Here is a 53,784-nt window from a genome sequence, read left to right as displayed (position 1 = left end):
ATCCAGGGCGTGACAGGAGTCAGCAGCAAGCTGGCGTCTGTGGCCTTTGTGGCGGTGTTTTCACTGGTGGTGTGGCACTCCACCCGGGCCGTGGACCGGCTTTCGGTGGTGCTGGTTACCTTCATGCTGCTGAGCTTTGTGTTGGGCGTATCCGGCCTCGCATCACGGATTGATTTCAATGTGCTGTTCGATACCGTCAACCAGCATGGCCAGTACGCACCCTACGCGCTGGCCATGTTGCCGGTGGCCCTGACCTCTTTCGGTTACCACCACTCGGTTGCTTCCCTTCGAGCCTATTATGGGGAAGAGCGGAAGGCGCAGAAGGCTATTCTCGGCGGCACCTCCATTGCCTTGCTTTTTTATATCGCCTGGCTGGTGAGCATCTTCGGCAATCTGCCAAGGGCCGACTTCGGGCCCGTTGTCGCCCGGGGTGGCGATGTCGACGTGCTGCTGGCGGCCCTGGGGTTTGCCATAGACTCCGAGCGTGTGGCCAATACCATCAGCGCCTTCTCTGCGGCGGCGATTCTGTCGTCCTTTGTGGGCGTGGGGCTGGGGACATTCGATTTCATGGCCGACCTCTTCGGTTTCGAAAACGACCGAAAGGGCCGCACCAAAACCTGGGCAATCACCTTCATCCCGCCGCTGCTGCTCTCTCTGATGGCACCCTTCGGATTTGTCCTGGCCATTGGCTATGCCGGCGCAGCCGCTGCTGTCTGGGCCTGTATCATCCCGGCACTGCTGGCCTGGAAATCAAGAGCACTTCAAGGTGGTAAAACAGGCTTTATGGCTCCGGGCGGGAAGGCGGCGATTGTGCTGGTTCTGTTGTTCGGAGTGGTGACGGTGCTGTTCCACTTTATGGGGCTGGCGGGGTGGTTGCCGGTGGCGCAGTTGGGGTGAGGGGCGTAGCCTTCAATACTTTTCGGGGTGCCAGGAGCTTTCACTCCGGGTTGTACAGCAACCCACCTGCCTGGCTTCGTAGTGAATTCAGACAAGATAAAGGCGACAGGCGTCGATGCCATCGTTTGTACGGCGGTCAATGATGCCTTCGTTATGGATGCCTGGGGTAAGTCTCAGAATGCCGTGGAGATTGTCCTGGCGGGTGATGGCAACGCTGAGTTCGCTAAGGCGATCGGGCTGGAGCAGGATCTGACTGAGCGTGGATTGGGCGTGCGTAGCAAGCGCTATGCGATGATTGTCAACGACGGCAAGGTCGAGCTGCTCAATATCGATACCACGGGTATTGATACCAGCAGTGCGGAAACCATTCTGGCCGCCCTTTGACCTTCAATATCAAACCGCTGGAAGTTGGCTGCCAATAGGTTGGCCTATAGGGCTCGCTGTGCCAGAGCGTCGGTTTGTTGTTCCCTTGTCAAGATCCTCTCGCGCTTGCGGCTTCGTGAGAGGGCCTCTGAACCAAGATGTCAGTTGGTATGCCCAGCCCATGGTTCAGCCTGCGAATCATATTCAGGCTTAGAGGCCGAACGCCATTCAGCACTTCGCTCACTTTGGAAGCCGAACCGAAAAAGGGCACGAGATCCTTGTTCTTAAGCCCTTGTTGCTCCATACGGAAGCGGATAGCTGATACGGGGTCGGGAAGGTCAATGGGGAACTGGCGCTGTTCATACTGTTCGATCAGCATCGCCAGAACTTCCAGCTCGTCGGCTTCCCGGGAGCCCTCTTGTGGATCAGCCTCCATCAGTGCCATAAGGCGCTCCAGAGCCGCCTCGTGCTCATCTGGAGTTTTGATGATTTTCAGATGGTCCATTATGCCGTTCCCTCAGAATGTTTTCTTGCTGTACTCAGCGTGTGTTCCAACCCACTCCACCACGACGATCCCGTTTTGATAGCGCACTTTAACCACCAGCCGAAAATGGTTGCCTTTGATGTTGAAAATGACCCGGTTGTCCGCGAGAAAATCGGCGCTTGAGAATCGTTCCTTGATGTCTTTTGGCGTTTGCCAATCACCTCTTTCCGCTTCGGCAAACCAGGCTTCAAGGGCCTTGCGTGAGGAAGCGTGTTTGCGCATAAAGTCTGTCAGCTTGTTCCTGGCTAAGACCTTCATGGGATAAGAAAGTTCCTTTTTCGGGAATACTACGTTATTTTCCCGAAATGGGAAAATAACGTCTGATTATAAAAAGCAAAGCGATTGCTCGTAATGCCTTTCCTTGCCACGGTAGATCATTCGCGCAACGTCCCTTCGGCGATAGCTTCTGCCGACTGGCAGCGGGTGTCGCCGGCCTGGCTCAGACGGATGTCTTCCTGACAGCTGTGTGAGCGTTTCGGGTAGAAAGTGCTGCGGGTTGTTGCTTGGTTTTGTAACGAGGTGTCCCATGAGTGTTCCATGGGAGGGTCCAGAAACGACAAAGCCCGCTAAGAAGCGGGCTAAGTCATTGAATCTTATGGTGCCCGGAGGCGGAATCGAACCACCGACACGGGGATTTTCAATCCCCTGCTCTACCAACTGAGCTATCCGGGCGTGTTGAGCTATGTGCTGCAACGGGGCGCTATTAAACCGGTTTAGGGTTGGGGAGTCAAGGCCACTCCGCAAAAATTTTCTGAAACTTTTCCGGGTTGTTCAGGCCTTGATCAGTTCGTTCATTTTTCCGGCGGAACGAAGCCTTCGGCCTGGTCGAATGGCTCGTTGTTGAAGAAGCGTTCCATCTGGGCCTGCAGGTATTTCCGGTTGTTCGGGTCCATCATGCTCAGGTGTTTTTCGTTGATCAGCATGGTTTGCTGGTTCTGCCATTCTTCCCAGGCGACTTTCGACACATTGTCGAAGATCTCCTGGCCTTTGGGCCCGGGCATGGGAGGCATGGCCAGGCCTTCCATCTCTTTCTGGTACTTGCGGCAGAATACGGTGCGGCTCATGTCGGCTCCTGTGTTGTTGGACTGGGCGAATGATAACAGATCGCCGGGTGCTCAGAGCAGGGTGGTTTGTTCCGGCTCGGTGAGCAGGGTTCGGATGGGGGCGGGCAGGCCGAGGGTTAAGGCCTGGTCCCGGTGCACCCAGCGCTGGCTGTCGGCATCGGCCACTTTGGTGCTGCCGGTTACCGGCAGCTTTGCTGGCTGTATGTGCAGGTGATAGTGGCTGAAGGTGTGCCGGAAGCCGCCGATCAGTTGCGGGTCGCTGCAGGCCAGCCCCAGCTTCGTTTCACAGGCTTCCTGCAGTTCCTCTGCGCCATAGGCGGGGTCCAGTTCCGGCAGGCTCCACAGGCCGCCCCAGATGCCGCTGGGCGGGCGTCGTTCCAGCAGGATGCGGCCTTCGTTATCTTCCAGGATCAGCATCCAGGTGGTCTTTTCCGGTTTCTCTTTTTTCGGCTTGGAGCCCGGGTAGAGTTTGGTTTCGTTTCGGGCATAGGCCTGGCAGCCGTTGTTCACCGGGCAACTTTCACAGGCCGGCTTGCTGCGGGTGCATACCATGGCGCCCAGGTCCATGATGCCCTGGGTGTAGTCACGCACGCGCTCATTTGGAGTGTGTTGCTCGGCATGCTGCCAGAGCTGTTTCAGTACCGGGGTTTGCCCCGGCCAGCCGGGCACGGCGTGGTAACGGGCCAGAACGCGCTTTACGTTGCCGTCCAGGATAGCGGCCCGCTTGCCGAACGCCTGGGCAATAATGGCCGCAGCGGTGGAGCGGCCGATGCCGGTCAGGGTTTCCAGTGTTTCCTGGTCCTGCGGGAACTCGCCGCCATGCTCGTCCACCACTTGTTTGGCAGCCTTGTGCAGGTTACGGGCGCGGGCGTAGTAACCCAGGCCAGACCAGTGGCTGAGCACGTCGTCTACCGGTGCCGCAGCCAGTGCTTGCACATCCGGAAAACTGGCCATGAAGGCTTCGAAGTAGGGGATAACAGTAGCTACCTGGGTCTGCTGGAGCATGATCTCCGACACCCAGACCCGGTAAGCGTTGCGGTTATGGTGCCACGGCAGGTTGTGCCTGCCGTGGTTGTCGTACCAGTTCAGTAGCCGGTCGGCGAAGCTGTCGGTCATTGGCCAAACAGGCCTTTGAGGGCATCTTTCACTTTGCCGCCTTCTTCACCGAGTTTCTCCTGAAGCTTTTCGTTTACCTTGTCTTCGGCTTTCTGCCTGGCTTCGTCTACTTTCTCTTCCGCCTTGGCCTTGGCCCGGTCGATTTCTTCCTGGGCCTTGGCGCGGGCTGCGTTGGCTGCGATGTCTTTGATGGTGTCGCGGAAGCGGGAACCGTCGAACGAACACAGGCCGGCCGGGTCTTCGCTGAAGTTGCCGCGGCACTCCACGGGGATAACCACGTTCTCAACGTACTCGGTCACCCGGCAGGCTTCGTCGCGGTGGATTTCACCAACAATGCGCAGGCCCAGTTCGTAGTCCAGGTTGGTCTGCTCAAGGTCAACCGTGCCGTTGCCTTCAAGGCGCATGCCGGCCAGGGCCGCAACCAGGTCGGTGTTGTTCAGGGTGTTGCCGTCAATCTTCAGGGTGCCACGCATGTCGTTAAACGGAGTGGTGGTGCCCCAGTCTGTGGTGGTCAGGGAGTCCTGGTTCACCAGGGCAATGCCCTGACAGGCCATGCGGGTCAGGTTCATTTTGCGGAACTGCCCTTCGGCCAGGTTGAAGCTTATGTCGCCCTTGGCATTGTTGCGCAGGGCAGAGATGCGGTTGCCGTTGGTGTTTACCGTCAGTTTCAGGTTGGCGCCGCCAGAGAGCATGTCGACCTCGGCCAGCTGGGTCAGTAGTGGTAGCGTCTGCACGTTGCTGACGTCGGAGCGAATGTTCCACTTGGGATTGTCGCTGCGGGCGTCGATGGTCACGTTGGCGCCGAAGCTGCCCTCGTAAAGCTTGCCGCTGAACTCATCCACTTTCAGCAGGCCGTCTTTGGCGGTGGTGCTGGCTTTGATTTCGTTGATGGTCAGGTTGCTGACAATCAGTTCGCCCAGGCCAAAGTCGATATCCAGCAGCAGGGTGCGCAGGGTTTCCAGTGGCAGCAGGTCAGTTTCCGGTTGGCTGGCTGCGGCGGTTTGCTGTGCAGGGCTTTCAGATTCAGCGGCTGTCTCACTGGCAGTGGTTTCACCTTCTTCCGGCGTGGGTGGCAGGTAGCGGTCGGCGTTGAGTTTGTCGCCGTTCAGGTCAAACACCAGCCCACCGGTGCCGAGGTTGTAGCTGCCACCGCCGTTGAAGGTGGTGTCGTCCAGGGTGATTTTCAGGTTGCTCAGGGCAACGGTGCCCGGCTCGCCGCCCAGATTGGTGGACAGCGCGATGGCTTTCAATACGTCCGGATCTTCCGTCTCAATTGCGGGCTGGCCGAGGTTGCTCAGTAGCTGTTTCAGCGAAAACTCGGAAATGGCCAGCTTGCCATCAAGGGCAGGCTTATCGCCGAAGCCTTTCACATTCAGGTCTGTGCTCAGGCTCAGGTTGGCCAGGCTGGCGGTAAAGCCGCTCAGGGTGGCGGTTTCGTTCTCCAGGTTGGCGGCCAGTGAGCCACCAAGCTCGGCAGTGACCGATTTGCCCCCGAACGGTTCACCGTTCATGTCAAAAACGGCTTTCAGGCCGGACATGGCAAATTCGTTGAGGGCCTGGTTGGCTTTCAGTTGTGCGCTGATGCTGCCGTCTACCGCGAACTTCGGCTGGCTGGTTTCCACCTTGAAGCGGATATCCAGCGGGAACTCGGAGCCCAGGGTAATGTTGCTGGCGGTTACCGTGAAGTCTTCCAGGGTAACGGACTGGCCGGTGCTCTTGTCGTTGTAGTGAACACTGGCGTTGCTGATTTCCACGTTCTCTACGTTGAAGTTCAGGGCTTCGCCGCCGGTTTCTTGTGCGGTGTCAACGGTTTCTGTCGGGGCCGGTTCGGCGCTGGCACCGTCAGTTGCAGGCGCTTCCGAGCCATCTGCGCTCTTCTCCGGCATAATCCGCGCCCAGTTGCCTTCGCCTTGCTCGTTCACCTCCAGCCGCGCGTCCAGGCCGTTCAGCAGGAATGTGTTCACCTGCGGCGACATGGCAATCAGTGACCAGAAATCGATCTTGGCAATCAGCTGTTCCAGTGCCACGAAGCGTTCGCCTTCCAGTGTTGCCTCAACCTGGTTCAGCTCCAGCCCCAGCGGAATGAAAGACCAGCCGATGTCACCTTCAAGCTGTAACTGAAGGTTGGTGTTCTTCTCCACTGCGGCTTCAATCTGGGGCTTGTAATCGTTCGGGTTGATCACGGCGACGGCAATGGCGACCGCTGCAACCGCCAGGACAATAAGGGCGATAACAGCATAGAGCACATAGCGAACAGCTTTCATGGCGAGTTCCTTTTCTTTCCGGCAGGGTGGATTGCTGCCGTATTACGAATGAATTACCCAAAGGATAACGCAGGGTTAGCAAATTAACAGTGCAGGAATATGACAATGCGTTAGTCTTGGGTCAAAATACACCCCGTTAAAAACCGGGGTTGTCCCGGTGTGCGCAAACAAGCATACGCAAATAAGCATAAAAAGGAGTCGGCTGTGGCCATTACTGTATCGATTGAGCTGAACCGGGAACTCGAGATTCCGGCAGGCTATGATGACGTCTTCGATCTTCTGGCAGACGTTCCCCGTTCTGTCAGCCACTTCCCAAAAGTCGACAAGCTGGTTGATCTTGGTGGCAATGCCTACCGTTGGGAAATGGAAAAGGTGGGTGTTGATAAGCACGCCATCCAGACCGTATACGCCTGCACCTATCACCCGAATAAAGAGGCCGGCAAAATCACCTGGGATCCGGTAAAAGGCGAGGGCAATGCCGAAGTCAGCGGCGCCTGGACCATCACCGCCAATGGCGACAACGCCACCAAGGTGCGCTTCCAGACCAGCGCCCAGCTGACAGTCCCCCTGCCCAGCCTGCTCAAGCTGGCGATCAGCCCGGTGATCAAGCACGAGTTTAACAGCCTGGTAGACACCTACATGGCTAACCTGAAGAAAGCGTTCTGAGCTATCAGGGCGATTGATCCGGTTGCGGGACTCCGGCTGTGTTAACGGGTATAATCTGCGAATCTGATTTTTACAGTAGCAAGCCTGTTTTCTAGACGGAGTCTCCATGGCTGAACGCAAGGCTCGGGTAGAGCGAAATACCCTTGAAACCCAGATTACCGTCGAGATCAATCTCGATGGCACCGGCAAAGCCTGCTTTGACACCGGTGTGCCCTTCCTTGACCACATGATGGACCAGATTGCCCGCCACGGCCTGGTAGACCTGGACATCACCTGCAAGGGTGACCTCCACATCGACGACCACCACACCGTGGAAGACATCGGCATCACCCTCGGCCAGGCCTTCAAACAGGCTGTGGGCGACAAAAAAGGCATCCGCCGCTACGGCCACGCCTACGTGCCCCTGGACGAAGCCCTGTCCCGCGTGGTGATCGACCTCTCCGGCCGTCCCGGCCTGCTCATGGACGTACCTTACACCCGCGCCAGCGTCGGCGGGTTTGATGTGGATCTGTTCGCAGAGTTCTTCCAGGGCTTCGTCAACCACTCCATGGTGACCCTGCACATCGACAACCTGAAGGGCAAGAACACCCATCACCAGATCGAAACCGTGTTCAAAGCCTTCGGCCGCGCACTGCGCATGGCGATTGAAATGGACGAGCGCATGGCGGGTATCACCCCGTCCACCAAAGGCGCCCTGTAACCGGTCACCTATAGGAACAGAACCACCATGAAGACCGTCGCCATCATCGACTACGGCATGGGCAACCTGCATTCCGCCCGCAAAGCCGTAGAGCACGTGGCCCCGGACTGCACCGTACTGGTCACAGACGATGCCGCCAAAATCCGCGAAGCCGACCGGGTAATCCTGCCCGGCGTCGGCGCCATCCGCGATTGCATGGCCGAAATGCACCGCCTGGGTGTGGTTGAACTTGTTAAAGAAGTCTCCCGGGACCGCCCGTTCCTCGGCATCTGCGTCGGCATGCAGGCCCTGATGGCCCGCAGCGAAGAAAACGGCGGCGTGGAAGGCATCGGCCTGTTCCCGTCCAAAGTCCGCTACTTCGGCGACAACCTCACCGAAAACGGCGAACGCCTGAAAGTGCCCCACATGGGCTGGAACCAGGTCTACCAAACCGCAGACCACCCGCTCTGGCACAACATCCCGGACGGCGACCGCTTCTACTTCGTGCACAGCTACTACGCCGAAGCCGACGGCAACGCCGACATGGCCGGCCGCACCCGTTATGGTGTCGACCTGGCGGCAGCGGTGGCTCGCGACAACATCTTTGCAGTGCAGTTCCACCCGGAAAAAAGCGCCCGGGCGGGCCTGCAGTTGCTGGAAAACTTTACGAACTGGACTGGAAAGTAAGCGGGCAAGCACTTAATAGCGCTCTGGGGTAGGGAGGCCTTTCAGGGACTGTCTGCAGCAGGGATGCTGCAGTCAAGCGTACAGGGATGTATTGACAGCGTGTCCCTGAAAGGCCTCCCTGCTCCAGAGTGCGAGCGCCAAACTCCTTGCCCGACTTTCTGAATAGGAAGAACAAAATGCTCATCATCCCCGCTATCGATCTGAAAGACGGCAAATGCGTAAGACTGCGCCAGGGCCGCATGGAAGACTCCACCGTATTCGGTGACGACCCGGTGGACATGGCCACCAAGTGGGTCAACGCTGGCGCCCGTCGCCTGCACCTGGTTGACCTCAACGGCGCCTTTGCCGGTGAGCCGGTCAACGGTGAAATCGTCAAGGCCATCGCGGTGAAGTACCCGAATCTGCCGATCCAGATCGGCGGCGGCATCCGCTCCGCGGAAACCATCGAAGCCTACCTCAAGGCCGGCGTGCAGTGGGTCATCATCGGCACCAAGGCGGTCAAAGAGCCCGAATTCGTCACCGAAATGTGCAAACAATTCCCCGGCCACATCATCGTCGGCCTGGACGCCAAAGACGGCCGCGTAGCCACCGACGGCTGGGCCGAAGTCTCCGAAGTGATGGCCGTAGACCTGGCCAAGCGCTTCGCCAACGACGGCGTATCCTCCATCGTTTACACCGACATCGCCCGCGACGGCATGATGCAGGGTGTTAACGTAGAGGCCACCGCCAAGCTGGCAGAAGAAGGCGGCATCCCGGTGATTGCCTCCGGCGGCGTCACCAACATGGACGACCTCAAGCGCCTGGCCACCGTCGCCGACAAAGGCGTGATCGGTGCCATCACAGGTCGTGCCATCTACGAAGGCACCCTGGATGTAGCCGAAGCGCAAGCCTACTGCGACAGCCTGCAAAACTGAGGACAGATCATGGCACTGGCAAAACGCATCATCCCCTGCCTGGACGTCGACAAAGGCCGCGTGGTCAAAGGCGTCAACTTCGTGGACATCCGCGATGCCGGCGATCCTGTTGAAGTGGCCCGCCGCTACAACGAGCAGGGCGCGGACGAAATCACCTTCCTGGACATCACTGCCAGCAGTGAAAGCCGCGACACCACCTACGAAACCGTCGAGCGTATGGCCGCGGAAGTGTTTATCCCGCTGACCGTGGGCGGTGGCGTACGCACCGTAGATGACATCCGCAAGCTGCTGAATGCCGGCGCCGATAAGGTGTCTATCAACACCGCGGCGGTCTTCAACCCGGAATTCGTGAAAGAAGCAGCGGAGCGATTCGGTCGCCAGTGCATTGTCGTGGCTATCGATGCCAAGCAGGTAAGCGCAGAAGGCGAAGAGCCCCGCTGGGAAATCTTCACCCACGGCGGCCGCAAGCCTACCGGGCTGGATGCCGTGGAATGGGCCAAGAAGATGGTAGACATGGGCGCCGGCGAACTGCTGCTGACCAGCATGGACCGCGACGGCACCAAGATCGGCTTCGACCTGGGCCTGACTCGAGCCATCAGCGATGCGGTGGCTGTTCCGGTAATTGCTTCAGGCGGGGTGGGCGAGCTGCAGCACCTGGCGGATGGCGTAACCAAAGGCGGCGCCGATGCGGTGCTGGCCGCCTCCATCTTCCACTTCGGCCAGCATACCATTCCCGAAGCCAAGGCGTTTATGAAGGCGCAGGGCATCGAAGTTCGGGACTGAAAAGATTTTTTTGCCACGAAATCCACGAAAAAACACGAACAAAGATTAACGACTGAATAACTAGAATTTCTTTGTCTTTAATTTCGTGTTCTTTCGTGGATTTCGTGGCCAAAGAGTCCTTATCTTTTGCTTTTTTCCGTGTCCTTCCGTGGCAAAAACCTAGTCCTTATCACTCCGAGCTACGGAAAGCACCACCGGCTGTTTCTCCCCTTCCGCAAACATCTCCCTATTGCCATTACGCATGGCCCACACGCCCCGTACGGTGGCGATGGCAATTCCCTGCTCATCCAGTTCCGGTAAGTGCTTTTCCAGGTAGTCCACCGTTACCGTGTGGGGATGGCCGATGCCGATCGCTGTACCGTTTTCTTTGGCCGTTTTGATCAGCAGCTGAAACTGCTGGTCAACGAATGCCTCGGTCTGTTCGTGGTCCAGGAACACATCCCGGGTCAGGCTCGGGATTTTGTAGGCATCGGCCACGCTGCCAGCGATGGAGTTGGCGATGGTGCGGCTGTCTACGAAGTACACCGGGTACTTGTTGAGTTCTTTCATCACCCAATCCATGGGTTGAAGCTGCTGGGTCAGCAGGCTGCCCATGTGGTTGTTTACGCCCACTACGTGGGGGATGGACTGCAGGGAGCGCCGCAGGGTGGTGGCTATGGTGCCTTCGTCCATGTCCGGGGTCAGGCCGCCGGGGCCGAGGCCGAAGTTGCGGGTGTTGGCCATGGGCGCGTGCAGCATGATTTCTTTCTGTTTCTTGTGGGCCAGCTCGGCCAGCGGCACGGTGTGGCGCCGGAAAGGCAGGAACGCCAGCGTCAGCGGTTGTTCCATCCGGGCCAGGCGTTCACCTTCATGAAGGTTGTGGCCCATGTCATCAATGATGATGGCGATGGTGGGCGGCTGGTGCTCTGCCGGCTGGGCGGCCACAAAAGGGCTCAGCGCTAGCAGCATTACCCGGAGCAGGGTCGTGCTGAGTTTCACTGATCTTTGCCCTGCTGGCCGCTGTCGTCCTTGCGGTTAAGAATGCGCATGCCTTTGAGCAGGTTCAGTGCTGAGCGCAGCTGGTAGTCCCGGTTGGCGGCAGACTGTTCGGTTTCTGCCTGCTGTTCACGTTGTTCCTTGGCTTTCTCTTCGTTCTCGCCGGTCAGATGGCCGGTCAGGTCTGCTTCTGTGAAGAACGGGCGGCTGTCCAGCTCGGTCAGCTCAGCCGGGCGCACCTCGATATCTGGCTTGATGCCCGTGGCCTGAATGGAGCGGCCGTCGGGGGTGAAATAGCGGGCTGTGGTCATCTTGATGGCATGGGTTTCATCCAGCGGGATGACTGTTTGCACGCTGCCTTTGCCAAAGGACTGGGTGCCCATGATCACCGCACGTTCGTGATCCTGCAGGGCGCCGGCCAGGATTTCGGAAGCCGAGGCGGAGCCACCGTTGATCAGCACCACAATCGGGGTGTCGGCCATCACATCGCCCGGCTTGGCGCTGAAGCGCAGCCTTGAGCTCTGGATACGCCCCTCGGTGTAGACAATCAGGCCTTCATCAATCAGCGCATCGGCGGTTTCCACGGCAGCCTGCAGTACGCCGCCGGGGTTGTTGCGAAGGTCGATCACCAGGCCGTCCAGGTCGCTGCCATGCTCATCTTCCAGGACGTTCAGGGCTTTGAGGAACTGTTTGCCGGTTTCCGCCTGGAACTGGGTGATGCGCACATAGCCGTAACCGTTTTCAATCATCCGGGATTTGATGCTGGTTACCTTGATGATATCGCGGGTTACATCAATCTCGATCGGCGCGGTTTCGCCTTCGCGCATGATGGTCAGTGTGAGTACCGAGCCGGGCTTGCCGCGCATCAGGTTGACGGCTTCTTCCAGCGACATGCCCTTCACCGGTTTTTCATCCAGCTTGATAATCAGGTCGCCGGCCTGCACGCCGGCCTTCTGGGCCGGGGTGTCGTCGATGGGGGAAATGACTTTCACAAAGCCGTTTTCCATGCCCACTTCAATGCCCAGGCCACCAAACTCGCCGGAGGTGCTTTCTTCCAGCTCTTCGTAGTCTTTCGGGGCCAGGTAGGTGGAGTGCGGGTCCAGGTCTGAGAGCATGCCCTTGATGGCGCTTTCCAGCAGCTCGCTGTCGGAAACTTCTTCTACGTAGGCGTCTTTGATGCGGGCGAACACTTCAGTGAACTTGCGCAGGTCTTCCAGCGGCAGTTGTTCTTCCGGGTCCGGCAGTTTCAGTTCTACCCGCTCGCCGTCCTGGATACCTTCGATGATGTCCCGGCTTTGGGCATCCTGGGCCAGGGCGAGTCCGGGCAGGGTAAACAAACAGGTCGCAAGGGTAAGGCTGCGAAGTTGTGAGATCTGGAGTTTGCCGGTGACTCGTTTCATCCACATATCCTGTTTTGTTTCCAATAGTTGGACTAATTTCCTGATTTCGACAGTATGGCGTTCGCGGCGCCATTTGTCAGCCCTTTGCGTCGGGGGACAAAACTCAGGGCTTGCCCAGCCAGCGGCGGGGGTTGACCGGCTTTCCGTTCTGGCGAACTTCGAAGTAGACCGCCGGGTCTTCGGTGCCGCCGGTGCGGCCGGAAAGGGCAATGGTTTCACCGGCCCGAACCCAGTCGCCGGGTGCGGTGAACAGGCTGCTGCTGTGGCCGTACAGGGTCATGTAGCCATCGCCGTGATCGATAATGGTCATCAGCCCGAAACCCCGCAACCAGTTGGCGAAGACGACGCGGCCATAGTGTACGGCGGTGACTTCCGCGTTTTCTGCCGTGTTCATGATCAGGCCGCTGCGGCGCAATTTGCCGTCAGCATAGGCGGCGCCGTAGTTGGTGACCACGCGGCCCTTGGCGGGCCAGGGCAGTTTGTCCCGCAGTGACTTGAACGGGCGGGATTCGTTGGGAGAGGGGATGTTGGCGATGGCCTGCTGCACTTCTTCCAGCAGCTGCTCAAGGCGTTTGCGGTCAGTTTCCAGGTCGTCCCGCTCGCTGCGCCGGCTGCGGATGTCCTGTTTCAGGGCGGCCAGGGTTTGTTCCCGCTCGGCTTTGCTTTGCGTCAGTTGCTGCTGGCGTTGTTCCAGGCCTGCTTCGGTCTTTGCCAGTTCCACTCGCGATGCCTGCACCGCGGCCCGGGCCTGTTTCAGCTCCTGGAGGCTCTTCTGGAAGGCTTGAAGGCGCTCGACGGTGTCGTTGCTGAGATATTCGTAGTAGGTGAGGGTTCGGGCAATCTGGCCCGGTTCTATTTCGTTCAGCAGGATTTTCAGGGCCGGGGCGTCGCCTTCCATCCAGGCGGCGCGAATCTGCGTTTTCAGGCCTTCCCGTTGTGATTCAAGGGTGTCGGCCAACTGGCGTTCCTGCGTTCGCAGTTCATCCAGGCGCTGTTGTTGCTGATCGGCTTTCTCGCGCAGTTCCCGGCGCTCACGGGTCAGCTGGCTGATTCTTTGCTCGGTACGGGCCAGTTGCTGCTCCAGGCTGGAGCGGTCTTTCTCGGCATCTTTCAGCCATTCGTCAATGCTGGCAATGCGCTTTTTCAGCGCCTCCACCTGTTCGGGGGTTACGTCATCCCGGGCATGCAGTGGCGTGGCTCCCAGAACGAGAGCCAGCGCCAGTGCGAGGACATACTTCAAGGTATCTGCCTTAAGCCGGATCAGTTGATCTCGGCCAGGCTGTGCCCGGACATTTCCTGAGGTTGCTGCAGCCCCATCAGTGTCAGCAGGGTGGGTGCGATATCGCACAGGCTGCCGTCGTCTTTAAGGTTGACGTTGCGATGGCCGGTATAAACCAGCGGCACCGGTCCAATGGTGTGGGAGGTGTGAACCTGGCCGGATTTCGGGTCCGTCATCTGCTCGCAGTTGCCGTGGTCGGCGGTGATCAGGGCTTCGCCGCCTACTTCGTCCAGCGCTTCCACAACCCGCTGTACGCACTGGTCCAGACACTCGGCGGCCTTGACGGCTGCATCCATCTTGCCAGTATGGCCAACCATGTCGCCGTTGGCGTAGTTGCACACGATCAGGTCGTATTTGCCGCTCTTGATGGCTTCTACCAGCTTGTCGGTTACTTCCGGCGCGCTCATTTCCGGCTGCAGGTCGTAGGTGGCTACTTTGGGGGAGGGCACCAGAATACGGTCTTCGCCTTCAAACGGGGTTTCCAGGCCGCCATTGAAGAAGAAGGTCACGTGGGCGTACTTCTCGGTTTCGGCAATGCGCAGCTGGGTCTTGCCTTGGCTGGCCATGTATTCGCCAAGGCCGTTGGCCAGTTGCTCGGGCGGATAGGCGCAGGAGGTTTTGATGTCTGCGGCGTATTCGGTGAGCATCACGAAATCGGCCAGCTCCGGGTGCTTGCGGCGATCGAAGCCGTCGAACTCCGGCTCCACGAAGGTGCGGGTCATTTCCCGGGCGCGGTCGGCACGGAAGTTCATGAACAGCACGGAATCGCCATCGTTGATGGTGCCCTCTGGCTGGCCTTCGGCGCGGATGTGGGTGGCTTTTACAAACTCGTCGTTCTCGCCCCGCTCGTAGGCCTGGTCCAGTGCGGTTACCGGGTCGTCACAGGTAAAGTCGGCTTCGCCCAGGGTCATGGCGTTATAAGCGGCTTCTACGCGGTCCCAGCGGTTGTCTCGGTCCATGGCGAAGTAGCGGCCAACGATGGTGGCTACCCGGCCTACTCCCAGGCTCTTCATCCTGGCGGCGGCTTTTTCGAGGGACGGGCGGGCGCTGCGCGGGGGCATGTCGCGGCCGTCCAGGAAGGCGTGGATATAGACTTCCTTGGCGCCACGGGCTGCGGCCAGTTCCGCTGCTGCCAGCATATGGTCTTCGTGGCTGTGAACGCCGCCCGGAGACAGCAGGCCCATGATATGCACGGCCTTGTTATTCGCCACGGCTTTGTCGATGGCGTTACACAGGGCTTCGTTCTTCTGGAACAGGCCGTCTTCCAGGTCTTTGTCGATACGGGTCAGGCTCTGGTACACCACCCGGCCGGCGCCGAGGTTCATGTGGCCTACTTCCGAGTTACCCATCTGGCCCTGCGGCAGGCCTACAAACATGCCTGAAGTGTTGATGAGGGTCTTCGGCTGATTCTGCCAGAGCTTGTCCCAGAATGGTGTGCGGGCGTTGGAGATGGCGTTGTCTGCAGCCGGGTCACGGTGGCCCCAGCCGTCGAGAATAATCAGTGCAGTGGGCTTGCGCGTGTCGGTCATCATGTCGTCCGGTTGGTTGCGAAAACAGATTGCAAGGGAATCGTGGTAAAAGTGGGGCAGATTGTAACCGTTTTCATTTGTGCAGGCCACGCGCGCAGCGCCAAGGCTTTGCATGGCCCTGATGCACTGTTGCTATAAAGGAGGCCCCTGACGCGTGCCACTTGCCTTCTTTGAGCCGTCTGGGGTGTGTATAATCCCGCCAAATCAAATTTTCAGGGTAGTTTCATGGATCGCTTGTTCGAATTCGTTGTTAACCACTACATTCTGGTTTCTGTTTTTGTGGCGCTGCTGCTGGCACTTCTGGTGCTGGAGTCCCGCCGTGGTGGTGCCAAGATTTCCGCCCAGAGTGCGGTGTCTTTGATCAACAAAGACGAAGCCGTAGTGGTGGATATCCGTGACCGCAAAGACTTCGGCGAAGGTCGTATTACCGGTTCTCTGAACATTCCCCTGAGTGGCATCAAGGGCCGTGCCAACGAGCTGAGCAAGCACAAAGACAAGCAGATTATCGTGGTCGACAAGATGGGCCAGCACTCTGCAATGGCGGTCAAGTACCTGAAGGAAGAAGGCTTTACCAACGTGGTGCGCCTGAACGGTGGTATCGCCGACTGGAAAGCCAGCAACCTGCCGCTGGTGAAAAAGTAACAGGGCTTGATCTGATTGCCGATCTGAAGCACTGTTTCACATTACCTGCCGGGGCCTGTGTTTAGACTGTTCCGGCACACGTGACTATAACAACGGGCTGCGCCCGACCTACGAAAACGAAAGGACTGATCATGGCTGAGAACCAGCAAGCCGCAGGCAACGAAAACCAGAACCAACCCCAGTTCGCCCTTCAGCGCATCTATGTGAAGGACCTGTCTTTTGAATCACCCAACTCGCCGCTGGTATTCCAGGAACAGTGGAAGCCGCAGGTGAACCTGGACCTGAACACCGCCCACAACAAGCTCAGCGACAACCAGTACGAAGTGGTTCTGTCCCTGACTGTTACCGCCAAGGTGGGTGAGAAGGTCGCCTACATTGTTGAAATCCAGCAGGCGGGTGTGTTCCTGGTAGCCGGTATTGAAGGTGCCCAGCTGGGCCAGATGCTCGGCGCCTATTGCCCGAACATCCTGTTCCCGTACGCCCGCGAGGCCATCGACGCCACCGTTAACCGTGGCAGCTTCCCGGCACTGATGCTGGCGCCGGTGAACTTCGATGCGATCTACGCCCAGGCGCTCAAGCGCAAGCAGGAAGAAGCCGCAGGCGAAGCGAAGGAAGAGCAGACGCACTGATTGCTGCAGTCGTTCTTCGAAGCATAAAAAAACCGGCCAATGCCGGTTTTTTTATGCCTGTAAACTTTTGCCTGCGCTACACCGCCCCGGGAAAACCCAGCTGTCGCCAGGCTTCATACACCACCAAAGCGGCAGTGTTGGACAGGTTCAGGCTGCGGCTTTGTGGTTGCATGGGCACCCGAAGCCGGTGGGCTTCCGGCAGGCCCTCCCGCACATCGGCGGGCAGGCCCCGGGTTTCCGGGCCGAACATCAGGTAGTCACCATCCTCGAAGGCCACTTCGTGGTACTGCCGTGAACCCTTGGTGGTGAGTCCGAACAACCGGGCTGGTTGTTCGGTTTCCAGGAAGCTGGCGTAATCCGGGTGGATCTTTACCGTGGCGTACTCGCTGTAATCCAGGCCGGCCCGACGCATCTGCTTGTCCTCCAGGGAGAAGCCCAGAGGTTCAATCAGGTGCAGCTGACAGCCAGTGTTGGCACAGAGCCGGATGATGTTGCCGGTGTTTGGCGGTATCTCCGGCTCATAGAGTACAACGTGCAGCACGTGGCTTAGCGTTCCACGGCCAGGGCTACACCCATGCCACCACCAATGCACAGGGTGGCCAGGCCTTTCTTGGCGTCGCGGCGTGCCATTTCGTGCAGCAGGCTAACCAGGATACGACAGCCGGAAGCACCAATCGGGTGGCCGATGGCAATGGCGCCGCCATTCACGTTCACCTTGTCGGTATCCCAGCCCATATCCCGGTTTACCGAGATCGCCTGGGCCGCGAAGGCTTCGTTGGCTTCGATCAGGTCCAGGTCGGCTGCGCTCCAGCCGGCCCGCTCCAGGCAGCGCTGGCTGGCGGGAATGGGGCCGGTGCCCATAATGGTGGGGTCAACACCTGCGTTGGCATGGGCCTTGATGGTGGCAAGCGGGGTCAGACCCAGCTCCCTGGCTTTCTCGGCACTGCATACCAGAACGGCAGCGGCGCCATCGTTCAGGGATGAGGCATTACCGGCGGTGACGGTACCGTCTTTCTTGAAGGCCGGGCGCAGTTTGGCCAGGCTGTCACCGGTAACGCCATCGCGGGGGCATTCGTCTTTAGCGACCACAATCGGGTCGCCCTTACGCTGGGGAATGCTGACCGGAACGATCTGGCCGTCAAAGTAGCCGGCGTTCTGGGCCACGACTGCCTTTTGCTGGGAGGCTGCTGCAAAGGCGTCCTGCTCTTCACGGCTGATGCCATACTTCTCGACAATGTTCTCGGCAGTGATACCCATGTGGTAATCGTTGAAAGCATCCCACAGGCCGTCGTTCACCATGGTGTCGATCATGCTCCAGTTACCCATGCGCTGGCCGTTGCGGCTGTTGGGCAGCACGTGCGGGGCCTGGCTCATGCTTTCCTGGCCGCCGGCAATCACGACTTCGGCGTCGCCACACTGGATGCTCTGCACGGCCATATGAACCGCCTTCAGGCCGGAGCCACACACCTTGTTGATGGTGATGGCCGGTACCGAACTGGGCAGGCCGGCGTTGATGGCAGCCTGGCGGGCCGGGTTCTGCCCGCAACCGGCGGTGAGCACCTGGCCGAGAATGACCTCACCCACCTGCTCGCCGGCGATGCCGGTTTCTTCCATCAGGGCCTTGATAACGGCAGTACCGAGCTGGTCAGCACGCAGGCTGGACAAGCCACCACCAAAACTGCCGACAGCGGTACGTTTTGCGGCAACGATCACGACATCACGCATGGGAAATCTCCGTTGTAGTGGGCAGGCTCGGAACAGGCCCGCCTCGTATGAAATAGATGGCGGGCATTGTAGCGGTAAAGTGTCGGGGCGCCAAAGCCACCATGGTCGGGTAGTGGCTGTGGGCGGTTTACATGTTCAGGCTACGGCCACCGTCAACGCTGATAATCTGGCCGGTTACGAAGGGGGCATCACAAATCAGCCAGGTGATGGCGCCGGCGATATCCGACGGGTTGCCGGTGCGGGCGAGTGGGGTCTTGTCCAGAATGGCTTTTTGATAATCCGCGTCAATTTCGGCCTCGCCCTCCGGCCACAGTATCGCGCCGGGCGATACGCCGTTTACCCGGACATCCGGCGCCAGGTCCTTGGCCCAGGAGCGGGTAAGGGCGGCGAGGCCGGCCTTGCTGGCGCAGTACAGCGGGTGGTCCTTGAGGGGCTTTTCGCTGTAGATGTCGATCAGGTTCACCACCGCACCAGAGCTTTTCTTGAGGGCCGGCAGGCAGTGCTGGAGCAGGAAGAACGGGGCTTTCAGGTTGGCGCCCATAATTCCTTGCCAGTCGTCCTCGGTGGCGATTTCCGTGGGGTTGGGGTAGAACACCGACGCGTTGTTCACCAGTCCGTCCAGCCGCTGCCAGTGCTCGCAGGCGGTTTTTGCCAGGCGGGCGAGGTCTTCAGGATTGGTCAGGTCGGCCTGCACCGAGGTGGCGGAGTCTGCCCGTTCCCGGTTCAGTTTGTCGATCAGTTGCCGGGCCTGTTCTTGCCGGCTCCGGTAATGGATAACCACATTCCAGCCCCGGCCATGGAGGGTTTCGGCAGTGTGGGCGCCCAGGCGGTGGGCAGCACCGGTGATCAGAACAACGGGAGCAGCCATAACGACTTCCTCAGGATGATGGATTCAATACCCGGGTGATACGCGCCAGCCGCTCGTTCCGGATTGCTTCGCCGAGCTCCTTGCCCTTGAAGCCCAGTTTCAGCAAGTCCTGCGGATCTACCCCGGTAGCTTCTCCTGCAGCGGCGTGCAGCTGCTCCAGAAGGCTCTGTTGCGCCTCCGGGAGCGTGCAGGCCAATGTGTCGAGCAGGGCATCGAAACGCTCGCTGCGGCGCCACAGGTCTGCGGCATCCAGCAGCTCCAGGGTATCTTCCGCAGAAAGGCTGTCTGCAGGATGTCGGGACAGTTCGGCCATAAACCGGCATACCAGCCGGCTCATATCCCGGCAATCATTAGGGCTTTTCATGGCCTTTGCCCGGGTAATGGCCAGCTCTTCAGGCACGGCGCCCAGGAGGGCGGCGAAGCGCTGGGCGGTGTTGCCCTGCTGGTGGTGAATGCACGCCAGGGCCTTAACGCCGGCCCGGAACACGGTTGCACCCTCCAGCTCCGGAATCAGTACCGCCAGGGCTCCGAGTTCCCGAAGGACTTCGAAAAATACGGTGGGCGCATTTTCGTGCAGGGCCCGCTGAATTTCCTGCCATACCCGTTCCGGCACCAGATGTTCCAGTTCGCCATCGGCAATCATCTGGCGCATCAGGGCCATGGTTTCAGAACAGATGCTGAAGCCCAGGGGATGCAGCCGGGCGGCAAAGCGCGCGGTGCGCAGAATGCGCAGGGGGTCTTCGGCAAAGGCTTCGGAGACATGGCGCAGGGTTTTATGCTGAAGATCGGTATGGCCGTTGAACGGGTCCACCAGCTGGCCATCTTCGGTTTGTGCCATGGCGTTGATGGTCAGGTCCCGGCGTTTGAGGTCTTCTTCCAGGGTAACGTCCGGCGCGCTGTACACGGAAAAGCCGTGGTAGCCGCGGCCCTGTTTGCGCTCGGTGCGGGCCAGGGCATATTCCTCGCCGGTTTTCGGGTGCAGGAACACCGGGAAGTCGGCACCCACCTGCTTGAAGCCCCGCGCCTTCATCTGCTCCGGTGTGGCGCCAACCACCACCCAGTCCCGGTCTTTGACCTTCAGGCCCAACAGTTGGTCACGAACGGCGCCGCCTACCAGATAGGTTTGCATGGGAAACCCTGTGTTTAAGCCGGCTCAGACTGCTTCTGTGGCTGCAATATCACGGATCTTGCCAACCATGGCACGCAGGCCGTTGCCTCGGGTGGGAGAGATGTGGCGGAACAGGTCGAGTTGTTCGAACAGCTCGTCGATATCGGTAGCGAGCAGGTCGCGGGGCGTCTTGCCGTTCAGGGCCACCAGGATGATGGCGGCCAGGCCGCGCACGATGATGGCGTCGGAGTCGATCAGCAGGAACAGTTTGCCACTGTCTTCATCGTAATGATGAATCAGCCAGACCTGGCTCTGGCAGCCGTGCACGTAGTTCTCTTCAATGCGGGCCTCATCCGGAAACGCCGGCAGCTGTTTGCCCAGGTCCACGATGTAGGCGTAGCGTTCTTCCCAGTCATCCAGGAATTCGAAGGCGTCCAGAACGTCTTCCAGAGTGGTCTTGGTACCGAGAGGGTTCTCGAGAAATTGTTCCTTGCTGGCGGTCATAGCATTCCCAGTTCAAGCTTGGCTTCGTCGGTGAGCATATCGTTGTTCCAGGGCGGATCAAAGGTGAGGTCTACGGTCACTTTGTCCACGTTGGGCACATGCTCCACCTTGGTTTGTACATCGTTGGTGATGACCGGCCCCATGCCGCAGCCAGCCGCGGTGAGGGTCATCTTGATGTACACGTGGTTGCCGTCTTCGGTGCCGTTCTGGATCTGGCAGTCGTAGATCAGGCCCAGATCCACCACGTTCACCGGAATTTCCGGGTCGTAGCAGTTACGCAGGGCTTCCCACACCTGGTTTTCGTTAACCGTGCCGTCTTCCGGGGTCTCGAAGCTGCTTTCCAGGGGCTGTTTGCCCAAGGCATCGGCGTCGTGGCCTTCAATCCGGGCCAGGTTGCCGTTCACCGCCACGGTAAAGGTGCCACCGAGGGACTGGGTGATGGTCACGAAGGTATCCGACGGAATCATGATTTCCGTACCGGAAGGCACCAGCCGGGCTTCCACTTCGCGCTTTGTCAGTACGACTTCCCGTTCTTGCATGCTCAGTAAGACCTCTATTCAAGCCACCGTAAAACTCTCGCCGCACCCGCATTCCGCCGTGGCGTTGGGGTTGCGGAAGCGGAACAGGGAGTTCACGCCTTCGGTGACAAAGTCAATTTCAATGCCGTTTACCAGGGGCAGGTGTTCCTGCTTTACGTACACATCCACGCCGTCGATGGTAAAAATGCGGTCGTCGGATTCGGGGGTCTCTACCCACTGGGTTTCGTATTTGAAGCCGGAGCAGCCACTCTTTTTGATGGCCAGGCGAATGCCCCTGGCTTCCGGTTTCTTGTCCAGTTGTTTGCGAACGTGTTTGACCGCCGTTGGGGTCATGGTCACATTCACGGTGTTCGGGGTGAAGACTTCGGCTGTCATGTTTCCACCTCCTCAGGCAAACAGGCGCTGGATCTTCTGCAGGCCGGTGAATAATTTCTCGACCTCTTCCAGCGTATTGTAGAACGCAAATGAAGCCCGGGCTGTACCGGGTACTCCGTAGAAATCCATCAGCGGCATGGCGCAATGATGGCCGGTGCGGATGGCAATGCCTTGCTGGTCCAGCAGGGTGCCGATGTCGCTGGGGTGCAGGCCGGCGATCTTGAACGACATCACCGGCACTTTCTGTTTCGCGGTGCCGATGATTTCCATGCCGGGTACCGTTTCTACCAGTGCGTTGGCACGGGCCAGCAGGGCGTTTTCGGCGGCTTCCATGGCCTTGCGGTCCAGGCTGTCCAGGTAGTTGATGGCTGCCGCCAGGCCAACCGCTTCGGCGATGGCCGGGGTGCCGGCTTCAAATTTGTAGGGCAGCACGTTCCAGGTGGTACGTTCAAATGACACCCGCTCGATCATCTCGCCGCCACCCTGGTACGGGGGCATCTCTTCGAGCAGTTCTGCCCGGCCGTAAAGCACACCGATGCCGGTGGGGCCAAACAGTTTGTGGGAAGAGAACACGTAGAAGTCGCAGCCCAGCGCCTGCACATCCGGCTTGAAGTGGGGTACGGCCTGGGCACCGTCGATCAGGGTGATCACGCCCTGTTTCTTCGCCTGCTCGATCAGTGGCGCGATCGGGTTTACCGTTCCCAACACGTTGGATACGTGGGTGAGGGCCAGTACCCGGGTGCGCTCGTTCAGCAGGCTGTTGAAAGATTCCAGGTCCAGCTCGCCTTCAGGGGTCACCTGTACAGGAACCACCCGGGCGCCGGTACGCTCGGCCACCATCTGCCAGGGCACGATGTTGGCGTGGTGCTCCATATGGCTGACCAGGATTTCGTCGCCGGCTTTCAGGCGCGGGGCCAGGCCGTTGGCCACCAGGTTGATGGCTTCTGTGGTGCCGCGGGTCCAGATGACCTCTTTGGTGCTGGGGGCGTTCAGGAAGTGGCGTACCACTTCCCGGGCACCTTCAAAGGCGGTCGTGGCCCGGTCGCCCAGGGTGTGGGCACCCCGGTGCACGTTGGAGTGCATTTCCCGATAGTAACGGTCCATGGCATCCAGCACGGCGACGGGCTTCTGGGCCGAGGCGCCGTTGTCCAGATACACCAGGGGCTTCCCGTTGATTTCCTGTGCCAGGATCGGGAAGTCGCGGCGGATGCTTTCCACATCAAACGCCGGCGAGGTGGTGTTGGTTGCCACAGACAGATCGGTCATGCCGCTCAGGCCTCCTGAAAGGTTTGATCGAAGAAGTCATTCAGCCGCACCTGGGCGGTGTCGCGTACGGCTTCTACCGGAATTTGCTCGACCAGCTCGTTGATGAACGCCATGGTCAGCAATACGTTGGCCTGCCGGCGACCGATGCCTCGGGAAACCAGGTAGAACACGGAAGTTTCATCCAGCTGGCCAATGGTAGCTCCGTGGGCGCACTTGACGTCATCCGCGTAGATTTCCAGCTCCGGCTTGGTGTCGATCTCGGCACCGTTGGAGAGCAGCAGGTTCTTGTTGTTCATATCCGCGTTGGATTTCTGGGCGTCCTGGTGGATATGAATCCGGCCATTAAACACCGCGTGGGACTGGTCCGCAGCAATGTTGCGGTAGGTCTCTTCGCTGTTGCAGTGGGCGGCTACGTGGTCAATGGAGGTGTGGTTGTCGTAGTGCTGTTTACCCTGGGTAACCACCACGCCATTGAGCTTGGTTTCCGCGCCTTCGCCTTCCAGGCGAACTTGCAGGTCGTGCCGGCGCAGCGGGCCGCCGAAGCCTACGCAGTGGCTCTCGAAGCGGGAGTTGCGCTGTTGCAGTACGCCGGTAGCGCCAATGTGCTGCACGGTTTCGCCTTCCATGGTCAGGCGAATGCTGGTGATGTTGGCGCCATCAGCCAGCTGGAATTCGGTAACGGTATCAACCAGGGCCGCAGAATCGCCTTCGGAGACGTAGGCTTCCACCAGCGTCATCTGGCTGTTGGTGCCGGCCTCGACAAAAATGCGCGGGAAGGCAGAGCCATTCTGGGTAGCCGCGGTTTCATGGATGATGAACAGCGGCTTGTCCAGCACTGCGTTGGCGCCAAGGCGAATCAGCAGGCCGTCTTCAAAGCGGGCGCTGTTGATCTGGGCAAACTGGGTTTGCTCTGCATCGAGGGTGCTGCCCAGTTTCTGCGCCAGGGCGCTGGCGTCGTCCGCATCCAGGTCGCTGAAGTGCTGAACGGTGATGCCGCCCTGGTCCGGGTACTGGCTGTCGGCGCGGTTGATTGCACCGTTGTTGAGCACAATCCGGTAACCGGGTACGTCCAGGCTGCTGGCCTTTCCGGTAGCCGGCAGGGTGGCGGCCATGTCTTCGGTCAGCTTCAGGTACTTGCTGGAGTATTTCCAGTTTTCGGTTTTCCGGGTCGGCATGGGCATGTCTGCCAGTGCTGCAGCCCGCTCGTTACGCAGTGCCAGCAAAGGTTCCGGCAGGGATTGCCCGGCCGGCTGCAGGAAAGCGCCGGAAAGCATAGGTACAGATTTCATTCCGCGGCCTCCTGATCAGTTGCTGGTGTCTTCGTCTTTGATGCCCAACCAGCCGTAACCTTTTTCTTCCAGTTCCAGGGCCAGTTCGCGGCCGCCGGATTTGACGATTCTGCCGCCGGCCAGTACGTGCACGTAATCCGGCACGATGTGGTTCAGCAGGCGCTGGTAGTGGGTCACCATCAGGATGGCGCGGTCTTCGGCACGCAGGGCGTTGACGCCGTTGGATACGACTTGCAGGGCGTCGATGTCGAGGCCGGAGTCGGTTTCATCCAGAATGGCCAGCTTCGGCTGCAGCAGCAGGGCCTGCATGATTTCGTTACGCTTTTTCTCGCCACCGGAGAAACCTTCGTTCACGCCGCGCTTGAGGAAAGCCGGGTCCAGGTCTACCTGCTTGGAGACTTCCTTCGCCAGCTTCATGAACTCGGCAGCGTTCATTTCTTCTTCGCCCCGGTGCTTGCGCATGGCATTTACGGCGGTGCGCAGGAACTGCAGGTTGCTTACGCCGGGGATTTCCACCGGGTACTGGAATGCCAGGAAGATGCCTTCCCGGGCGCGTTCTTCGGTTTCCAGGTCCAGCAGGTTGTCGCCGTTGAGGGTGACTTCGCCGCTGGTGACTTCAAATGCGTCGTTGCCTGCCAGAACCTGTGACAGGGTACTCTTACCGGAACCGTTCGGGCCCATGATGGCGTGAACTTCCCCGGCTTTGATCTCCAGGTTGATACCCTTGAGGATTTCTTTGCCCTCAACGGAGGCGTGCAGGTTTTTGATGCTCAGCATTTGTACGCTTCTCTCTTTTTAACCGTCTGAATTCTTTTCCTGCCCCAAGTATGGGGGAGTCAGCCATCAGGGTGTCCCTTCCGGGATACGCTGTGAATACGTCCCTGTACGCTCGACAAAATCATCCCTGATTTTGACGATCCCGGAAGGGACACCCTGACGGCTTCCGTGATACTTGTGTGTATGCCGTCTCGTTAACCAACGGAGCCTTCAAGGCTGACTTCCAGAAGCTTGCCGGCTTCCACGGCGAACTCCATCGGCAACTCCTTGAACACTTCCTTACAGAAACCGTTCACGATCATGGACACTGCCTGCTCCGGGTCGATACCGCGCTGACGGCACAGGAACATCTGCTCGTCGCTGACCTTGGAGGTGGTGGCTTCGTGCTCCACGATGGCCGATTTGTTCTTGCTTTCGATGTACGGGAAGGTGTGGGCGCCGCAGCGGTCGCCGATCAGCAGTGAGTCGCACTGGGTAAAGTTACGCGCACCTTCTGCACCCGGGCCGAATTTCACCAGGCCGCGGTAGGCGTTGGAGCTGCGGCCGGCGGAGATGCCCTTGGAGATGATGGTGCTCCGGGTGTTCTTGCCCAGGTGGATCATCTTGGTGCCGGTGTCGGCCTGCTGGTAGTTGTGGGTGAGGGCGACGGAGTAGAACTCGCCTACGCTGTTCTCACCACGCAGTACGCAGCTCGGGTATTTCCAGGTGATGGCGGAGCCGGTTTCTACCTGGGTCCAGGAGATCTTGGAGTTTTTGCCGATGCAGGCGCCGCGCTTGGTGACGAAGTTGTAGATGCCGCCTTTGCCGTTTTCGTCGCCCGGATACCAGTTCTGTACGGTAGAGTATTTGATCTGGGCGTCGTCCAGGGCGACCAGTTCTACCACCGCTGCGTGCAGCTGGTTTTCGTCCCGCATGGGGGCGGTGCAGCCTTCCAGGTAGCTCACGTAGCTGCCTTCTTCGGCGATGATCAGGGTACGTTCGAACTGGCCGGTGTTGGCGGCGTTAATCCGGAAGTAGGTGGACAGTTCCATGGGGCAGCGAACGCCCTTCGGGATGTAAACGAAGGAGCCGTCGGAGAATACGGCGGAGTTCAGGGCAGCGAAGTAGTTGTCGCCGGCCGGGACTACGCTGCCCAGGTATTTCTTCACCAGTTCCGGATACTTCTGTACCGCCTCGGAAATGGGGCAGAAGATCACGCCGGCTTTTTCCAGCGGTTCCTTGAAGGTGGTGGCTACCGAAACGGAATCGAAGACCGCATCAACCGCTACACCGGCCAGCTTGGCCCGTTCGTGCAGGGGGATGCCCAGTTTTTCGTAGGTGCGCAGCAGCTCCGGATCAACGTCGTCCAGGCTCTGGGGCATGTCTTCTTTTTTCTTGGGCGCGGAGTAGTAAGAGATGGCGTCGTAGTCCACCTTCGGGAAGTCTACGTGGGCCCATTCCGGCTCGTCCATTTCCAGCCAGCGACGGTAGGCCTTCAGGCGCCATTCCAGCATGAACTCCGGCTCCTGCTTGATCTCGGACAGGCGGCGGATTACGTCTTCGTTGAGGCCGGGCTCGAAGGTGTCGGATTCAATCTCGGTCACGAATCCGTGTTCGTATTCCCGTTTGATCAGCTCTTTCACCTCTTTATCGGTGGTCGCCATGATCGTCGCTCCGTAATTCTCTCATCTGGGCTTGGTGCCTGAGTGGCGGGGCAGGGCTCTGTTGGCCCGGTTTCCCGATGTTTCTGGCGAGTGATTATACAATACCAGAGTAATTTAGTCAGGTATTAAATCGGTCGTGTAAGGATTATACCTTAGTCAGCCTTTCAGCCCCAGATGAATGGAACATTAACGCCTTGCTCAGCGAAGGTTCAGGCGGCCTGTTGCAGGCTGTGGTTGCGGAAGGCAATCCGCCTTCTGTGAGGGATCTGGGGAAGCTGAATCATGTTGCTTGTTCTTGTTGGTGTAATCGCTTTGGTAACCGTTGGTTGGGCGTATCAGCTAATGGCTCCGGGCTATCCGGATGCCGGTTCCACTGTCTGGGCTGTGTATCTGGAAAGCCTGTTTCTCAGTGGCCTGCTTTCGGTGGCGTTGATGTCGATGGTCATGGTGCTGGCGACGCGTCCGGCCTGGCTCGAAAAGCCGCTCGGGGGCATGGATAAGATCTATCGTCTGCACAAGTGGGGCGGGATTATGGCGGTTTTGTTTGCCGCAGCGCACTGGTTGCTGGAAATGTCGGAGGACCTTTTCGAGAATCTGGCGGGCCGTGGCGCCCGGCTGGATGCCGATGAGTTCTCGGCGTTTCCGGGCGGGCTCCGGGATCTTGGCGAAGACCTGGGTGAGTTTGTTATTTATCTGATGTTCGCCATGTTGTTGCTGAGCCTGTGGCGTCAGTTTTCCTACCGTTTGTGGCGGCCGTTGCATCGCGCAATGCCTGCGCTGTATCTGTTGGTAGTGTTCCATGCGGTGGTGCTTGCTCCTGCCGGGTATTGGCAAGGGCCACTGGGGTGGTTGATGGCGGTCTTGTTTGTAGCGGGCAGCGTTGCCAGCGTTTGGTCGCTGACGGGGCGTATCGGGGCCGGGCGCTCAAGCGAAGGAACGGTGATTTCGGTAGAGCGGGTGTCCCGCGATATTCTCGAGGTGACTTGCAAGCTGGCTGATACCTGGCGCGGGCATCGTGCCGGCCAGTTTGCTTTTGTGATCTTTGACCGGTTTGAGGGGCATCACCCGTTTACGATCGCCAGTGCAGACCGTGGCGACAAGACTGTGACCTTTGCCATCAAGGCTCTGGGAGATTACACGCAAAAGCTGTCAGGTCGTTTGGTTGCAGGAGATCCGGTGAAAGTGGAAGGCCCCTATGGCCGGTTCCAGCTTGATCGGGCCAGGGCCGGTGTTCGGCAGATCTGGGTAGCAGGCGGAATTGGTATTACACCGTTTCTGGCCTGGCTGGAGTCATTGGATTCGCGAGGCGAGGATGAGGTTCGGGCTGATATTCACTACTGCGTGACAGATCCCGGACATGATCCGTTCGTGGCTCGGCTGGAATCCCTGTGCGCGGCCCGTCCGGGGGTTGATCTGCACCTGCATGGTGGGGCCAGTGGCAGGCTGACGGCTGAGGCTCTGGCTGCGGATGCCGCCCGCGGTGAGCGAGCAGAAGTATGGTTTTGCGGGCCACAAGGGATGGCGGACAGCCTCCGCAAAGGGCTGCGGAGGCTTTGGCCGGGACGGGTGCGCTTCCACCAGGAAGCCTTCCGGATGCGTTAACCGGCAGGCAGGATGCGGGTCAGGTAGCTGAATTGCAGGGATTCAGGCAGGCCTTCCGGCTTGGGAATGCGCACAAAGTGGCCGCTGCCCGGTGCGTATTCCATGGCTTCGCCGTTGCGGTTTTCCATGGCGTTGGCGCGGAAGTGAAGGTTGCCGGCCGGGGTGATCAGTTCCAGCTGGTCGCCCGGGGCGAACTTGTTCTTCACGTCGATGGTGAGCCAGCGGTCATCGGCATCGCTGATGGTGCCGACCACCTGCTGGGTGCCCAGATAGGACGAGCCTTGTTCATAGGACTGGTATTCCTGGGGTACGTGGCGACGCAGGAAGCCTTCGGTGTAGCCCCGGTTAGATAGCGCTTCCAGTTCATCCATCATATGCATGTCGAAGGGCTTGCCGGCGAGGGCATCGTCTATGGCCTTGCGGTACACCTGGGTGGTGCGGGCCACGTAGTAGGTGCTCTTGGTGCGACCTTCGATTTTCAGGGAGTGCACGCCCATGTTCACCAGTTCCGCCACATGCTGGATGGCACGCAGGTCCTTGGAGTTCATGATGTAGGTGCCGTGTTCGTCCTCGTAGGCGGGAATGAAGCCTCCGGGGCGGTTGGGCTCTTCCAGCAGGATTTCTTTGGGTTCGAAGGTTTCCACGCTGTCGGCAGAGGTGGCAATCAGGTCGCCGGTCTGGTCATGGCTGTGCTGCACCGGCTTATAGTTCCAGCGGCAGGCGTTGGTGCAGGCGCCCTGGTTGGCGTCCCGATGGTTCATATAGCCAGACAGCAGGCAGCGGCCGGAGTAGGCCATGCACAGGGCGCCGTGCACGAACACTTCCAGTTCCATTTCCGGCACTTTCTCACGGATCTCGCGGATTTCATTCAGGGCCAGTTCCCGGGACAGGATCACCCGGTTGATGCCTTGGCGACGCCAGAACTCTACGGTTGCCCAGTTTACGGCGTTGGCCTGCACCGACAGGTGGATGGGCTGGTCCGGCCAGTTTTCCCGCACCAGCATGATCAGCCCGGGGTCTGACATGATCAGGGCGTCCGGCTTCTGCTCCAGCACCGGGGCAAGGTCTCTCAGGTAACTGCGCACCTTGTCGTTGTGGGGTGCGATGTTGGAAACCAGGTAGAACTGTTTACCCAGTTCGTGGGCCCGTGCAATCCCTGCCCCCAGGGCTGCAACGTCTTTGAAACTGTTGTTCCTTACTCTCAGGGAGTACCTTGGCTGGCCGGCGTATACGGCATCGGCACCGTAGGCAAAGGCGGTTTCCAGGTGTTCGGGGGTGCCGGCGGGAGCGAGCAGTTCCGGGAAAGTCATGGTGTCTCCGGGTTTGTTCAGGAAGTCGATGGCTGCAGGTGGGCTATTATGGAAAGGCTGCAGTTTTCCACAAACGGGTGGCTGTGCCATTGATCTCGCTCAAAGGTCTTATTGATCAGTTTCGGCTAACATGTGTACGCTGATGGAGTTTGCAGATTGGGCCAGCATGAAATGGCAGGAGGAACCAGCATGGCATCAGAGCCTGTAAGGCCTGAAAATTCAAAGCGTTCCCTGAGCATTCGGGTGAGTAAGCTGATCCGGGTTCAGTTGGAACGGGGAAAGGTAGGTGTGGAAACGGTGGCCGGGCAGTTGAATATGAGCCGCTACACCCTGCACAAAAAGTTGCGCGAAGAGGGGCTGACGTTTGCAGCCTTGTTGGAGCAGGTGCGCCGAGAACAGGCGCTGACTTACATGAAGGATAAAACCAAGCCGCTGGTAGAAATCGCCGAACAGCTTGGTTTCTCGGAGCTGAGTGCATTCAGCCGGGCGTTCAAGCGCTGGATGGGCACTCCGCCGGCTGAATACCGCTCGCTCAGGCTGTCCTGATCACACCTTCTTGAAGATCAGGGTGGCGTTGGTGCCGCCGAAGCCGAAGCTGTTGCTCATCACCAGGTCCATGTTCTGGTTGTCCATGCGTTCACGAACGATGGGGTAGCCTTCGGCACCTTCATCCAGGTTCTGGATGTTGGCAGACGGGGCAATAAAGCCTTCCCGTTGCATGATCAGGCTGTAGATTGCCTCATGCACGCCGGCGGCACCCAGGGCGTGGCCGCACAGGGGCTTGGTGGAACTCAACGGTGGAATCTTGTCGCCGAAGGTTTCCTTCAGGGCTTTCAGCTCGGTTACGTCGCCAGCCGGGGTGCTGGTGCCGTGGGTGTTGATGTAGCTGATTTCGCCGTCGATGTTGGCCATGGCCTGTTTCATGCAGCGAATGGCGCCTTCACCGCTGGGGGCAACCATGTCGGCGCCGTCAGAGGTAGCACCGAAGCCGACCAGTTCGGCCAGGATGGTGGCACCGCGGGCTTCCGCGTGTTCCAGGGATTCCAGTACCAGCGTGCCGCCACCACCGGAGATCACGAAGCCGTCACGGTCTGCATCATAGGTACGCGAGGCCTGTTCCGGTGTGTCGTTGTACTTGGTGGACAGTGCGCCCATGGCATCGAACATCAGGCTCAGGGTCCAGTGGATGTCTTCGCCACCGCCGGCCAGCATCACGTCCTGGCGACCCAGGGCGATCTGGTCAGCCGCGTGGCCGATACAGTGAGCACTGGTCGCGCAGGCAGAGGTAATGCCGTAGTTGATGCCGGTAATACCGAAGGCCGTGGTAATGGACGCGTTGATGGCGCTGCCCATGGTGCGCGGAACCCGGTAAGGGCCTACCCGGCGAATGCCTTTGTCGCGATGGGTGTCGATCGCGTCCAGCAGTTCCACGGTAGACGCGCCACCGGTGCCGAATACGGCGCCCGTGGTGTTGGCACGCAGCTGCTCGTCGGTCAGGCCTGCCTGCTCGATGGCTTCTTTGGCTGCCAGGTAGCAGTAGCCTGCTGCCGGGCTCATAAAGCGCCAGATCTTACGGTCGATCAGCTCGGACAGGTTCAGGTCGATCTTGCCTGCAACGTGGCTGCGCAGGCCGTTGTCCCGGGCTTCCTCGCTGAAGGCAATGCCTGAGCGGGATTCACGAAGGGACTGGGCGACTTCTTTCTGGTTGTTGCCAAGGCTGGAGACAATCCCCATGCCGGTAATAACTACGCGACGCATCGTTCTAACTCCTAAAAGTCATCTGTAGAGGTGAACAGGCCAACCCGAAGGTCCTTGGCGGTATAGATTTCCCGCCCGTCCACTTCCATGCGGGCATCCGCAATGGCCATGGTCAGCTTGCGGCGGATGAGCCGCTTGATATCCAGGTAATAGGTTACCTTTTTGTTGTCAGGCAGAACCTGACCAAAGAATTTCACTTCGCCGGCACCCAGTGCCCGGCCCTTGCCTTCGCCACCGCTCCAGGCCAGGAAGAAACCGACCAGCTGCCACATGGCGTCGAGGCCCAGACAGCCCGGCATTACCGGGTCGCCTTCGAAGTGAACCTTGAAGAACCAGAGGTCCGGGTTGATGTCCAGTTCTGCCACCAGACTGCCCTTACCGTAAAGGCCGTCATCGGCGCCCACGTGGGTAATGCGGTCGACCATCAGCATTTCGTCGATGGGCAGGCGCATGGCGCCAGGGAATAATTCGCCATGGCCACAGCGGATCAGGTCTTCTTTGTCAAAGTGATCAGGGTACATGTTGCCAGTATCTCTATTGCAAAATGATGTACTGATACTTTAGCGCCTGATTCAGAAACGGCTATTGACCTTTAGTGGATGATTGCCGCAAACACCCCGTTTTTGTGCCTGAAACCCTGCTCCTGGCGTTGATGCTCATCAAGGTACCCGGGCGCGGCCCTTGCTACCGTGTCGGACTATTCAAATCTGTGCGGTTGGCGGTTCGGAAGGAGGTGTTATGTCCGCAGAACACGAGGTGATCAAAGGCTCCCTGTCGCTGCAGGACGGGCGCGTAACGGCCCGGCTGGAGCGGGTGACAGATCATTCGCCGGAGCTGGTCTGGAAGATGCTGACGGATTCTGTACACCTGGCCAGCTGGCTGGCGCCGGGCACGCTGGACGCCCGCACCGGTGGCCGGGTTCAGCTGGATTTCGGTAACAGTGGCACGCCCATTGATTGTCGGATATCGGCCTGTGAGCCGCACCGCTTGCTGGCGTATTCCTGGAGTGCCGGCGATGATCCGGAACGGCCGTTGCGGTGGGAACTGGTGCCGGAAGGCGATGGCACCCGGTTGTCGCTGACCCTGTTGCTACCAGATGATCACCTGGTGCCGATTGCCTGTGCCGGCTGGGATGCACACCTGGAAATGCTGATGGCAGCGCTGGAGGGAGTCAGTATTCACTTTCCTGCAGGCCGCTTCCGTGCCGCCCGCAGTTACTTCGAACAGTGCCTCAAGGAGAAGCTGGCGGCCTGAGCCGCTCAGCCTTCCCGACCGTCTGCCCTGGGCCGTGCCAGTACGCCGGCATAGCGCACCAGGAACAGTCCGTAGGCAATCATCCATAACAGGGTGCTGGTGCCAATGCCCGGGTGCCACGGGATGATGCTCAATGCGGTAAGCACCCGGATAACCGCCGCCAGCTGAATGGCGACGAACGCCAGCACCATCCCCTTCGGAAGGTTCAACGGCCGGCCGGTATGGCCAAGGGATACCCGGGCAATCACGCCCAGGATCAGGCAACCGACAGCACCTGCGCCTGCTGCGTGGCTCCAGGCGTTGGAGGGCCAGTCTGCAACCAGCGAGCCTGCCAGCAGCAACAGCGCGACCGGTACCCAGAGAATAGACAGGTGCAGGATCCACAGCAGTGGCTCGGAGCGCGCCAGCCAGCCTTTCCAGTTATACAGGCGAACCAGCATCAGCGCGGCGGCAACCACGGCGATTACGGCCGCCAGGGTTTTCCAGCCGGTTACCAGGGATGCCATCAGCAGGATCATCGAAAACAGGGCGGCCATATCCAGCCCCGGAATCATTTTCACCGCCTCGGCGTTGCCACCGCGCTGGCGCAGCCAGCCGGCAGTGAAGGCCGGTGTGATGCGGCCGCCGATGATGCTGATCAGCGCCAGGGCCATAATCAGCGCGCCGTAGCTAAAGGACATATCCAGCCGGGTAACGAAACCGATCTGCATCAGCCACAGCAGGCCCAGAACGACCATAATCATGGCCTGGCGTTTCTGACGAGCATGCCATACTCGCCATCCGGCATCGATCATCACCAGTGGTAGAAAAGCCAGGTTAACGCCCTGAACTATCCAGTCGGGCAGGTTTCCACCCAGGGCCAGCAGCAGGCGACCGGCCAGCCAAACGCCCCAGAGCAGCGCCAGGGGAAGGCCGTGGGTGCGTTCTGTTTGCGTCCATACACAGACGGCGGTCAGCAGAAAGCCGGCAATGGCCGCCGACAAAAACCCGAACAGCATTTCATGCTGGTGCCAGAACAGGGCAGGCATGGCCAGTGGTAACTGCAGAACGCCGGTTACTTCCAGAACCCAGACCGGTATGGCCACAAGGGTCAGTACCGTCATGGACAGGAAGAAAATCCGGAACGGATAGGAAAATAACTGGCTGACGCTGGCGGGTGCCTGGTCAGCGGAGGTGGGTATGGCCTGCATGGAGATCTCCCAAATACATATATTTCAGGTATATGTTAAGTCTGCGTGCCTGTATTAACCATACCTGCTTGGGGGTAGTTTGCGTACAATGGCCGCAAATCTCTTGTAACCGAAGGAACTTCCATGTCGTACACGATCCTGAAGCACCTGCACATGACCACAGCCTACCTTACTATCACGCTCTTTGCGCTGAGGTTGCTGCTGGATGCGGTAGGCCGGCCGGGCTGGCGCCAGACACCGCTGCGGTTCATTCCCCACATCAATGACACCATTTTGCTGGTGGCGGCGATTTCCCTGCTGTTTGTGGCGGGTTATGCCTCGGCCATGCCGGGCTGGCTGATTGCCAAGGTTGTTCTGCTGGTCGGCTACATCGTGGCCGGAGTGTTTGCACTGAAGGTCACTCTGGGCAAGCCCGCCCGGATTACCGCTGCGGTACTTGCCCTGATTATGGTCAGCGCCATCTTCCACCTGGCCATGGCCAAGCCGTTCTGAGTCAGCGTTTCTCGCTGACCTGCTTCGTCAGTTCCTTCAGCTGTTCCTGGACAGCCTGGAGCTGACGGGCAATTTCATCCCGTTCGTCGTGGGCTTTCTGGGCCTGCTTGGCATTTTGTTCCTCGCTCATCACCTCCAGAATCGCCCCGATCATCATGTTCAGGAATACAAAGGCGGTCAGGAAGATAAACGTCAGGTAGTAGATCCAGCTCAGGGGATAGGCCTCCATGGTGGCGTACATCACGTCGGTCCAGTCCTCGAAGGTGGCTACCCGGAACAGGGTGAGCATCGAGATGGCCACATCGCCCCAGAGTACTTCGTCCACGCTGGCAAAGAACATTGAGCCCATGGCGGCATAGATGTAAAAGATGATGAACATCAGCAGGGCAATGTAGCCCATGCGCGGAATGGCTTTGAGCAGGGAATTGATCAGAAAGCGCAGTTCCGGCACTACGGACACCAGTCGCAGCACCCGGAAGACCCGCAGCAAACGGCCCAGCAGCACCGCCTCGGAGTTGTCCAGCGGGATCAGGCTGCCGATCACTACCAGGGTGTCGAACAGGTTCCAGCCGTCCATCAGGAACCGGCGCTTGACCGGGCAGGCGGCGAAGCGAAACAGGATTTCCACCAGGAAGAACAGCGTGATGGCGTTATCCAGAACGGTCAGGGTCTGTTCAACCAGCGGTGGGAGTTCGTAGGTTTTTGCGCCGATGGTCAGGGCCGAGAGAATGATGATGGCAATCACAACGCCCTGAAACACCTTGCTCGATTCAATGCGCTTCAGTTGATCAAAACTACTTGTGGGAGTTATGTCCACAGACATCGTTCAGGCTCCGGATTAGGTTGGCGCGGCAATTCTAATCATCCGGAGCAGCGGGTGGTAGCTCTGTGACGGCGGTTTAATCCACCAGCTGAACAATCAGCTGCCATCTTTCGGAGGGTTCGGTCTTTACCAGCCATTTAGCCATTGTTGGCCTTTCCTTTCTTGGTGAACGCGGAGTACAGGTGCAGTAGTTGAGCGAACAGGCCTAGATAGGCCAGGCTCCAGGCGCCGGCCGCCAGCCAGAGCAAGGCAGGCTGGCTGAACGGCAACGGGCCTGCCAGGTATCGGCCTACGCTGGCGAGGGCAATCAGTACGGCAATAACCAGAACCTGCCACGCTGGCGGGAAGCGCCGGCAGGCCCGTTGCCAGGCCAGACGCAACATCACACTGCAAGACAGGGTGCCCAGTGCCCCAACGGCAATCAGGTGCAGGGCAGGCAGCAGGGCGTGGCCGGTAACCAGGTACACGCCGGTAACCGCCGCCCCGGCCGCCAGCCAGAGATAACCGATGGCCAGCACCAGCAGGTCCGGGCGGTCGGTACAGTGCCAGAGCTTCCAGCGGGCCACCCGAACGATAATCAGCAGGCTCGCGGCCAGCAACAGCAGGCCAGCCAGTTTTTCAGTAGCGGTAAAGAGAATACACACCATGGCGAGGGGCAGAATCGCCAGTAACCAGCCTTCAATTAATGGCTGAACCCGGGCTTCCAGCGGTATACCTTTCTTCTCCAGGGTGCCCGCCACCGCCGGCGCGATGATGCGCCCGCCCATAAACGTCATCAGCAGCAGCAAACCGATGATGGCGGTGTGCAGAAGAATACGGGTATCGGGGAAGGGAAGGCCGGCGCGCACCAGGAAATAGACCAGGGCCATCAGGCAGAGCACCAGGATTAGCGGGCCGGCAACCTTGTTACGCCACTTCTTGGCGGCCTGGAAACGGGGCACCACGTACCGTGCCAGCAACAGCGCAAAGGCCGGGCTTAACAGCTGGCTAACCAGCCAGTCCGGTGCCAGCAGCCAGCTCACACGGGCCGCAAGCCAGAGCCCGAACAGGGGCCCGAGTATTCGCCAGGGCTGGGGGCCAAGGGTGTAGCCGGCAATCAGTGCCAGGGCAAAGCCGAAAACCAGTTCGTGGCCATGGCCTGCGCCAATTAGCCCCGGCGGCCAGCCGGTGCCAGACAATACGGCGAACAGGGACAGGGGAACAACCAGGGCAGCCCATAAGGCAGCAGCGGGAAAGAACAGCCAGAATGCGTGCAGGGGCTTGCCAGCCACGTTGAACAGACCTCGGTATGGGTTCTGGTTGGAAGGCGCCGCAGGTTACCGGGGCCAGAACCGGAGTTTATACCGTGTAGGGCAGCACACCAAAATAGATGGCACTGAAATGGCAGGCGCTGCCGCCGATCACGAACAGGTGCCAGACCGCATGCATGTAGGGAATGCGATCCGCCAGGTAGAACGCCACGCCGGCGGTATACACAATGCCGCCGGCAATGGTCAGGTGCAGCGCGGTTTCGCTGAGGCTGGCAACCAGGTCAGACGAGGCGAAGGTAATCAGCCAGCCCATGGCAACGTAGATGCCCACCCGCGCCAGCTTGAAGCGGTTCTTGAAGATGACTTTCAGTACCACACCGGTCAGGGCCAGCGACCAGATCACCGCAAACAGCGTCCATCCGGTGGTGCCGCGCATATTCACCAGCAGGAACGGTGTGTAGGTGCCGGCGATCAGCAGGAAAATGGCGCAGTGGTCCAGTGTCTTGAAAAGGGATTTCAGCTCCGGGCGGCGAGCGCCGTGGTACAGCGCAGAGGCCATGTACAGCAGGATCAGTGACGCACCGAATACGCTGAAGCTGACAATCTTCCAGGTGTCTCCCATCTGGCTTGCGCCGGCAATCAGGGCAATGGTTCCGATAACACTCAGAATGGCGCCAAGGCCGTGGGTTGCGCTGTTGATCCACTCTTCTACCCGCAGGTGAATAGATGGCAACGAATCGTCTGGGTGGTTCATGCTTGCTGTCATCCGCGCTGGCCTGTGTTCGCTAAAAGTATAATGCAGTTCAGCGTACATGTGTACGCAAGTGTTTGCCATGACCATCCTGTGACCATGTTCAGAAAAACTGAACGATCTGCCGGAAATCTTCCGTTTTCGTCTTTTGCGTCGGGCAGTTACGCTGGCACCAAGTTTGAAACAACCAAGGGGATTGTTCCGATGGCAAAAGTTCTTGTTCTTTACTATTCCATGTACGGCCATATCGAAACCATGGCAAACACCATTGCCGAAGGCGCCAAGGGCGTTGAGGGTGCCGATGTAGTGGTCAAGCGAGTTCCGGAAACCATGGCCGACCAGGCGTTCCTGAGCGCTGGTGGCAAGGCCGAGCAAGATGCTCCGGTAGCCAGCCCGGCTGAACTGGCAGACTACGATGCCATCATCTTCGGCACGCCGACCCGCTTCGGCAACATGGCGGGCCAGATGCGCACCTTCCTCGACCAGACCGGTGGCCTGTGGGCTGAGGGCAAGCTGCACGGGAAAGTGGGTAGCGTGTTCACTTCAACCGGAACAGGCGGCGGTCAGGAGCAGACCATTACCTCATTCTGGACCACCCTGGCCCATCACGGCATGGTGCTGGTACCTCTGGGCTATGGAATTCCGGAGTTCTTTGATATCTCTGAAGTGAATGGCGGCACGCCTTACGGCGCCTCTACCATCGCCGGCGGTGACGGATCACGCCAGCCCAGCGAGAAAGAATTGGCCATTGCCCGCTTCCAGGGCAAGCATGTAGCCGAGCTGGCAGTGAAGCTGCACGGCTGATTTCGAAGTAGCAAGCGTTGACTCAGGTTTGGGCGGCGGGCTGAAAAGTCCGCCGTCTTTTTTTATGCCCGCCTGCCGGCTTTCGTACTGGCAGCCTTTAACCTGGAATAAGTGGCGGGCACCACACCCAGCCAGGAGGCCAGCTGATTGTCCGGCACCCGCTTGACCAGTTCCGGGTACTCATCGAGCAGCAGTTGGTAGCGCTCCTTGGCCGGCATGGTGTGTTTGCGGTATTCCCGCATGCTGGTCAGCTCCGCAATCTCCTCGGTCAGCACCAGTGCGAACTTATGCCAAAGCCCGTCGCCATGGTTCTGGATGGCCGAACGGAACGCGCTGAAATCCGCCACCCAGACTGTGGCCGGCAGCACGCTGGTCAGGCACAGGGTATTACGCACCGTTCTGCTGCGCCCGAATACCGGCCAGATCAGATCGCCTTCGGTAAAGAAGTGATGAATCGCGACCTTGCCGGCAGATGATTCCCGGAACAGGCGCAAAACGCCGTACTGGATCAGATACACGTTAGCCCAGGGCCGGTCGTGTTTTTCCAGGGGTGTTTCTGCGTCTATCCTGCGTTGATGGAACAGGCGGGCGATATCGCTCAGAAACCGTGCTTCCGGGCTGTTTTGCTTTTCGTTCAGGCAAATGCCAAAGGCGCGGCTCAGGCCGTTCAGCAGGGCAACTTCGGCGGGTGCCGCGTCGTGGTGAATAATGTCCGGGTGGTCTTCACCCAGCAGGCAGGGTGCGGATGCCATCGGTGGTCGGAAACTGCTGTTCATAACAAACCTTCGCTGCATTGGCGTAGGTCAATTATGCTACCAAAAAAACAAACATCTGAAATGACTTAAATGATTAAAGATATTTGACTTAGTCGATAACGATTACTCGGTGCCGGAGGGCGGCTTGTGGGGGGATGCCTCCTGAAACTGTGCGGAGCCATGGATGGCGGAGCCCAAGCGACACAGGGATGTGCCGCAAGGAGCGTGTTTCAGGAGGCATCCCCCCACAAGCAGCGCCTGCTCCAATGCTGCAGGCTACTTGTTGTCGGTGCGGGGCAAAGAGGCAAGGCAGTTCAGTGACTGGTCCCTTCCTCGTAATTGATCTTGTTCCAGACATTGTACTTGCCGGAAGGCTTATTCATCGGAATGCGCTTTTCTTCTTCCAGCGTATCCGCGTCGTAAACAATGATGGCACCGTCGTCGTCCCAGATGCTCAGCAGCAGCTTCTCGCCGTGGCGATCAAACTCCACATGGGCGGCTACCTTACCCGGCTCAGGCTGCAGGGTCTTGACGATCTCCAGGGTCTGCTTATCGATAATGTGCACCTTGTCGGCGTTGGGGCCGAAAAACACGTCTGCCCAGGCGTAGCGGGAATTCTCGTGGCTGCGCATAAAGAACCCCGGGCCCTCGGTTTCCAGGGTCTTGATCACTTCCCAGGTGTCCATGTCGATGATGGAAATGGCACCGGCCCGGAAGTGCGGGGTAGCCATCACCCGGCGGCCTTCGTATTCCCAGGTAATGCCGGAGCCCAGGTGGGGCATGCCGGGCAGCGGCAATTCTGCGGTGGTTTTGCCGGTATCCAGGTCGATCACCACACCGTGCTTGCCGTCGCGGGCTGCGCCGATCAGGTGCTGGTAACCGGGGTCGAAGAAGAAATCGTCCAGCAGGGTGTCGGTGGTCATCCGGCGAAGCTTCGCTTTTTGATTCTCGACGGTGATTTCCCAGGCTTCGGGGATGTCTTTCAATGCCGCGATGAAGCTGCTTCTGGGTGGTGCGGTATACACGGCGCTCACCCGGGAGCTTTCGCCGGCATCGTTTTCAACCGGGATGAAATCCAGCATTTCCAGGTTGGCAGCGTCGAACAGCACCATGGAATGGGGCAGGTAGTTGGCAGCCAGCACGTAGTTGCCATCGGCAGACACGGCAATGTTACGCATGTTGATGCCGGCGCGAACCTCAGCCACCACCTTCAGGTTGTAGATGTCGTACTTGGTAATCCAGCCATCCCGGGAGCCGAAGTACACGTAGCGGCCGTCCGGGCTGTACTTGGGGCCGCCGTGCAGGGCAAAGCGGCTGGGGAACCGGTGGATGGGCTCCATCTTGTCGCCATCCAGCAGGGTGACGTGGTGGTCGCCGATTTCTACCACCAGGAACAGGTTCATCATGTCCGCTTCGAACGCCGGTTCATCCGGCAGGGAGCCAGCGGCGTGGCTGACTTCCTGGCTGTTGCGGATCTCGGCCTCGCCCCACTTCAGCTCGTGGCTCGGAGGCTGATAGATGAAGTCGGTCAGGGCGGCGATCTGCTGGTCGTTCAGGATGTCTTTGTAGCCCGCCATCTGGGTGGCTGGGCGGCCTTCGCGGATGACCTTTTCGGCCTCGGCTTTCTTCAGTCGCCCGAGGTTTTCCGGCAGCAGGGCGGGGCCCATGCCGCCAAGGCGGTCGGGGCCGTGGCAGGCGGCGCATTGCTGCAGGTACAGGGTGTTTGTTCCGGTTTCGCCGGATTCACTGGCCAGCAAAGGGGTGGCCATCACGCTGCTGGCCAGTAACAGGGTGGAGATAATCTTTGTTCGGGCTTGGGTCAGGTTCACCTGCAACAGCTCCCGGTTGGTCAGTCAGGTTTCGGTTCAGGCCGGCCGGCGGCCAGCTGTGGCAGCAGCCGGGCCGGACAGGGCGCTGTTCCAGCCAGCTTGCGCCGGGCGGGCCAGGGTGTCGGCCAGTTGCACCACTTCACCCACAATGATCAGTGTGGGCGGCTGGAAATCTTCCCGTTCAATGGTGTCGACCAGATCTTTCAGGGTGGTGACAGTCATGTGCTGCAATGGTGTGGTACCGCGCTCCACCAGTGCCACCGGGCAATTCTCGGACAGGCCATGGGCGGTCAGCTGCTCGACGATGGTCGGGGCGTTGTGCAGGCCCATGTAGAATACCCGGGTTTGACCTGGCGCGGCCAGCACCTGCCAGTTCAGCTCCAGGGCCTGGTCGCCCTTGCGGTGGCCGGTTACGAAGGTCACGCTCTGTGCGTAGTCCCGGTGCGTCAGGGGGATGCCGCAGTAGGCAGAGCAACCGGCGGCGGAGGTAATCCCCGGCACCACCTGGAAGTCGATGTCGTTCTCTACCAGGAATTCGGCTTCTTCACCGCCACGGCCGAAGATGTACGGATCGCCGCCTTTCAGGCGCACAACCCGGCGCTGTTGTACGGCCAGTTTCACCAGCAGTTCGTTGGTCTCATCCTGGGGCACATAGTGGCAACCGCTGGCCTTGCCCACGTGAATGCGCTCGGCCCTGGGGTTTACCAGTTCCATAATCTGTGGCGATACCAGGCGGTCGTAGACAATGGCATCGGCCTGCTGGATCAGCATCAGGGCCCGTAGGGTCAGCAGGCCCGGGTCGCCGGGGCCAGCGCCCACGATGGCCACTTCGCCCGGCCGTAAGGGTTGCTCCGCCAGCTGGAACTCCACCAGGCACTTCTTGCTTTGGTTAGTTGTCATGGCGTGCGTCCTTACAGGTTGTTGACCGGGATTTCGATAGCGGCGGCGGCCACTCTGCGCGGTGTGCTTTCCACCACGCCGATTTCCTCGTTGGTGAGGTAGCAGCCGGGGTCTTCTTCCCAGAAGTCGCCAGACACGTTGTATGCCCGTACCCGGGTGTTGCCGTTACAGATGTTCAGGTATTTGCAGTCCGCGCAGCGGCCTTTCACCGGGCGCGGATGCTGGCGGAAGCCCTGCATCAGCGGGTCGGTGGTTTCAGACCAGATCTTCGAGAACGGGGTCTGCCGCACGTTGCCCAGGTTGTGGTCCCACCAGAAGGTGTCCGGGTGCACCACGCCCAGGTTGTCGATGTTGGAAATGTTCACACCGGATGAGTTACCGCCCCAGTTGGTCAGCCGCTGGGTGAGGGCATCTACCTGGTCTGGGTAGTGTTCCTTGGCCCACTCGATCAGGAAGGGACCGTCGGCGTCGTTGTTACCGGTGACGTATTCCCGCTCGATGCCGCGCTTGAGTTCGTCGTGGCAGTGGTTGAACAGCAGGTTCATGGCGTCGCGGGTCATGTCGTACCAGGCGTCGCGCTTCTTGTTGCGGCCGCCGCGGCCGGAGTAGTTCAGGTGCGACAGGTAGAACTTGTCGATCTGGTGTTCGTCCAGCATCTCCAGCATGGCCGGCAGTTCCGGGTAGTTATCCTGGGTCAGGGTGAAGCGCAGGCCCACCTTGATGCCGGCCTGTTTGCACAGGGCCACGGCGTGCATGGACTCCCTGAAGGCGCCTTTTTTCTGGCGGAATTCGTCGTGGGTGGCTTCCAGGCCGTCAATGCTGATGCCCACGTAGTCGTAGCCAACCGCGGAAATCTTGTCGATGTTTTCTTCGGTGATCAGGGTGCCGTTGGTAGACAGGCCAACGTAAAAGCCCATTTCCTTGGCCCGGTGGGAAATCTCGTAAATGTCCGGGCGCATCAGCGGCTCACCGCCAGACAGGATCAGTACCGGCACGCCGTAGGCTTTGAGGTCGTCCATCACGGTGTAGACTTCTTCGGTGCTCAGCTCGCCCTTGAAGTCGATATCGGCAGAGATCGAGTAGCAGTGTTTGCAGGTCAGGTTACAGCGGCGGATGAGGTTCCAGATCACCACCGGGCCACTGGGCTTGGGCACCGGGCGGACGGGTGTCGGGTTCATCAGGGTTTTGATGTAGCGGGTCATGCGAAACATAAAATTCTCTCTCTCATCGGGAGTGGCCTGGTTGCCTCTCCGGGCTGGCCTTTACCGGCTCTCTGCCCTTGTACTATCCCCCCGTGGGCGCTGGGTATCCATACCTTTGATGGAGTACTTCGAGGGGTAGTCCCTATGGCTTATCTGCCTGTTTTCTCAGCCGCAATCCGGTTTTTTTGAGGATGGCAGAGCTGTACAGGATGGTGTGGCCGGAGCAGGTGTCGCCCAGCAGTTCACGAATCTGTGCGGCCTTGTGCTCCACCTCTTCACGACTGGTGCCGTGCACCATGGCAAACAGGTTGAAGCTCCAATAGGGCAGGTGCCGGGGGCGACGGTAGCAGTGGCTGACGAACGGCAGGTCACCAACTTGCTGGCCCATGGTGCTGATGGCGTCGTCAGAGACATCCCACACGGTCATGCCGTTGTAGCGATAGCCCAGCTTATAGTGGTCGGGTACGGCAGCCACGCGGCGGATAACGCCGGTTTCCTGCATGTGTTGAAAGCGGGACAGCACTTCGTCTGCCGGCATGCCGAGCTGGCGGCCCAGTTCGCCCCAGGGATCGGATACCAGTGGCAGGCCTTCCTGGGTGGCGAGGATCAGTTCCCGGTCCTGGTCGGTGAGCCGGGCCTGCTCAGACTTCAAAGTGGAGGTTGACATGAAACTCCTGCTCCTTGGGCATGTTGTATACCGGGTAGCCGGTCAGCGCTTCAATGCGCCCGATGGTTTCGGCAATGCCTTCCGGGGTTTCTGTGGCCAGGACAAACCACATGTTCAGTTCGTGTTCCCGGCGGTAATTGTGGGCCACCTCTGCAAAGCTGTTTACCTGTTCGGTTACCCGGTCAAAGTCCTGCTCGGGAATGCGCATGGCGGCCAGGGTCAGGCCGCCTCCCATTTCACCGGCGTGGAACATGGGGCCGAAACGGGTCAGGGTGCGATTGGCAAGCAGGGCTTTCAGGGTATCCAGCAAGGTCTGCTCACTGATGCCCAGTTCTTCGGCAACGTCCCGGTACGGGCTCGGGGTCAGCGGCAGGCCGTATTGCAGGCGGTTGATGATGGCTTTTTCGGTATCGGTAAAGGCAGGGGCTACGTCTGGTGACTCCCGGCGGGCAGCTGGCTCAGCTGTTACTGACATAGCGTCCTCCCCGTTGAAGATAGGCTTTGTTGCTGAACAGAACTGCGTGGGGAATCTGTTCAAGGTGGTGGCTGGCAATCATTTGGTCCAGCTGGCCCAGTACCCGCTCCCGGTTAACGCCGTGAATCATGCAGAACAGGTTGTAGGGCCAGTCGGGCAGTCTGCGGGGGCGCTGGTAGCACAGGGTTACAAAGGGTACGGCAGCCAGTGCGCGGCCAAGTTCACTCACCTGTTCATCGGGCACATCCCACACCACCATGGCGTTGGCCCTGTAACCCAGGGTGCGGTGCTTCACGATCAGGCCGGAACGCTTGATCAGGCCCTGATCCTGCCAGTGGCGGACGGCGTCCATAACCTGTTGCTCGGTCAGGCCGGTTTGTTCGGCCAGCGCCAGGTACGGGCGGGGTGTTAAGGGCAGTCCTTCTTCCAGTTTCTGGCGGAGCCTCAGCAGGCCCCAGGCACTGAAGGCCTCGGTATCAAACAGATAGCTGCCGTTGTGGCGGTCCGGGTGTGGCGCTGGGTGGTTCATGGTAGTGCGTCCCAGTCGATGTCGAAGCCCAGGTCAATATGGTAACCCTCAACCATGGGGAGCCGGAGTATGGGCAACTTCAGTTGATGTTCCAGCTCGTCCAGCCGCTCATCCAGCGTGTCTTCATCCGGGGCGGTCATCACGAACCAGAGATTGTATAAGTGCTCCCGCGCGTAATTATGGTTTACGCCGGGAGCGCTGTTGATCCGTGCGGCCACCATGTCGATCTGCTCGACCGGCGCCGCCACGGCAGCCAGCAGGCTTGCGCCCGCCTGGCTGTGTTCAAACACCGGGCCAACCCGGCTGAGTACCTGTTGTTGCTGGAGCACCGCCAGCCGGCTGATCACTTCGTCCTCGGAAATGCCCAGTGTGTCGGCCATCTCGCGGTAAGGGCGCTCACATACCGGCAGGTTGCGCTGGTAGTGGTTGATCAGTTGTTGGTCGACGGTGTCCAGTCTCATCAGGTTATCTCCTCCGGGCCAGGGGCCGGATCAGTACACGTCGTGCTGGGTGTTGTAAGTGTTGAACTTACCGGTCGGGGTAACCATGTAGTCGCCCTTGATGACCTTCTTCAGCTTGCGTGTCTTGTCGTCGACTACAACGATGGCGGATTTCTTGTCCTGGGTGTTCCAGACAGAGAACCACACTTCATCGCCCGCCTTGTTGTATTCCGGCTGTACCACACGCTTGGGACCTTCGCCCAGCTCTGCCCAGTCGGCAATCGGCAGCACGTCATAGCCGGCATCAAAGTTGTTGATGTCGAATACGGCAACGCTCTGGCTTACGGCTTCAGCCGGGTTCAGGGCGGTGTCTACCCACAGGTTGGTGGACTTCGGATGGGTCTTCACGAACAGTGAACCGCCACCCTGGCCATCAACGGTGCGAACGACTTTCCAGGCCTTGTCCGGATGGCCGTCCGGGTCGGTACCGATCATCTGGATGGTTTGGTCACCCAGGTGAGAGGTTGCCCACACAGGACCATGCTCGGGGTCTACAAAGTTGGCGCCACGACCCGGGTGCGGGATCTTGCCTACGTCAACCAGTGCTTCCAGGTTACGGTCCTGGGCATCAACAACAGCAATCTGGTTGGAGTTGTTGGCGGCAGACATGAAGTAACGCATGCTGGAATCCCAGCCGCCATCGTGCAGGTATTTAGCCGCATCAATGTAGCTGATATTCATGTTGTCCAGATCTTCGTAGTTGGCCAGCATGATCTTGCCGGTTTCTTTGACGTTGATGATGAACTCAGGGTGCGCATGGGAGGCAACAATGGCGGCCACGCGAGGTTCAGGATGGTATTCCTGATCGCCGACGGTCATACCGCGGGTACCGATAATTTTCTTCGGTTCCAGAGTGTCGCCGTCCATGATCACGAACTGGGGCGGCCAGTAGGTGCCGGCAATGGCGTACTTGTCTTCCCAGCCTTTGAACTTGGAGGTTTCAACAGAACGCGCTTCCATGCCGACCTTGATCTTGGCTACGGTTTGCGGCTCTTCCATCCACAGGTCGATCATGTTGATCAGGGCGTCACGGCCGATAACCATCACGTAACGGCCAGAGGCAGACATCCGGGAGATGTGCACCGCATAGCCGGTTTCGATGATCTTCACGACTTCCTTGGAATCACCGTCGATCAGGGCAATCTTGCCGGCATCACGCAGGGTGACACTGAAGAGGTTCTCCAGGTCGAGATCGTTCATCTGCTTCTTGGGACGATCTTCCGGTGGCACGATCACTTCCCAGGTTTTCTTCATGTCGGCCAGGCCGAACTCGGGAGGCTGTGGCGGCTCGTGCATAACGTACTTGGCCATCAGTTCTACGGTTTCTTCATCGAAGTCACCGGAAGTCAGCCAGTTCGGCATACCGCCCGGAGAGCCGTAGCTGATAAAGGCTTTCAGGTAATCAATACCACGCTCCTGGGTGATGTCCGGAGTCAGTGGCTTACCGGTGGCGCCTTTACGCAGTACGCCGTGACAGCCGGCACAGCGCTGGAAGTAGATTTCCTTGGCTTTTTCGAATTCGGCATCGGTCAGATCCGGTGCGCCAGGGCTGCGAACAATTTTCGCAGACGCTGCGTCAACGGCACTGGGGGTGCCTTCGTAGGCCATAGTGGCTTCATCGCCATTCTTGGGGGCAGCCTGCGCAGTCATTACGCCCATGGACGTAATGGCCACCGCGAAGGCCAGTGGCTTGATCATCATATCGGTCACTCTCATCAGGTTCTCTCCTTGGGATTCAAGAGTACGTCCTAGGGTTCTCTTGTTGGGCTTCTCAGACATTGATTTATGTCAGATAAATACAGGTAATCAAGAGAGTACCTCCCCATGGGTAGATGGCGTATAACCAAAGATCACTGGATACCGCAGGAGAATTTAATCAATATCAATGCCATGGAAATACTGGAATTGCAGTATGTGCTGAAGCTTCCCGGAGACCCGCAATGAAAACGACCGGTCAGGCCTGCTCCTGGCACTCATTGGTACTGGCGATGGCGCTGGCGATCACCTCCGTTCAGGCCCAGGCCGGCGCGCCCGAAAGCGAGGCCGAGCTGAAGAACTTCGTCATCCAGGATTGTGGCTCCTGCCACGGCCTGAAACTCAAAGGCGGGCTGGGACCACCCCTGCGGCCAGCAGACATTGAAGCCCTGCCGGAAGCTGCGATTTCCGCCATCATCCGGGAAGGCGTGCCGGGCACGGCCATGCCACCCTGGAAAGCCTTGCTGACCGACCAGCAAATTGCCTGGATCAGCCAGCAGCTCAAATCCGGTGCCTTGATTGCTCCCGAATCCGATTCCCCCCGAAGCCGATAACTGAAGGACCCACGATGAAACGTCTGTTTGCACCGATTGCACTGACCATCGCCGCTACCCTGACGGCCGGCTGCCAGAGCTTGTCTGCGCCGGAGCCGGTTGAACTGCGCGGCACGGGTGACCTGGGCCTGATCATAGAGCGGGCCACCGGCTCGGTATTGGTGGTTGACCACTCCGAACATGAAATCCTGGGCCGGGTAGAAGGCCTGGGCGATTTGTCCCACGCCTCCGTGGTGTACTCGCGGGATGCCCGCTACGGCTACGTGTTTGGCCGTGACGGTGGGCTCACCAAGGTTGACCTGCTCACTCGCACGGTGACCGATCGCGTTATTCAGTCCGGCAACAGCATTGGCGGAGCCATCTCCCAGGATGGCCGTTATGTGGCGGTGTCCAACTACGAACCCGGCGGGGTAAATATTTTCGACAGTGAAACCCTGGATACCGTGGTGGAAATTCCAGCGTTCTACACCAATGCCCAGGGCGAGCAGGATCAGTCCAAGACTGTGGGCCTGGTAGACGCCCCGGGCAACCAGTTTGTCTTCAGCCTGTTCGAGGCCGGTGAAATATGGACCGTGGATATGCACAGCAATCCGCCAGGTGTGACCCGCCATGAGGCCGGGAAAGAACCCTACGATGCCCTGATCACACCCGACGGCCGCTTCTATATTGCCGGCCTGTTCGGGGAAGACGGCTTGTCGATGATGGATCTGTGGGAGCCGGAGCAGGGCGCACAGACCATCCTGCCGGATTACGGCAAGGGCGAGCAGCGCTTGCCGGTCTACAAGATGCCGCACCTGGAAGGCTGGGCCATCGCCGACGGCTACGCATTTGTGCCGGCAGTCGGTCGCCACGAGGTATTGGTCGCCGATATGGAAGACTGGGGCATGGTGCAGCGCATTCCGGTACAGGGCCAGCCGGTGTTTGTCATGGCCAGCCCGGACAACCGCCAGATCTGGGTCAGCTTTGCGCACCCGAAAAACGACGTGGTTCAGGTGATTGATTCCCGTACCCGGGAAATCATCCGTACCCTGGAGCCGGGCAAGTCCGTGTTGCACATGGAATTCACCCCTCGCGGTGAGGAAGTGTGGGTATCTTCCCGGGACAGCGATCGGGTGACTGTCTACAACACCCGCACCCTGGAAGAAGTTGCTACCCTGCAGGCGCAAAAGCCGTCTGGCATCTTCTTCACCAACCGGGCGCATCAGCTGGGCTTGTGAGGTGAGGGTTACCGCCGGCGGTTGGCTGTTCGTGCTTTGCACCAGTGCCGTCAGCGCCGGCCAGTTTTCCGGACCGGTGCGGCTTGATGTACACACTGAAGCCAGGTCTGTCACCGTCGCCAGTTACCGGCTGCAACGTTATCTCGACACACAGAACTGCAAGGCAGAACTGGTGTTCAATCAAGCCGGTGAGGGTGACGGTGACCTGATGTACCGGCAGGATGGCCTGGCAGACAGGCTCAAGCTCCGGGCCGTCAACGCCGATGGCCAGGATCCGGTTCCGGTCTGGGTAACCCGGAAAACCGCCGGTGTGAGAACACTGGGGGAGCTGGAAGGGCGGGACGTATCCCTGGTAGCAGGAACCGACCCGCTCTCCGGGCGGCTTGCACTGGAGGCCCTGGCTGCCGAGGGCGTAACGCCGAAACGGGGCCAGCGTTACGAGGCTGGTGATTTCAGCTCTGCCCTGGGCTTGTTGCTGCACAACAACACCCATGCGGCGGTCTCGGAACTCGGGTTGGTCACGCCTTTCCTGGAATCCCAGGGCCTGGCCATTACCTGGCAGGGAGAACCCGTTTCAGGTGCTGGCTGGTATGCCGGCACCGACACCAAGAACCCCGGATTGCAGCCGTGCCTGAAAGCACTGCTTGAACTGAAACGCAGCGACGATCGCCAGATATTCAATCTTTTCCCGGAATGGGTGCACGGCTTTGCCCCACCCGATTCCCTGCAATAAAAGGAACCTGTACATGACCTTCTACCAACCCGCCGGCAACGAAGTAGAGCTGTTCACCGCCGCTGCAGACAACGGCCTGCCGGTACTGATCAAAGGCCCTACCGGCTGTGGTAAAACCCGCTTTGTCCGCTACATGGCCGAAAAACTCGGTCGCCCGGTCTACACCGTGGCCTGCCACGACGACCTTACCGCCTCTGACCTGGTTGGCCGCCACCTGATCGGCCCCGACGGCACCTACTGGCAGGACGGCCCCCTGACCCGGGCGGTGCGGGAAGGCGGAATCTGCTACCTTGATGAAGTAGTGGAAGCACGAAAAGACACCACCGTGGTACTGCACCCGCTGGCGGATGACCGCCGGGAACTGCCCATCGAACGCACCGGCGAACTGCTGAAAGCCGCACCGGGCTTTATGCTGGTGGTGTCCTACAACCCGGGTTACCAGAGCTTGCTGAAAGGCATGAAGCCCAGTACCCGGCAGCGGTTTGTATCCATGAGCTTCGATTACCCGACGCCGGATGTGGAGCAGACCATTGTTCAGCAGGAATCCGGCTGTGATACGGATCTTGCAAAGCAGTTGGTGGGGCTGGCCACGTCGTTGCGTAAACTGAAAGATCACGATCTGGAGGAGGCAGCATCGACGCGGTTGTTGATCCATACGGCCTATCTGATTGCTTCCGGTATGCCCCACATCGAAGCCTGCCGGGCCGGGATGATCGAACCGCTATCGGATGATGCGGTTACTGTTAACGCACTGATGGAGGTGGTGTATGCCGTATTCGGGCAGTCCGAAGAGTGAATCTCCCGGGGCGATTGCCCCGGTTATCTGGTACTTGCTGAACCTGCTGGCGTTGCCGGTTATCGGCTTCATCGTTTTGCTGACGATTGCCATGAAATCCGGCGATGCCCACGCTTTGCGGCGGGCCCACAGCAAGGCGGCAGTCTATATGTCGATACTAGGCGCTGTGCTGATCAGCGGCGGCGTTGCCGTTTGCTGGCTCATCTACGGCAACACCGGGTTGTTCTGGACCTACGCAATCGTCTGGGCCGTCGTACTGCACACATCGTTTGTGCTTTGGGGCATGATTTCCCTGGCTCAGGCAATCGGCAACAAGCCGCCTGCTTTTCCGCGGCGGTTGCTGTAAGTTCGGGTTCCGTGCTGGGCAGGGTCGGGTAGGGCCTTCCAAAAACCGCTCCTTGCGGCACATCCATGTGGCGCTTCTGTTCCGCCATCCATGGCTCCACAAATTTTTGGAAGGCCCTACCCGACCCTGCCGTTCGATCCTTCTTACGGGATTCCGCGGCGGTGGTAACTAACCTGTCAGATGAATACCAGCCAGCACTGATACCACCACGACAGCCCAGCCCTGGGCTGCCATGCGCCAGCCCCAGGGGGCATGTTTCATTTCCATGAAATGGTCGACGAGTAAAACCGCTTTTACGATCACTAAAGCGAATACCAGCCAGACCAATACAGACATATCGGCGCCAGCCTGCATGGCCACAACAGGAGCCATGGTGCAGATCATCAAGGCCACATAAACCGCTAACATATCAACCTCCTCAGGCCAGAACGTAGAGCATCGGGAACAGCACCAGCCACACCAGGTCGACCATGTGCCAGTAGGAGGCGCCGGATTCCATGCCGTTCATGTCGTCGCCGTTGTAGTCGCCTTTTTTCACCTTTACCGCGAGAACCACCAGGATGATCTGGCCAAGTACCACGTGCATGAAGTGGAAGAAGGTGAGGAAGAAATAGAACATGAAGAAGGTGTCGGTGCCCAGGTTGTAGCCGTTGGCGTAGAGGTCGGCGTATTCGTAGAGCTTGCCGAAGGTGTAGATGGACGACGCGGCGATGGCGGCCCAGAGCAGGGCGGCCGTGCCGGTTTTGCGGTCGCGCAGGCGATGGACGGAGAGTGCGACCAGGTAGCTGGCGGTGATCAGGCCGATGGTGTTGACCAGGCCGGTCCAGGGATGCAGGGCCGCCTTGCCGGCGGAGAAGGTGGCCGGGTCCATGCTTCGGGCTACGCCGTAGCCGATGAACAGGATGGCGAACACGGCCAGTTCGGCAAAGATGAAAAACCACACGGCGATGTCGCCGGGCAGGTGCCGCCCGCGGGCGGCTTGAACGTCAGCCATTACTTACTCCGTTAACGGGTCAGGTTCATGTACAGCTTGGGTAGCTGGCCGGGCAGCTGGGTCGGGTCTTTGATGACCACGAAGTTGGTGCTGCCGAATACGTAGGGCAGGTATTCGTTGGCTTCTTCGTCGATGGTCACGCAGAACGGGGTCAGCCCCGCCTTGTGGGCTTCCTGCACAGCCATACGGGTGTCTTCCACACCGTAGCGGCCTTCGTACAGGTCCAGGTCGTTGGGTTTGCCATCGGTCAGCAGCAGCAGGATTTTCTGGTGTTCCGGCCGGGCCTGCAGCAGTTTGATGGACTGGCGGATGGCCGCGCCCATGCGGGTGTAGTAGCCCGGCTCCAGGGCCTGTATCCGGCCCCGGGTGGTGTCGTTGTAGGGCTCTTCAAAGCTCTTGATGTGGTGGAAGCGGATGTGGTCCCGCCGCCGTGACGAGAAGGCAAACAGTGCAAACGGATCGCGGCTGGCGGTGAGTGCTTCGCTCAGCAGTTGCAGGCCGTCCCGGGCGATGTCGATCACCCGCTGGTGGTTATTGATGTAGGTGTCGGTAGACAGGGAAATGTCGGTCAGCACCAGGCACGCCAGGTCCCGCTGGTTCTGCTTGCACTGGCGGAAGAGTTTCTGGTCCACCTCGCCGATGCCGCGTTTGTGCTGCACCATGCGTTCCAGGCAGGCGTCCAAGTCCAGCTCTTCGCCTTCCAGCTGCCGGCGCTCCCACTGGCGCAGGGGCTTCAGGGCGCTGAACTGGCGGCGCAGGGTCTGGGCAGAGCGATTCAGGTGCTCGGGCAAGGGCGAGGGCACAGCGTCTTTGCTCAGCAGGGGCTGCAGGCAGCAGAATTTTTCCCGGTAGTCCTGCCGGCGCCAGTCCCATTCCGGCAGGTGAATGCCCGGCCCCAGGTGCAGGTCGTCGTTTTCTTCCGAGGGCAGGTCCAGGTCAAACTTGATGGCGGAAGACGCTTCGCGGCGGTCCTGGGACACGGAGATCATGTCCATGTCGTCGGCCACGGCGTCGGCGTCTTCCTCTTCGCTGTCGTCGCCGGCGCGGTCGATGGGAATGAATTCAGACCAGGAAAACAGGCTTTCCAGCCGGAACAGCATCAGCCCCTGATCTTTGTCGAAGGCATCCACCCGCTCGGCGCGGCGGCGTTTCCGTTTTTTGGCCAGGCCGCCGGATTTCGACATGGTGTTGTCGTCGCCAATGATCTGACCTTTGAGTTTTCCACGGCCCAGTACCGGATACAGCCAGAGCACCACCGGCCAGGGGTCGGTCAGGGCGTCCGGCAGGTCGTCTACGCTGCCCGGGTGGATCAGGGCCTGGCGAATGGCCGCCTCGCGTTCGGCTTCGCTGCCCCTCAGGCTTTCTGGTTCCGGGCGCCAGCGCAGGGTGTGTTTCACCAGCCGCTGGTACATGGGCTCAAGGCCGGGCCAGCGCTCAAGTAGCTGCTGCACCATGGCCTGGTTACCTTTGAGCCAGCTGTGGTTGTTGATCTCGCCCAGAGAGGCCAGGGCGGCAAGCCACAGGTACAGCTCCCGGTTCACCTTGCGGGAGGGAAACAGCGCCAGGCGGTCCGGCAGGCGCAGGCTTTCTTCGTCCCGCCAGGCCAGTTCGAACTTGCGATGGGTACCGGCCAGCTTCTGCAGGAACTTCCGGCGAATCTGGAAATGCCGGGGTTCAGCCGTCACCAGGCTCAGGGCGGGATCGCCGCCCATGGCGCGGAACAGCACGCCCAGAGTGCGGGCTTCGTCTTTCAGGTGCACGGCGTACTCGGGGAACTCGCCCATGGCCTGGCGGGTTACGTAGTCGTGCCATTTAAGTCCGACCCACTCTTCCATTTCGTGTCCTCGTATCAGGCCCGTGTCTGGCGCGGGGTAGATTCCACCTGGCGCACGGGAATCAGCACCGTCTGCTTGCCAGGTTCGCCGGGCTCCCAGGTCAGCAGGGAGCCTTCAGGGTTGTCTTTCTGCACCTCGCTGCAGGCGCTGACGCACTGCAGGCACTGGGTACAGCTGAATTTTGCCCGCTTGTGGCTGCGGGTGGGCAGGCGCATGGGGCAGGCTTCGTCGCAGGCCTTGGTGCAATCCCGGCAGGCGGCGGCCCGCTTGGTGTCGAAGGTCACTACCCGGCCCTTGCCGTTGGTCATCCAGGCGATGCTCTGCACCAGGCCTACGGCGCAGCCGTATTTGCAGAACAGGTGCCGGGCGAACAGAAAATCGAAGGTAAACACCGCGGTGGCTACCGCCAGGAAAATGCCCGGGTACAGGCTGAGCTGGCCGGTGACCAGGTCGGTATACAGAGGGATAGGCGGCAGCAGGTAAGACAGCAGCGCCAGGGCCCAGGAAAAGCCGATCAGCGCGCACACCAGGGTCAGGCCGGCCCAGTGGATGGCCTTGCCGGTGCTGCCTTTTTTCAGAGCTTCCCACAGGGTAGGGCGGCCGGTAACGCGTGCCATCAGGTCGTTGATGGTTTCTACCACGGAAAAATGCGGGCACAGCCAGCCGCAATACAGACGGCCCCATTTGAAGGCAATCCAGAGTACCAGTGGCACCAGTACCAGGATGGGCAGAATGAACCAGAACAGGATCTGGCCCGCTACTTCGGCCGGGGTGCTGTGGGCAACCCAGTCCAGGTTCAGGTTAAACGACAGGGGGAAGCCCAGCAGGATGAAGCGGGTTTCGGTCAGGTCGTAACGGAAAATATTGAGAACAGGCGCAAGCAGGAACAGCAGGAAGAAGGCGCTGCGGGTAATCAGGCGCTTCTGCTGAAGGGTGTC

At 59.5% G+C, this 53,784-nt stretch carries 60 protein-coding genes and 1 tRNA gene (2 of these 61 cut by a window edge); 19 read left to right on the top strand and 42 right to left on the bottom strand.

Annotated elements, in window-relative coordinates; translation table 11 throughout:
- Positions 1-897: the 3' portion of an aromatic amino acid transporter gene (locus AQ621_RS12705; protein WP_058341753.1), read on the top strand. Its footprint begins 339 nt before the window's first position; the window shows 897 of its 1,236 coding nt (coding positions 340-1,236); the start codon falls outside the window, past its left edge; its stop codon occupies positions 895-897.
- 15 nt (positions 898-912) lie between these two features.
- Positions 913-1,281 carry a redoxin family protein gene (locus AQ621_RS17380; RefSeq protein ID WP_082641073.1) on the top strand — a complete coding sequence of 123 codons (369 nt, stop codon included), beginning with the start codon at positions 913-915 and terminating at the stop codon, positions 1,279-1,281.
- 88 nt (positions 1,282-1,369) lie between these two features.
- On the opposite strand, the gene AQ621_RS12695 is transcribed toward AQ621_RS17380, so the two are convergent.
- The 7 genes from AQ621_RS12695 to AQ621_RS12670 form a co-directional block, all read right to left on the bottom strand.
- Positions 1,370-1,765 carry a helix-turn-helix domain-containing protein gene (locus tag AQ621_RS12695; RefSeq protein WP_022988140.1) on the bottom strand — a complete coding sequence of 132 codons (396 nt, stop codon included), beginning with the start codon at positions 1,763-1,765 and terminating at the stop codon, positions 1,370-1,372.
- A 12-nt stretch (positions 1,766-1,777) separates the two neighbouring features.
- Positions 1,778-2,062 (bottom strand): type II toxin-antitoxin system HigB family toxin, encoded by a 285-nt coding sequence (locus AQ621_RS12690; RefSeq protein WP_022988141.1) that lies wholly within the window; start codon positions 2,060-2,062, stop codon positions 1,778-1,780.
- 116 nt (positions 2,063-2,178) lie between these two features.
- A complete protein-coding gene (locus AQ621_RS17660; protein WP_158499535.1) occupies positions 2,179-2,343 on the bottom strand; it encodes a hypothetical protein in 165 nt (54 codons plus the stop codon).
- Positions 2,344-2,400: 57 nt separating this feature from the next.
- Positions 2,401-2,476 (bottom strand) — tRNA-Phe (locus tag AQ621_RS12685).
- A 119-nt stretch (positions 2,477-2,595) separates the two neighbouring features.
- Positions 2,596-2,868 (bottom strand): oxidative damage protection protein, encoded by a 273-nt coding sequence (locus AQ621_RS12680; protein WP_022989269.1) that lies wholly within the window; start codon positions 2,866-2,868, stop codon positions 2,596-2,598.
- 51 nt (positions 2,869-2,919) lie between these two features.
- The gene (gene mutY / locus AQ621_RS12675; RefSeq protein WP_058341751.1) at positions 2,920-3,984 is read right to left on the bottom strand and encodes an A/G-specific adenine glycosylase; all 1,065 of its coding nucleotides are present in this window, start codon (positions 3,982-3,984) and stop codon (positions 2,920-2,922) included.
- Positions 3,981-6,248, bottom strand: a complete 2,268-nt coding sequence (locus AQ621_RS12670; RefSeq protein ID WP_058341750.1) for an AsmA family protein — start codon at positions 6,246-6,248, stop codon at positions 3,981-3,983. Before AQ621_RS12670 ends, mutY begins: the two co-directional genes overlap by 4 nt.
- 204 nt (positions 6,249-6,452) lie before the next feature.
- Between AQ621_RS12670 and AQ621_RS12665 the strand changes: the two genes are divergently transcribed.
- The 5 genes from AQ621_RS12665 to hisF all read left to right on the top strand — a co-directional run bounded on the left by AQ621_RS12665 (position 6,453) and on the right by hisF (position 9,977).
- Positions 6,453-6,914 carry an SRPBCC family protein gene (locus AQ621_RS12665; protein ID WP_058341749.1) on the top strand — a complete coding sequence of 154 codons (462 nt, stop codon included), beginning with the start codon at positions 6,453-6,455 and terminating at the stop codon, positions 6,912-6,914.
- 106 nt (positions 6,915-7,020) lie between these two features.
- Positions 7,021-7,614 (top strand): imidazoleglycerol-phosphate dehydratase HisB, encoded by a 594-nt coding sequence (gene hisB / locus AQ621_RS12660; RefSeq protein ID WP_058341748.1) that lies wholly within the window; start codon positions 7,021-7,023, stop codon positions 7,612-7,614.
- Positions 7,615-7,641: 27 nt separating this feature from the next.
- On the top strand, positions 7,642-8,280 hold the full coding sequence (gene hisH / locus AQ621_RS12655) for an imidazole glycerol phosphate synthase subunit HisH (protein WP_058341747.1): 639 nt from the start codon (positions 7,642-7,644) through the stop codon (positions 8,278-8,280).
- 176 nt (positions 8,281-8,456) lie between these two features.
- Positions 8,457-9,194: a 1-(5-phosphoribosyl)-5-[(5-phosphoribosylamino)methylideneamino]imidazole-4-carboxamide isomerase gene (gene hisA / locus AQ621_RS12650; RefSeq protein ID WP_058341746.1), complete on the top strand. Its 738-nt coding sequence runs from the start codon at positions 8,457-8,459 to the stop codon at positions 9,192-9,194.
- Between the two features lie 9 nt (positions 9,195-9,203).
- The gene (hisF, locus tag AQ621_RS12645) at positions 9,204-9,977 is read left to right on the top strand and encodes an imidazole glycerol phosphate synthase subunit HisF (protein WP_022989276.1); all 774 of its coding nucleotides are present in this window, start codon (positions 9,204-9,206) and stop codon (positions 9,975-9,977) included.
- 159 nt (positions 9,978-10,136) lie between these two features.
- On the opposite strand, the gene AQ621_RS12640 is transcribed toward hisF, so the two are convergent.
- The 4 genes from AQ621_RS12640 to gpmM form a co-directional block, all read right to left on the bottom strand.
- Positions 10,137-10,925 carry a divergent polysaccharide deacetylase family protein gene (locus AQ621_RS12640; protein ID WP_413772297.1) on the bottom strand — a complete coding sequence of 263 codons (789 nt, stop codon included), beginning with the start codon at positions 10,923-10,925 and terminating at the stop codon, positions 10,137-10,139.
- A gap of 26 nt (positions 10,926-10,951) precedes the next feature.
- Complete coding sequence (locus AQ621_RS12635; protein WP_058341744.1) at positions 10,952-12,352, bottom strand: S41 family peptidase; 1,401 nt, start codon at positions 12,350-12,352, stop codon at positions 10,952-10,954.
- A gap of 103 nt (positions 12,353-12,455) precedes the next feature.
- Positions 12,456-13,556, bottom strand: a complete 1,101-nt coding sequence (locus tag AQ621_RS12630) for a murein hydrolase activator EnvC family protein (RefSeq protein WP_058342425.1) — start codon at positions 13,554-13,556, stop codon at positions 12,456-12,458.
- Positions 13,557-13,612: 56 nt separating this feature from the next.
- Complete coding sequence (gene gpmM, locus AQ621_RS12625) at positions 13,613-15,160, bottom strand: 2,3-bisphosphoglycerate-independent phosphoglycerate mutase (RefSeq protein WP_058342424.1); 1,548 nt, start codon at positions 15,158-15,160, stop codon at positions 13,613-13,615.
- Between the two features lie 225 nt (positions 15,161-15,385).
- Here gpmM and AQ621_RS12620 point away from each other — a divergent pair, with 225 nt between their 5' ends.
- Both AQ621_RS12620 and secB read left to right on the top strand, forming a co-directional pair.
- Positions 15,386-15,802 carry a rhodanese-like domain-containing protein gene (locus tag AQ621_RS12620; protein ID WP_058341743.1) on the top strand — a complete coding sequence of 139 codons (417 nt, stop codon included), beginning with the start codon at positions 15,386-15,388 and terminating at the stop codon, positions 15,800-15,802.
- Between the two features lie 131 nt (positions 15,803-15,933).
- Positions 15,934-16,431, top strand: coding sequence for a protein-export chaperone SecB (secB, locus tag AQ621_RS12615; RefSeq protein WP_022989282.1), 498 nt, complete (start codon positions 15,934-15,936; stop codon positions 16,429-16,431).
- A 76-nt stretch (positions 16,432-16,507) separates the two neighbouring features.
- On the opposite strand, the gene trmL is transcribed toward secB, so the two are convergent.
- The 11 genes from trmL to sufB all read right to left on the bottom strand — a co-directional run bounded on the left by trmL (position 16,508) and on the right by sufB (position 26,525).
- Positions 16,508-16,972: a tRNA (uridine(34)/cytosine(34)/5-carboxymethylaminomethyluridine(34)-2'-O)-methyltransferase TrmL gene (trmL, locus tag AQ621_RS12610; RefSeq protein ID WP_058341742.1), complete on the bottom strand. Its 465-nt coding sequence runs from the start codon at positions 16,970-16,972 to the stop codon at positions 16,508-16,510.
- A 5-nt stretch (positions 16,973-16,977) separates the two neighbouring features.
- Entirely contained in the window at positions 16,978-18,156 is a 1,179-nt protein-coding gene (locus AQ621_RS12605) for an acetyl-CoA C-acetyltransferase (RefSeq protein WP_058341741.1), read from the bottom strand.
- 127 nt (positions 18,157-18,283) lie between these two features.
- Positions 18,284-19,024: a pteridine reductase gene (locus AQ621_RS12600; protein ID WP_058341740.1), complete on the bottom strand. Its 741-nt coding sequence runs from the start codon at positions 19,022-19,024 to the stop codon at positions 18,284-18,286.
- A gap of 10 nt (positions 19,025-19,034) precedes the next feature.
- Positions 19,035-20,153, bottom strand: coding sequence for a tRNA nucleotidyltransferase/poly(A) polymerase-related protein (locus AQ621_RS12595; RefSeq protein ID WP_058341739.1), 1,119 nt, complete (start codon positions 20,151-20,153; stop codon positions 19,035-19,037).
- Positions 20,154-20,177: 24 nt separating this feature from the next.
- Positions 20,178-20,636 (bottom strand): SufE family protein, encoded by a 459-nt coding sequence (locus AQ621_RS12590; RefSeq protein WP_022989287.1) that lies wholly within the window; start codon positions 20,634-20,636, stop codon positions 20,178-20,180.
- The gene (gene sufT, locus AQ621_RS12585) at positions 20,633-21,175 is read right to left on the bottom strand and encodes a putative Fe-S cluster assembly protein SufT (RefSeq protein WP_022989288.1); all 543 of its coding nucleotides are present in this window, start codon (positions 21,173-21,175) and stop codon (positions 20,633-20,635) included. Before sufT ends, AQ621_RS12590 begins: the two co-directional genes overlap by 4 nt.
- A gap of 18 nt (positions 21,176-21,193) precedes the next feature.
- Complete coding sequence (locus AQ621_RS12580; RefSeq protein ID WP_022989289.1) at positions 21,194-21,550, bottom strand: HesB/IscA family protein; 357 nt, start codon at positions 21,548-21,550, stop codon at positions 21,194-21,196.
- A gap of 12 nt (positions 21,551-21,562) precedes the next feature.
- The gene (locus AQ621_RS12575; protein ID WP_058341738.1) at positions 21,563-22,816 is read right to left on the bottom strand and encodes an aminotransferase class V-fold PLP-dependent enzyme; all 1,254 of its coding nucleotides are present in this window, start codon (positions 22,814-22,816) and stop codon (positions 21,563-21,565) included.
- Between the two features lie 5 nt (positions 22,817-22,821).
- Entirely contained in the window at positions 22,822-24,105 is a 1,284-nt protein-coding gene (gene sufD, locus AQ621_RS12570) for a Fe-S cluster assembly protein SufD (protein WP_058341737.1), read from the bottom strand.
- 15 nt (positions 24,106-24,120) lie between these two features.
- Positions 24,121-24,882 carry a Fe-S cluster assembly ATPase SufC gene (gene sufC / locus AQ621_RS12565; RefSeq protein ID WP_022989292.1) on the bottom strand — a complete coding sequence of 254 codons (762 nt, stop codon included), beginning with the start codon at positions 24,880-24,882 and terminating at the stop codon, positions 24,121-24,123.
- A 194-nt stretch (positions 24,883-25,076) separates the two neighbouring features.
- Entirely contained in the window at positions 25,077-26,525 is a 1,449-nt protein-coding gene (gene sufB, locus AQ621_RS12560) for a Fe-S cluster assembly protein SufB (RefSeq protein ID WP_058341736.1), read from the bottom strand.
- Positions 26,526-26,807: 282 nt separating this feature from the next.
- Between sufB and AQ621_RS12555 the strand changes: the two genes are divergently transcribed.
- Positions 26,808-28,127 carry a ferredoxin reductase family protein gene (locus AQ621_RS12555; protein WP_058341735.1) on the top strand — a complete coding sequence of 440 codons (1,320 nt, stop codon included), beginning with the start codon at positions 26,808-26,810 and terminating at the stop codon, positions 28,125-28,127.
- Here AQ621_RS12555 and yegQ read toward each other — a convergent pair.
- Positions 28,124-29,437 carry a prephenate-dependent tRNA uridine(34) hydroxylase TrhP gene (yegQ, locus tag AQ621_RS12550; RefSeq protein WP_058341734.1) on the bottom strand — a complete coding sequence of 438 codons (1,314 nt, stop codon included), beginning with the start codon at positions 29,435-29,437 and terminating at the stop codon, positions 28,124-28,126. The two genes, AQ621_RS12555 and yegQ, sit on opposite strands and share 4 nt — an antisense overlap.
- Before the next feature lie 189 nt (positions 29,438-29,626).
- On the opposite strand from yegQ, the gene AQ621_RS12545 reads away from it, so the two are divergent.
- Complete coding sequence (locus AQ621_RS12545; protein WP_022989295.1) at positions 29,627-29,983, top strand: helix-turn-helix transcriptional regulator; 357 nt, start codon at positions 29,627-29,629, stop codon at positions 29,981-29,983.
- Here AQ621_RS12545 and fabB read toward each other — a convergent pair whose 3' ends face one another.
- On the bottom strand, positions 29,984-31,195 hold the full coding sequence (fabB, locus tag AQ621_RS12540) for a beta-ketoacyl-ACP synthase I (protein WP_058341733.1): 1,212 nt from the start codon (positions 31,193-31,195) through the stop codon (positions 29,984-29,986).
- Positions 31,196-31,206: 11 nt separating this feature from the next.
- On the bottom strand, positions 31,207-31,716 hold the full coding sequence (gene fabA, locus AQ621_RS12535) for a bifunctional 3-hydroxydecanoyl-ACP dehydratase/trans-2-decenoyl-ACP isomerase (protein ID WP_022989297.1): 510 nt from the start codon (positions 31,714-31,716) through the stop codon (positions 31,207-31,209).
- A gap of 217 nt (positions 31,717-31,933) precedes the next feature.
- On the opposite strand from fabA, the gene AQ621_RS12530 reads away from it, so the two are divergent.
- Positions 31,934-32,449 carry an SRPBCC family protein gene (locus AQ621_RS12530; RefSeq protein WP_058341732.1) on the top strand — a complete coding sequence of 172 codons (516 nt, stop codon included), beginning with the start codon at positions 31,934-31,936 and terminating at the stop codon, positions 32,447-32,449.
- 5 nt (positions 32,450-32,454) lie between these two features.
- Here the strand turns inward: AQ621_RS12530 and AQ621_RS12525 are convergent, their stop codons facing one another.
- The gene (locus AQ621_RS12525) at positions 32,455-33,639 is read right to left on the bottom strand and encodes an NnrS family protein (protein WP_058341731.1); all 1,185 of its coding nucleotides are present in this window, start codon (positions 33,637-33,639) and stop codon (positions 32,455-32,457) included.
- 123 nt (positions 33,640-33,762) lie between these two features.
- Between AQ621_RS12525 and AQ621_RS12520 the strand changes: the two genes are divergently transcribed.
- Complete coding sequence (locus tag AQ621_RS12520; RefSeq protein ID WP_058341730.1) at positions 33,763-34,131, top strand: SirB2 family protein; 369 nt, start codon at positions 33,763-33,765, stop codon at positions 34,129-34,131.
- A 1-nt stretch (position 34,132) separates the two neighbouring features.
- On the opposite strand, the gene AQ621_RS12515 is transcribed toward AQ621_RS12520, so the two are convergent.
- The 3 genes from AQ621_RS12515 to trhA form a co-directional block, all read right to left on the bottom strand.
- On the bottom strand, positions 34,133-34,954 hold the full coding sequence (locus tag AQ621_RS12515; RefSeq protein ID WP_058341729.1) for an ion transporter: 822 nt from the start codon (positions 34,952-34,954) through the stop codon (positions 34,133-34,135).
- A 137-nt stretch (positions 34,955-35,091) separates the two neighbouring features.
- Positions 35,092-36,225, bottom strand: a complete 1,134-nt coding sequence (locus AQ621_RS12510; RefSeq protein WP_058341728.1) for an NnrS family protein — start codon at positions 36,223-36,225, stop codon at positions 35,092-35,094.
- Between the two features lie 67 nt (positions 36,226-36,292).
- Positions 36,293-36,958, bottom strand: coding sequence for a PAQR family membrane homeostasis protein TrhA (gene trhA, locus AQ621_RS12505; RefSeq protein ID WP_094623956.1), 666 nt, complete (start codon positions 36,956-36,958; stop codon positions 36,293-36,295).
- A 201-nt stretch (positions 36,959-37,159) separates the two neighbouring features.
- Between trhA and wrbA the strand changes: the two genes are divergently transcribed.
- Entirely contained in the window at positions 37,160-37,759 is a 600-nt protein-coding gene (gene wrbA / locus AQ621_RS12500) for an NAD(P)H:quinone oxidoreductase (protein WP_058341726.1), read from the top strand.
- 62 nt (positions 37,760-37,821) lie between these two features.
- Here wrbA and AQ621_RS12495 read toward each other — a convergent pair whose 3' ends face one another.
- The 9 genes from AQ621_RS12495 to AQ621_RS12455 form a co-directional block, all read right to left on the bottom strand.
- Entirely contained in the window at positions 37,822-38,535 is a 714-nt protein-coding gene (locus AQ621_RS12495; protein WP_058341725.1) for a Crp/Fnr family transcriptional regulator, read from the bottom strand.
- 293 nt (positions 38,536-38,828) lie between these two features.
- Complete coding sequence (locus AQ621_RS12490) at positions 38,829-40,283, bottom strand: cytochrome D1 domain-containing protein (protein WP_201785346.1); 1,455 nt, start codon at positions 40,281-40,283, stop codon at positions 38,829-38,831.
- Between the two features lie 96 nt (positions 40,284-40,379).
- Complete coding sequence (gene cobA, locus AQ621_RS12485) at positions 40,380-41,243, bottom strand: uroporphyrinogen-III C-methyltransferase (protein ID WP_058341724.1); 864 nt, start codon at positions 41,241-41,243, stop codon at positions 40,380-40,382.
- A gap of 11 nt (positions 41,244-41,254) precedes the next feature.
- Positions 41,255-42,454, bottom strand: coding sequence for a heme d1 biosynthesis radical SAM protein NirJ (gene nirJ / locus AQ621_RS12480; protein ID WP_058341723.1), 1,200 nt, complete (start codon positions 42,452-42,454; stop codon positions 41,255-41,257).
- A gap of 133 nt (positions 42,455-42,587) precedes the next feature.
- The gene (locus tag AQ621_RS12475) at positions 42,588-43,112 is read right to left on the bottom strand and encodes a siroheme decarboxylase subunit beta (protein WP_058341722.1); all 525 of its coding nucleotides are present in this window, start codon (positions 43,110-43,112) and stop codon (positions 42,588-42,590) included.
- The gene (locus tag AQ621_RS12470; protein WP_082641072.1) at positions 43,087-43,587 is read right to left on the bottom strand and encodes an Lrp/AsnC family transcriptional regulator; all 501 of its coding nucleotides are present in this window, start codon (positions 43,585-43,587) and stop codon (positions 43,087-43,089) included. Before AQ621_RS12470 ends, AQ621_RS12475 begins: the two co-directional genes overlap by 26 nt.
- Positions 43,571-44,116: a siroheme decarboxylase subunit beta gene (locus AQ621_RS12465; protein ID WP_082641071.1), complete on the bottom strand. Its 546-nt coding sequence runs from the start codon at positions 44,114-44,116 to the stop codon at positions 43,571-43,573. The genes AQ621_RS12470 and AQ621_RS12465 overlap by 17 nt, the downstream gene beginning before the upstream one ends.
- Positions 44,113-44,577, bottom strand: a complete 465-nt coding sequence (locus tag AQ621_RS12460) for an Lrp/AsnC family transcriptional regulator (protein ID WP_058341721.1) — start codon at positions 44,575-44,577, stop codon at positions 44,113-44,115. Before AQ621_RS12460 ends, AQ621_RS12465 begins: the two co-directional genes overlap by 4 nt.
- A gap of 30 nt (positions 44,578-44,607) precedes the next feature.
- Positions 44,608-46,332 (bottom strand): nitrite reductase, encoded by a 1,725-nt coding sequence (locus AQ621_RS12455; protein WP_082641070.1) that lies wholly within the window; start codon positions 46,330-46,332, stop codon positions 44,608-44,610.
- A gap of 224 nt (positions 46,333-46,556) precedes the next feature.
- On the opposite strand from AQ621_RS12455, the gene AQ621_RS12450 reads away from it, so the two are divergent.
- Genes AQ621_RS12450 through AQ621_RS12430 form a run of 5 tightly spaced genes read left to right on the top strand, consistent with a single transcriptional unit; the run spans position 46,557 to position 50,017 of the window.
- A complete protein-coding gene (locus tag AQ621_RS12450; protein WP_058341720.1) occupies positions 46,557-46,925 on the top strand; it encodes a c-type cytochrome in 369 nt (122 codons plus the stop codon).
- 14 nt (positions 46,926-46,939) lie between these two features.
- Entirely contained in the window at positions 46,940-48,142 is a 1,203-nt protein-coding gene (locus AQ621_RS12445) for a cytochrome D1 domain-containing protein (RefSeq protein ID WP_058341719.1), read from the top strand.
- A gap of 1 nt (position 48,143) precedes the next feature.
- Positions 48,144-48,875 carry a PhnD/SsuA/transferrin family substrate-binding protein gene (locus AQ621_RS12440; RefSeq protein ID WP_058341718.1) on the top strand — a complete coding sequence of 244 codons (732 nt, stop codon included), beginning with the start codon at positions 48,144-48,146 and terminating at the stop codon, positions 48,873-48,875.
- 13 nt (positions 48,876-48,888) lie between these two features.
- Entirely contained in the window at positions 48,889-49,671 is a 783-nt protein-coding gene (locus AQ621_RS12435) for a CbbQ/NirQ/NorQ/GpvN family protein (RefSeq protein ID WP_058341717.1), read from the top strand.
- Positions 49,643-50,017: a hypothetical protein gene (locus AQ621_RS12430; RefSeq protein WP_058341716.1), complete on the top strand. Its 375-nt coding sequence runs from the start codon at positions 49,643-49,645 to the stop codon at positions 50,015-50,017. Before AQ621_RS12435 ends, AQ621_RS12430 begins: the two co-directional genes overlap by 29 nt.
- Before the next feature lie 168 nt (positions 50,018-50,185).
- Here the strand turns inward: AQ621_RS12430 and AQ621_RS12425 are convergent, their stop codons facing one another.
- The 4 genes in view from AQ621_RS12425 to AQ621_RS12410 are tightly spaced (at most 14 nt apart) and all read right to left on the bottom strand, a layout consistent with a single transcriptional unit that may run on beyond the window.
- Positions 50,186-50,425 carry a cytochrome C oxidase subunit IV family protein gene (locus AQ621_RS12425; RefSeq protein ID WP_058341715.1) on the bottom strand — a complete coding sequence of 80 codons (240 nt, stop codon included), beginning with the start codon at positions 50,423-50,425 and terminating at the stop codon, positions 50,186-50,188.
- A gap of 10 nt (positions 50,426-50,435) precedes the next feature.
- Positions 50,436-51,011, bottom strand: coding sequence for a cytochrome c oxidase subunit 3 (locus AQ621_RS12420; protein ID WP_058341714.1), 576 nt, complete (start codon positions 51,009-51,011; stop codon positions 50,436-50,438).
- 11 nt (positions 51,012-51,022) lie between these two features.
- Positions 51,023-52,846 (bottom strand): nitric oxide reductase activation protein NorD, encoded by a 1,824-nt coding sequence (locus tag AQ621_RS12415; RefSeq protein WP_058341713.1) that lies wholly within the window; start codon positions 52,844-52,846, stop codon positions 51,023-51,025.
- Positions 52,847-52,860: 14 nt separating this feature from the next.
- Positions 52,861-53,784, bottom strand: partial view of a 4Fe-4S binding protein gene (locus AQ621_RS12410; RefSeq protein WP_058341712.1) — the 3' portion only. 27 nt of this gene lie beyond the right edge of the window; the window shows 924 of its 951 coding nt (coding positions 28-951); its start codon lies beyond the right edge, outside the window — the gene reads right to left on this strand; the stop codon is at positions 52,861-52,863.

Origin of the sequence: Marinobacter sp. P4B1, assembly GCF_001447135.1 — a bacterium.
GTDB classification, from domain to species: domain Bacteria; phylum Pseudomonadota; class Gammaproteobacteria; order Pseudomonadales; family Oleiphilaceae; genus Marinobacter; species Marinobacter vinifirmus.
Note: the sequence above shows the minus strand (reverse complement) of the source record. Positions and strands in the feature narration are given on the sequence as shown.

What these genes read in the sequence shown, in the direction of transcription:
- AQ621_RS12425 (WP_058341715.1), bottom strand. Translation starts at nt 50,425, where the DNA reads ATGTTAGCGGTTTATGTGGCCTTGATGATCTGCACCATGGCTCCTGTT.
- AQ621_RS12600 (WP_058341740.1), bottom strand. Translation starts at nt 19,024, where the DNA reads ATGGCTGCTCCCGTTGTTCTGATCACCGGTGCTGCCCACCGCCTGGGC.
- AQ621_RS12520 (WP_058341730.1), top strand. Translation starts at nt 33,763, where the DNA reads ATGTCGTACACGATCCTGAAGCACCTGCACATGACCACAGCCTACCTT.
- fabB (WP_058341733.1), bottom strand. Translation starts at nt 31,195, where the DNA reads ATGCGTCGCGTAGTTATTACCGGCATGGGGATTGTCTCCAGCCTTGGC.
- AQ621_RS12525 (WP_058341731.1), bottom strand. Translation starts at nt 33,639, where the DNA reads ATGCAGGCCATACCCACCTCCGCTGACCAGGCACCCGCCAGCGTCAGC.
- AQ621_RS12415 (WP_058341713.1), bottom strand. Translation starts at nt 52,846, where the DNA reads ATGGAAGAGTGGGTCGGACTTAAATGGCACGACTACGTAACCCGCCAG.
- AQ621_RS17660 (WP_158499535.1), bottom strand. Translation starts at nt 2,343, where the DNA reads ATGGAACACTCATGGGACACCTCGTTACAAAACCAAGCAACAACCCGC.
- AQ621_RS12575 (WP_058341738.1), bottom strand. Translation starts at nt 22,816, where the DNA reads ATGACCGATCTGTCTGTGGCAACCAACACCACCTCGCCGGCGTTTGAT.
- AQ621_RS12455 (WP_082641070.1), bottom strand. Translation starts at nt 46,332, where the DNA reads ATGAGAGTGACCGATATGATGATCAAGCCACTGGCCTTCGCGGTGGCC.
- AQ621_RS12470 (WP_082641072.1), bottom strand. Translation starts at nt 43,587, where the DNA reads ATGTCAGTAACAGCTGAGCCAGCTGCCCGCCGGGAGTCACCAGACGTA.
- wrbA (WP_058341726.1), top strand. Translation starts at nt 37,160, where the DNA reads ATGGCAAAAGTTCTTGTTCTTTACTATTCCATGTACGGCCATATCGAA.
- nirJ (WP_058341723.1), bottom strand. Translation starts at nt 42,454, where the DNA reads ATGTTTCGCATGACCCGCTACATCAAAACCCTGATGAACCCGACACCC.
- AQ621_RS12635 (WP_058341744.1), bottom strand. Translation starts at nt 12,352, where the DNA reads ATGAAACGAGTCACCGGCAAACTCCAGATCTCACAACTTCGCAGCCTT.
- AQ621_RS12680 (WP_022989269.1), bottom strand. Translation starts at nt 2,868, where the DNA reads ATGAGCCGCACCGTATTCTGCCGCAAGTACCAGAAAGAGATGGAAGGC.
- AQ621_RS12450 (WP_058341720.1), top strand. Translation starts at nt 46,557, where the DNA reads ATGAAAACGACCGGTCAGGCCTGCTCCTGGCACTCATTGGTACTGGCG.
- AQ621_RS12690 (WP_022988141.1), bottom strand. Translation starts at nt 2,062, where the DNA reads ATGAAGGTCTTAGCCAGGAACAAGCTGACAGACTTTATGCGCAAACAC.
- AQ621_RS12495 (WP_058341725.1), bottom strand. Translation starts at nt 38,535, where the DNA reads ATGAACAGCAGTTTCCGACCACCGATGGCATCCGCACCCTGCCTGCTG.
- AQ621_RS12580 (WP_022989289.1), bottom strand. Translation starts at nt 21,550, where the DNA reads ATGACAGCCGAAGTCTTCACCCCGAACACCGTGAATGTGACCATGACC.
- AQ621_RS12590 (WP_022989287.1), bottom strand. Translation starts at nt 20,636, where the DNA reads ATGACCGCCAGCAAGGAACAATTTCTCGAGAACCCTCTCGGTACCAAG.
- AQ621_RS12465 (WP_082641071.1), bottom strand. Translation starts at nt 44,116, where the DNA reads ATGAACCACCCAGCGCCACACCCGGACCGCCACAACGGCAGCTATCTG.
- mutY (WP_058341751.1), bottom strand. Translation starts at nt 3,984, where the DNA reads ATGACCGACAGCTTCGCCGACCGGCTACTGAACTGGTACGACAACCAC.
- AQ621_RS12605 (WP_058341741.1), bottom strand. Translation starts at nt 18,156, where the DNA reads ATGCGTGATGTCGTGATCGTTGCCGCAAAACGTACCGCTGTCGGCAGT.
- hisF (WP_022989276.1), top strand. Translation starts at nt 9,204, where the DNA reads ATGGCACTGGCAAAACGCATCATCCCCTGCCTGGACGTCGACAAAGGC.
- AQ621_RS12420 (WP_058341714.1), bottom strand. Translation starts at nt 51,011, where the DNA reads ATGGCTGACGTTCAAGCCGCCCGCGGGCGGCACCTGCCCGGCGACATC.
- AQ621_RS12475 (WP_058341722.1), bottom strand. Translation starts at nt 43,112, where the DNA reads ATGTCAACCTCCACTTTGAAGTCTGAGCAGGCCCGGCTCACCGACCAG.
- AQ621_RS12545 (WP_022989295.1), top strand. Translation starts at nt 29,627, where the DNA reads ATGGCATCAGAGCCTGTAAGGCCTGAAAATTCAAAGCGTTCCCTGAGC.
- sufC (WP_022989292.1), bottom strand. Translation starts at nt 24,882, where the DNA reads ATGCTGAGCATCAAAAACCTGCACGCCTCCGTTGAGGGCAAAGAAATC.
- sufT (WP_022989288.1), bottom strand. Translation starts at nt 21,175, where the DNA reads ATGCAAGAACGGGAAGTCGTACTGACAAAGCGCGAAGTGGAAGCCCGG.
- sufD (WP_058341737.1), bottom strand. Translation starts at nt 24,105, where the DNA reads ATGAAATCTGTACCTATGCTTTCCGGCGCTTTCCTGCAGCCGGCCGGG.
- secB (WP_022989282.1), top strand. Translation starts at nt 15,934, where the DNA reads ATGGCTGAGAACCAGCAAGCCGCAGGCAACGAAAACCAGAACCAACCC.
- AQ621_RS12445 (WP_058341719.1), top strand. Translation starts at nt 46,940, where the DNA reads ATGAAACGTCTGTTTGCACCGATTGCACTGACCATCGCCGCTACCCTG.
- trhA (WP_094623956.1), bottom strand. Translation starts at nt 36,958, where the DNA reads ATGAACCACCCAGACGATTCGTTGCCATCTATTCACCTGCGGGTAGAA.
- gpmM (WP_058342424.1), bottom strand. Translation starts at nt 15,160, where the DNA reads ATGACCGACACGCGCAAGCCCACTGCACTGATTATTCTCGACGGCTGG.
- AQ621_RS12620 (WP_058341743.1), top strand. Translation starts at nt 15,386, where the DNA reads ATGGATCGCTTGTTCGAATTCGTTGTTAACCACTACATTCTGGTTTCT.
- hisA (WP_058341746.1), top strand. Translation starts at nt 8,457, where the DNA reads ATGCTCATCATCCCCGCTATCGATCTGAAAGACGGCAAATGCGTAAGA.
- AQ621_RS12430 (WP_058341716.1), top strand. Translation starts at nt 49,643, where the DNA reads ATGCCGTATTCGGGCAGTCCGAAGAGTGAATCTCCCGGGGCGATTGCC.
- AQ621_RS12515 (WP_058341729.1), bottom strand. Translation starts at nt 34,954, where the DNA reads ATGTCTGTGGACATAACTCCCACAAGTAGTTTTGATCAACTGAAGCGC.
- hisH (WP_058341747.1), top strand. Translation starts at nt 7,642, where the DNA reads ATGAAGACCGTCGCCATCATCGACTACGGCATGGGCAACCTGCATTCC.
- AQ621_RS12640 (WP_413772297.1), bottom strand. Translation starts at nt 10,925, where the DNA reads ATGCTGCTAGCGCTGAGCCCTTTTGTGGCCGCCCAGCCGGCAGAGCAC.
- AQ621_RS12555 (WP_058341735.1), top strand. Translation starts at nt 26,808, where the DNA reads ATGTTGCTTGTTCTTGTTGGTGTAATCGCTTTGGTAACCGTTGGTTGG.
- cobA (WP_058341724.1), bottom strand. Translation starts at nt 41,243, where the DNA reads ATGACAACTAACCAAAGCAAGAAGTGCCTGGTGGAGTTCCAGCTGGCG.
- sufB (WP_058341736.1), bottom strand. Translation starts at nt 26,525, where the DNA reads ATGGCGACCACCGATAAAGAGGTGAAAGAGCTGATCAAACGGGAATAC.
- AQ621_RS12695 (WP_022988140.1), bottom strand. Translation starts at nt 1,765, where the DNA reads ATGGACCATCTGAAAATCATCAAAACTCCAGATGAGCACGAGGCGGCT.
- AQ621_RS12435 (WP_058341717.1), top strand. Translation starts at nt 48,889, where the DNA reads ATGACCTTCTACCAACCCGCCGGCAACGAAGTAGAGCTGTTCACCGCC.
- AQ621_RS12670 (WP_058341750.1), bottom strand. Translation starts at nt 6,248, where the DNA reads ATGAAAGCTGTTCGCTATGTGCTCTATGCTGTTATCGCCCTTATTGTC.
- yegQ (WP_058341734.1), bottom strand. Translation starts at nt 29,437, where the DNA reads ATGACTTTCCCGGAACTGCTCGCTCCCGCCGGCACCCCCGAACACCTG.
- fabA (WP_022989297.1), bottom strand. Translation starts at nt 31,716, where the DNA reads ATGTACCCTGATCACTTTGACAAAGAAGACCTGATCCGCTGTGGCCAT.
- AQ621_RS12490 (WP_201785346.1), bottom strand. Translation starts at nt 40,283, where the DNA reads ATGGCCACCCCTTTGCTGGCCAGTGAATCCGGCGAAACCGGAACAAAC.
- AQ621_RS12595 (WP_058341739.1), bottom strand. Translation starts at nt 20,153, where the DNA reads ATGCAAACCTATCTGGTAGGCGGCGCCGTTCGTGACCAACTGTTGGGC.
- AQ621_RS12530 (WP_058341732.1), top strand. Translation starts at nt 31,934, where the DNA reads ATGTCCGCAGAACACGAGGTGATCAAAGGCTCCCTGTCGCTGCAGGAC.
- AQ621_RS12460 (WP_058341721.1), bottom strand. Translation starts at nt 44,577, where the DNA reads ATGAGACTGGACACCGTCGACCAACAACTGATCAACCACTACCAGCGC.
- hisB (WP_058341748.1), top strand. Translation starts at nt 7,021, where the DNA reads ATGGCTGAACGCAAGGCTCGGGTAGAGCGAAATACCCTTGAAACCCAG.